Annotated in this window: 53 protein-coding genes (2 of these 53 only partly in view); 31 read left to right on the top strand and 22 right to left on the bottom strand. The window is 62.7% G+C overall.

The genetic code is table 11. From position 1 onward, the window contains the following. The 3 genes in view from BTN82_RS25640 to BTN82_RS25630 are tightly spaced (each overlapping or abutting the next) and all read left to right on the top strand, a layout consistent with a single transcriptional unit that may run on beyond the window. On the top strand, positions 1-443 hold the final stretch of the coding sequence (locus BTN82_RS25640) for a type I secretion system permease/ATPase (protein ID WP_075121850.1). It extends 1,345 nt beyond the left edge of the window; only the last 443 of its 1,788 coding nucleotides appear in the window; its start codon lies off the left edge, out of view; its stop codon occupies positions 441-443. Next, positions 440-1,789 (top strand): HlyD family type I secretion periplasmic adaptor subunit, encoded by a 1,350-nt coding sequence (locus BTN82_RS25635; protein ID WP_075121849.1) that lies wholly within the window; start codon positions 440-442, stop codon positions 1,787-1,789. The genes BTN82_RS25640 and BTN82_RS25635 overlap by 4 nt, the downstream gene beginning before the upstream one ends. Beyond that, on the top strand, positions 1,786-3,129 hold the full coding sequence (locus tag BTN82_RS25630; protein WP_075121848.1) for a TolC family outer membrane protein: 1,344 nt from the start codon (positions 1,786-1,788) through the stop codon (positions 3,127-3,129). The genes BTN82_RS25635 and BTN82_RS25630 overlap by 4 nt, the downstream gene beginning before the upstream one ends. A 152-nt stretch (positions 3,130-3,281) precedes the next feature. On the opposite strand, the gene trmA is transcribed toward BTN82_RS25630, so the two are convergent. Together trmA and BTN82_RS25620 are read right to left on the bottom strand one after the other, a co-directional pair. Then, positions 3,282-4,361 carry a tRNA (uridine(54)-C5)-methyltransferase TrmA gene (gene trmA / locus BTN82_RS25625; protein ID WP_075121847.1) on the bottom strand — a complete coding sequence of 360 codons (1,080 nt, stop codon included), beginning with the start codon at positions 4,359-4,361 and terminating at the stop codon, positions 3,282-3,284. Beyond that, on the bottom strand, positions 4,358-5,650 hold the full coding sequence (locus tag BTN82_RS25620) for an NCS2 family permease (protein ID WP_075121846.1): 1,293 nt from the start codon (positions 5,648-5,650) through the stop codon (positions 4,358-4,360). Before BTN82_RS25620 ends, trmA begins: the two co-directional genes overlap by 4 nt. 205 nt (positions 5,651-5,855) lie before the next feature. Here BTN82_RS25620 and BTN82_RS25615 point away from each other — a divergent pair, with 205 nt between their 5' ends. Together BTN82_RS25615 and BTN82_RS25610 are read left to right on the top strand one after the other, a co-directional pair. Next, positions 5,856-6,305, top strand: coding sequence for a DUF4879 domain-containing protein (locus tag BTN82_RS25615; RefSeq protein ID WP_075121845.1), 450 nt, complete (start codon positions 5,856-5,858; stop codon positions 6,303-6,305). 70 nt (positions 6,306-6,375) lie between these two features. Next, positions 6,376-6,927 (top strand): DJ-1 family glyoxalase III, encoded by a 552-nt coding sequence (locus BTN82_RS25610; RefSeq protein WP_075121844.1) that lies wholly within the window; start codon positions 6,376-6,378, stop codon positions 6,925-6,927. A 3-nt stretch (positions 6,928-6,930) separates the two neighbouring features. Here BTN82_RS25610 and BTN82_RS25605 read toward each other — a convergent pair whose 3' ends face one another. The 3 genes from BTN82_RS25605 to BTN82_RS25595 form a co-directional block, all read right to left on the bottom strand. Beyond that, entirely contained in the window at positions 6,931-7,221 is a 291-nt protein-coding gene (locus BTN82_RS25605) for a HigA family addiction module antitoxin (RefSeq protein WP_075121843.1), read from the bottom strand. 15 nt (positions 7,222-7,236) lie between these two features. Further along, positions 7,237-7,515: a type II toxin-antitoxin system RelE/ParE family toxin gene (locus BTN82_RS25600; protein ID WP_075121842.1), complete on the bottom strand. Its 279-nt coding sequence runs from the start codon at positions 7,513-7,515 to the stop codon at positions 7,237-7,239. Positions 7,516-7,623: 108 nt separating this feature from the next. After that, entirely contained in the window at positions 7,624-8,865 is a 1,242-nt protein-coding gene (locus BTN82_RS25595; RefSeq protein ID WP_075121841.1) for an MFS transporter, read from the bottom strand. 502 nt (positions 8,866-9,367) lie between these two features. Here BTN82_RS25595 and BTN82_RS25590 point away from each other — a divergent pair. The 3 genes from BTN82_RS25590 (at position 9,368) to BTN82_RS25580 (ending at position 12,066) form a co-directional block, all read left to right on the top strand. After that, complete coding sequence (locus BTN82_RS25590) at positions 9,368-10,804, top strand: cytochrome ubiquinol oxidase subunit I (protein WP_075121840.1); 1,437 nt, start codon at positions 9,368-9,370, stop codon at positions 10,802-10,804. Between the two features lie 3 nt (positions 10,805-10,807). Beyond that, a complete protein-coding gene (cydB, locus tag BTN82_RS25585; RefSeq protein ID WP_075121839.1) occupies positions 10,808-11,815 on the top strand; it encodes a cytochrome d ubiquinol oxidase subunit II in 1,008 nt (335 codons plus the stop codon). An 83-nt stretch (positions 11,816-11,898) separates the two neighbouring features. Then, a complete protein-coding gene (locus tag BTN82_RS25580; RefSeq protein ID WP_075122018.1) occupies positions 11,899-12,066 on the top strand; it encodes a DUF2474 domain-containing protein in 168 nt (55 codons plus the stop codon). Between the two features lie 197 nt (positions 12,067-12,263). Here the strand turns inward: BTN82_RS25580 and BTN82_RS25575 are convergent, their stop codons facing one another. Beyond that, on the bottom strand, positions 12,264-13,388 hold the full coding sequence (locus tag BTN82_RS25575; protein ID WP_075121838.1) for a methyltransferase: 1,125 nt from the start codon (positions 13,386-13,388) through the stop codon (positions 12,264-12,266). 227 nt (positions 13,389-13,615) lie between these two features. Between BTN82_RS25575 and BTN82_RS25570 the strand changes: the two genes are divergently transcribed. Then, positions 13,616-14,392, top strand: coding sequence for a ferredoxin--NADP reductase (locus tag BTN82_RS25570; RefSeq protein ID WP_075121837.1), 777 nt, complete (start codon positions 13,616-13,618; stop codon positions 14,390-14,392). Between the two features lie 56 nt (positions 14,393-14,448). Here BTN82_RS25570 and mscL read toward each other — a convergent pair whose 3' ends face one another. Continuing rightward, complete coding sequence (mscL, locus tag BTN82_RS25565; protein WP_075121836.1) at positions 14,449-14,853, bottom strand: large-conductance mechanosensitive channel protein MscL; 405 nt, start codon at positions 14,851-14,853, stop codon at positions 14,449-14,451. A 290-nt stretch (positions 14,854-15,143) separates the two neighbouring features. Between mscL and katB the strand changes: the two genes are divergently transcribed. From katB to BTN82_RS25545, 4 genes are all read left to right on the top strand, one after another. After that, on the top strand, positions 15,144-16,685 hold the full coding sequence (gene katB, locus BTN82_RS25560; protein ID WP_075121835.1) for a catalase KatB: 1,542 nt from the start codon (positions 15,144-15,146) through the stop codon (positions 16,683-16,685). A gap of 68 nt (positions 16,686-16,753) precedes the next feature. Further along, a complete protein-coding gene (locus BTN82_RS25555; protein WP_075121834.1) occupies positions 16,754-17,305 on the top strand; it encodes an ankyrin repeat domain-containing protein in 552 nt (183 codons plus the stop codon). 45 nt (positions 17,306-17,350) lie between these two features. Next, positions 17,351-18,718, top strand: a complete 1,368-nt coding sequence (gene radA, locus BTN82_RS25550) for a DNA repair protein RadA (protein ID WP_075121833.1) — start codon at positions 17,351-17,353, stop codon at positions 18,716-18,718. 28 nt (positions 18,719-18,746) lie between these two features. After that, positions 18,747-19,478, top strand: a complete 732-nt coding sequence (locus BTN82_RS25545) for a hypothetical protein (RefSeq protein WP_075121832.1) — start codon at positions 18,747-18,749, stop codon at positions 19,476-19,478. Between the two features lie 24 nt (positions 19,479-19,502). On the opposite strand, the gene BTN82_RS25540 is transcribed toward BTN82_RS25545, so the two are convergent. After that, a complete protein-coding gene (locus BTN82_RS25540) occupies positions 19,503-19,871 on the bottom strand; it encodes a PilZ domain-containing protein (RefSeq protein ID WP_075121831.1) in 369 nt (122 codons plus the stop codon). Positions 19,872-20,154: 283 nt separating this feature from the next. On the opposite strand from BTN82_RS25540, the gene BTN82_RS25535 reads away from it, so the two are divergent. The 3 genes from BTN82_RS25535 to yjiA all read left to right on the top strand — a co-directional run bounded on the left by BTN82_RS25535 (position 20,155) and on the right by yjiA (position 23,524). Continuing rightward, complete coding sequence (locus tag BTN82_RS25535; RefSeq protein ID WP_075121830.1) at positions 20,155-22,221, top strand: carbon starvation CstA family protein; 2,067 nt, start codon at positions 20,155-20,157, stop codon at positions 22,219-22,221. Between the two features lie 15 nt (positions 22,222-22,236). After that, positions 22,237-22,434, top strand: coding sequence for a YbdD/YjiX family protein (locus BTN82_RS25530; protein ID WP_075121829.1), 198 nt, complete (start codon positions 22,237-22,239; stop codon positions 22,432-22,434). Between the two features lie 103 nt (positions 22,435-22,537). Further along, a complete protein-coding gene (yjiA, locus tag BTN82_RS25525; protein WP_410002839.1) occupies positions 22,538-23,524 on the top strand; it encodes a GTPase in 987 nt (328 codons plus the stop codon). 110 nt (positions 23,525-23,634) lie between these two features. On the opposite strand, the gene BTN82_RS25520 is transcribed toward yjiA, so the two are convergent. The 5 genes from BTN82_RS25520 to BTN82_RS25495 all read right to left on the bottom strand — a co-directional run bounded on the left by BTN82_RS25520 (position 23,635) and on the right by BTN82_RS25495 (position 32,187). After that, entirely contained in the window at positions 23,635-24,345 is a 711-nt protein-coding gene (locus tag BTN82_RS25520) for a GntR family transcriptional regulator (RefSeq protein ID WP_075121827.1), read from the bottom strand. A 45-nt stretch (positions 24,346-24,390) separates the two neighbouring features. Then, complete coding sequence (locus BTN82_RS25515; protein ID WP_053281003.1) at positions 24,391-25,095, bottom strand: FadR/GntR family transcriptional regulator; 705 nt, start codon at positions 25,093-25,095, stop codon at positions 24,391-24,393. A gap of 83 nt (positions 25,096-25,178) precedes the next feature. Next, on the bottom strand, positions 25,179-26,492 hold the full coding sequence (locus BTN82_RS25510; protein WP_075121826.1) for a C4-dicarboxylate transporter DctA: 1,314 nt from the start codon (positions 26,490-26,492) through the stop codon (positions 25,179-25,181). A gap of 354 nt (positions 26,493-26,846) precedes the next feature. Continuing rightward, positions 26,847-28,100, bottom strand: coding sequence for a serine hydroxymethyltransferase (gene glyA / locus BTN82_RS25500; RefSeq protein ID WP_075121825.1), 1,254 nt, complete (start codon positions 28,098-28,100; stop codon positions 26,847-26,849). Positions 28,101-28,350: 250 nt separating this feature from the next. Then, complete coding sequence (locus tag BTN82_RS25495) at positions 28,351-32,187, bottom strand: bifunctional diguanylate cyclase/phosphodiesterase (RefSeq protein ID WP_075121824.1); 3,837 nt, start codon at positions 32,185-32,187, stop codon at positions 28,351-28,353. Between the two features lie 283 nt (positions 32,188-32,470). Between BTN82_RS25495 and ettA the strand changes: the two genes are divergently transcribed. Together ettA and gdhA are read left to right on the top strand one after the other, a co-directional pair. Then, a complete protein-coding gene (ettA, locus tag BTN82_RS25490) occupies positions 32,471-34,135 on the top strand; it encodes an energy-dependent translational throttle protein EttA (protein WP_075121823.1) in 1,665 nt (554 codons plus the stop codon). A gap of 373 nt (positions 34,136-34,508) precedes the next feature. Further along, positions 34,509-35,846: an NADP-specific glutamate dehydrogenase gene (gene gdhA, locus BTN82_RS25485; protein ID WP_075121822.1), complete on the top strand. Its 1,338-nt coding sequence runs from the start codon at positions 34,509-34,511 to the stop codon at positions 35,844-35,846. On the opposite strand, the gene BTN82_RS25480 is transcribed toward gdhA, so the two are convergent. From BTN82_RS25480 to BTN82_RS25465, 4 genes are all read right to left on the bottom strand, one after another. Further along, positions 35,843-36,337 carry a GreA/GreB family elongation factor gene (locus BTN82_RS25480; RefSeq protein WP_075121821.1) on the bottom strand — a complete coding sequence of 165 codons (495 nt, stop codon included), beginning with the start codon at positions 36,335-36,337 and terminating at the stop codon, positions 35,843-35,845. The genes gdhA and BTN82_RS25480 overlap by 4 nt on opposite strands. Positions 36,338-36,408: 71 nt before the next feature. Beyond that, on the bottom strand, positions 36,409-36,765 hold the full coding sequence (locus BTN82_RS25475; protein WP_075121820.1) for a hypothetical protein: 357 nt from the start codon (positions 36,763-36,765) through the stop codon (positions 36,409-36,411). A 199-nt stretch (positions 36,766-36,964) separates the two neighbouring features. Further along, a complete protein-coding gene (locus BTN82_RS25470) occupies positions 36,965-38,818 on the bottom strand; it encodes a DUF4105 domain-containing protein (protein WP_075121819.1) in 1,854 nt (617 codons plus the stop codon). A gap of 94 nt (positions 38,819-38,912) precedes the next feature. Next, positions 38,913-39,401, bottom strand: a complete 489-nt coding sequence (locus BTN82_RS25465) for a DUF3015 domain-containing protein (RefSeq protein ID WP_075121818.1) — start codon at positions 39,399-39,401, stop codon at positions 38,913-38,915. Between the two features lie 273 nt (positions 39,402-39,674). Here BTN82_RS25465 and BTN82_RS25460 point away from each other — a divergent pair, with 273 nt between their 5' ends. Next, positions 39,675-42,113 (top strand): Lon protease family protein, encoded by a 2,439-nt coding sequence (locus BTN82_RS25460; RefSeq protein ID WP_075121817.1) that lies wholly within the window; start codon positions 39,675-39,677, stop codon positions 42,111-42,113. A gap of 212 nt (positions 42,114-42,325) precedes the next feature. Next, entirely contained in the window at positions 42,326-42,637 is a 312-nt protein-coding gene (locus BTN82_RS25455; RefSeq protein ID WP_075121816.1) for a hypothetical protein, read from the top strand. A 31-nt stretch (positions 42,638-42,668) separates the two neighbouring features. On the opposite strand, the gene BTN82_RS25450 is transcribed toward BTN82_RS25455, so the two are convergent. Then, on the bottom strand, positions 42,669-44,501 hold the full coding sequence (locus BTN82_RS25450; RefSeq protein WP_075121815.1) for a hypothetical protein: 1,833 nt from the start codon (positions 44,499-44,501) through the stop codon (positions 42,669-42,671). A 161-nt stretch (positions 44,502-44,662) separates the two neighbouring features. Here BTN82_RS25450 and BTN82_RS25445 point away from each other — a divergent pair, with 161 nt between their 5' ends. The 3 genes from BTN82_RS25445 to BTN82_RS25435 all read left to right on the top strand — a co-directional run bounded on the left by BTN82_RS25445 (position 44,663) and on the right by BTN82_RS25435 (position 46,337). Beyond that, complete coding sequence (locus tag BTN82_RS25445) at positions 44,663-45,151, top strand: TIGR00645 family protein (RefSeq protein ID WP_075121814.1); 489 nt, start codon at positions 44,663-44,665, stop codon at positions 45,149-45,151. Positions 45,152-45,285: 134 nt separating this feature from the next. Beyond that, positions 45,286-45,591: a DUF6482 family protein gene (locus BTN82_RS25440; protein WP_075121813.1), complete on the top strand. Its 306-nt coding sequence runs from the start codon at positions 45,286-45,288 to the stop codon at positions 45,589-45,591. Positions 45,592-45,719: 128 nt separating this feature from the next. Beyond that, complete coding sequence (locus tag BTN82_RS25435; RefSeq protein WP_007924751.1) at positions 45,720-46,337, top strand: FKBP-type peptidyl-prolyl cis-trans isomerase; 618 nt, start codon at positions 45,720-45,722, stop codon at positions 46,335-46,337. A gap of 97 nt (positions 46,338-46,434) precedes the next feature. Here the strand turns inward: BTN82_RS25435 and BTN82_RS25430 are convergent, their stop codons facing one another. The 3 genes from BTN82_RS25430 to BTN82_RS25420 form a co-directional block, all read right to left on the bottom strand. After that, on the bottom strand, positions 46,435-46,707 hold the full coding sequence (locus BTN82_RS25430; protein ID WP_075121812.1) for a hypothetical protein: 273 nt from the start codon (positions 46,705-46,707) through the stop codon (positions 46,435-46,437). Positions 46,708-46,914: 207 nt separating this feature from the next. Beyond that, the gene (locus BTN82_RS25425) at positions 46,915-47,256 is read right to left on the bottom strand and encodes a zinc ribbon domain-containing protein YjdM (protein WP_075121811.1); all 342 of its coding nucleotides are present in this window, start codon (positions 47,254-47,256) and stop codon (positions 46,915-46,917) included. Between the two features lie 144 nt (positions 47,257-47,400). Further along, a complete protein-coding gene (locus BTN82_RS25420; protein WP_075121810.1) occupies positions 47,401-48,369 on the bottom strand; it encodes a polyprenyl synthetase family protein in 969 nt (322 codons plus the stop codon). Between the two features lie 241 nt (positions 48,370-48,610). On the opposite strand from BTN82_RS25420, the gene rplU reads away from it, so the two are divergent. From rplU to BTN82_RS25395, 5 genes are all read left to right on the top strand, one after another. Beyond that, complete coding sequence (rplU, locus tag BTN82_RS25415) at positions 48,611-48,922, top strand: 50S ribosomal protein L21 (protein WP_007924746.1); 312 nt, start codon at positions 48,611-48,613, stop codon at positions 48,920-48,922. Between the two features lie 35 nt (positions 48,923-48,957). After that, a complete protein-coding gene (rpmA, locus tag BTN82_RS25410; protein ID WP_016773121.1) occupies positions 48,958-49,215 on the top strand; it encodes a 50S ribosomal protein L27 in 258 nt (85 codons plus the stop codon). A gap of 195 nt (positions 49,216-49,410) precedes the next feature. Then, positions 49,411-50,634 carry an Obg family GTPase CgtA gene (gene cgtA, locus BTN82_RS25405; protein WP_075121809.1) on the top strand — a complete coding sequence of 408 codons (1,224 nt, stop codon included), beginning with the start codon at positions 49,411-49,413 and terminating at the stop codon, positions 50,632-50,634. Between the two features lie 150 nt (positions 50,635-50,784). Beyond that, complete coding sequence (gene proB / locus BTN82_RS25400; protein ID WP_075121808.1) at positions 50,785-51,903, top strand: glutamate 5-kinase; 1,119 nt, start codon at positions 50,785-50,787, stop codon at positions 51,901-51,903. A 10-nt stretch (positions 51,904-51,913) separates the two neighbouring features. After that, positions 51,914-52,378, top strand: coding sequence for a CreA family protein (locus BTN82_RS25395; protein WP_075121807.1), 465 nt, complete (start codon positions 51,914-51,916; stop codon positions 52,376-52,378). A gap of 147 nt (positions 52,379-52,525) precedes the next feature. On the opposite strand, the gene rpsT is transcribed toward BTN82_RS25395, so the two are convergent. Then, positions 52,526-52,804, bottom strand: a complete 279-nt coding sequence (gene rpsT / locus BTN82_RS25390; RefSeq protein ID WP_016967023.1) for a 30S ribosomal protein S20 — start codon at positions 52,802-52,804, stop codon at positions 52,526-52,528. Positions 52,805-53,057: 253 nt separating this feature from the next. Between rpsT and murJ the strand changes: the two genes are divergently transcribed. The 3 genes from murJ to ileS form a co-directional block, all read left to right on the top strand. Then, positions 53,058-54,596 carry a murein biosynthesis integral membrane protein MurJ gene (murJ, locus tag BTN82_RS25380; RefSeq protein ID WP_075121806.1) on the top strand — a complete coding sequence of 513 codons (1,539 nt, stop codon included), beginning with the start codon at positions 53,058-53,060 and terminating at the stop codon, positions 54,594-54,596. 129 nt (positions 54,597-54,725) lie between these two features. Next, positions 54,726-55,670: a bifunctional riboflavin kinase/FAD synthetase gene (gene ribF / locus BTN82_RS25375; RefSeq protein ID WP_075121805.1), complete on the top strand. Its 945-nt coding sequence runs from the start codon at positions 54,726-54,728 to the stop codon at positions 55,668-55,670. Positions 55,671-55,683: 13 nt separating this feature from the next. Next, positions 55,684-55,759: the 5' end (the start) of an isoleucine--tRNA ligase gene (gene ileS / locus BTN82_RS25370; RefSeq protein ID WP_075121804.1), read on the top strand. 2,756 nt of this gene lie beyond the right edge of the window; the window shows 76 of its 2,832 coding nt (coding positions 1-76); the start codon lies at positions 55,684-55,686; the stop codon falls past the right edge of the window.

Raw genomic sequence — 55,759 nt, 5'->3', positions numbered from 1 at the left:
AGCTGATCCTGCAATTGCCGCAAGGCTACGACACCCGCCTGGGCGAGGGCGGCGCCGGGTTGTCCGGCGGGCAGAAACAGCGCATCGCCCTGGCCCGGGCGTTGTATGGCCTGCCGGCGCTGATCGTGCTCGACGAGCCCAACGCCAACCTCGACGAAGCCGGCGAGCAGGCGCTGTTGCAGGCGATTACCGAGCTCAAGCAGCAGCGCCGCAGCCTGGTGCTGATTACCCATAAACCCAATGTGCTGAGCCTGACCGACCAGTTGATGATCCTGCGCGAAGGCCAGTTGCAGGCCTTCGGCCCGACCGCGCGGGTCCTGGAAAGCCTGAATAAGCCCAAGGCCGCGGCCTCTGCCGTGGCCCCGGCGAGCCCGCCGGCAGCCAGCATGAATGTGAGTTACCGCCTGGGCGTGGCCGCCACCGGCGAAGGAAAGAAAGCATGAGCCAAGCGCAACCCATCGGTCGCCTGCCGACCCCCGACGAACGAGCACCGGACAACCTGCTGACCCTGGACGAGAAGAAATACTCGCGCCTGGGCCGGCTGCTGGTGCTCGGCGGTTTTGCCGGCTTTCTCGGCTGGGCCGCGCTGGCGCCCCTGGACAAGGGGGTGGCGGTGACAGGCAAGGTCATGGTCTCGGGGCACCGCAAGGCGGTGCAGCACCCCAGCGGCGGCATCATCGAGCGTATCGAGGTGCGCGATGGCGAGGTGGTCAGCGCCGGCCAGGTGTTGATTCGCCTCAAGGAGCTGCCGCTGCGTACCCAGGTGCAGTCGCTGCGGGCGCAGTTTCTCGGCTCCCTGGCCAGCGAGGCGCGCTTGAACGCGGAGCGCGACGGCCTGCCGGCCCCGGTGTTCGCCCCGCAACTGCTGGCCGAGGCCGGCGACCCGGAAGTGGCCGCGACCATGGCCCTGCAACGCCAGTTGTTCAGCAGCCGCGCCCAGGCCCTGGCCATGGAACAGCAGGGCATCGCCCAGAGCATTGCCGGCTCCGAGGCGCAATTGCGTGGAACCCGCGACTCCCAGGCGAGCAAGGTGCTCCAGCGCAATGCCTTGAACGAGCAGTTGCAGGGGCTGCGCGAACTGGCCCGCGACGGCTATATCCCGCGTAACCGGCTGCTGGACAGCGAGCGCCTGTATGCGCAGATCGACGGCTCGATCTCCGAGGACTTCGGCCGCATCGGCCAGTTGCAGCGCCAAGTGCTCGAGCTGCGCCTGCGGATCCGCCAACTGGCCGAGGAGTTCCAGAAGGAGGTACGCAGCCAGTTGGCCGACACCCGCACCCGCACCGAAGACTTGCGCAACCGCCTGGCCTCGGCCGAGTTCGAGCTGGCCAACAGCCTGGTGCGCGCGCCGGCGGCCGGGGTGGTGGTCGGGCTCGAGGTGTACACCGAAGGCGGGGTGATCAAGCCGGGGCAGGCCCTGATGGAAATCGTGCCCCAGGGCGAGCCGCTGCTGGTGGAGGCGCGGGTGCCGGTGCAGATGATCGACAAGGTGCATCCCGGGTTGCCGGTGGAATTGATGTTCTCGGCCTTCAGCCAGAGCACCACGCCACGGGTGGCCGGGCAGGTGACCCTGGTGTCGGCCGACCGGCAGGTAGACGAGCGCACCGACGAGCCGTACTACACCCTGCGGGCCCAGGTCAGCGCCGATGGCATGGAGCAATTGCGCGGCTTGCAGATTCGGCCGGGCATGCCGGTGGAGACCTTCGTGCGCACCGGCGAGCGCTCGATGCTCAACTACCTGTTCAAGCCGCTGCTGGACCGCACCCACATGGCGCTGGTGGAAGAATGAGCCGGCGCCTGATCCCCTGGCTGCTGGCGGGCCTGTCTGGCCTGTGTTCCCCGGCGGCCCACGCCCTGGGGCTGCTGGACGCCTACGCGCTGGCGCTGCGCAACGACCCGACCTTCCAGGCGGCGATCCAGGAGCGCGACGCCGGGCAAGAGAACCGCGCGCTGGGCCGCTCCGCCCTGTTGCCGACCCTGTCGTGGAACTACAACAACTCGCGCAACGAGTCCGAGGTGACCCAGACCACGCCCCTGGGCGACGTCCGCACCGATCGCGATTACCGCAGCTACGCCTCGACCCTGACCCTGCAGCAACCGCTGCTGGATTACGAAGCCTATGCGCGCTATCGCCAGGGCACCGCCCAGGCGCTGTTCGCCGACGAGCGTTTTCGCAGCAAGAGCCAGGAGCTGGCGGTGCGCCTGTTGGGCGCCTACAGCCAGGCGCTGCTGGCCCAGGAGCGTATCGAGCTGAGCCAGGCGCAACGGCGCGCCTATGCCGAGCGCCTGCAACTCAACCAGCGCCTGCTCAAGGGCGGCGAGGGCACCCACACCGACGTGCTGGAAACCCAGGCGCGGCTGAGCCTGGCGCTGGCCGAGGAGATCGAAGCCCGGGACCTGCAGGACGCCGCGTTGCATGATCTTGAGGCGATTGTCGGCCAGCCGTTGCAGGTCGACGACCTCGACCCGTTGGCCGGCCGGTTCGCGATCCAGCCCTTGCAGCCCAACCGGTTCGAGAGCTGGCGTGACCTGGCCGTCGCCAACAACCCGGAACTGGCCTCCCAGCAGCATGCTTTGCAGGCGGCGGAGTATGAGGTGGAGCGCAAGCGCGCCGGGCATCTGCCCAAGGTCAGCCTTTACGCCAGCAGCCGCCAGACCAGCTCGGATTCGGAAAGCACCTACAACCAGAAGTACGACACCAACAGCGTCGGTATCCAGGTCAGCCTGCCGCTGTTCGCCGGCGGCTCGGTGTCGGCCTCGACCCGGCAGGCGGCCAGCCAGTTGTCCCAGGCGCAGTTCGAGCTGGACGCGCAAACCGCCAGCACCCTCAACGAACTGCGCAAGCAGTTCAACCTCAACACCAGCGGCGCGGCCCGGGTGCGTGCCTATGAAATGGCGGTCGAGTCGGCCGAGGCGCTGGTCCGGGCGACCCTGAAAAGCGTGCGCGGCGGCGAGCGGGTCAACCTCGACGTGCTGGACGCCGAGCAGCAACTGTTCGGCGCCCGCCGCGACCTGGCCGATGCCCGGCACGCCTACCTGCTGGCGCGGATTCAGTTGAAGTATTACGCCGGCTTGCTCGATGAGCAGGACCTGCAGCAGCTCGCCGGCTATTTCCGCCCTGTCGGTTGAGCGTGGCGTTCCTATCGCGGGCAAGCCTCGCTCCTACAGATCGGCGTCCTAGCCCTTGTAGGGGCGAAGCTTGCTCGCGATAGGCCGTTACGCTATCCCGGAATGCAAACAGCCGTCGCGAGGACGGCTGTTGGCGGGGTAGCGATGTTGTTTCAACGGCGGGTCAGCAAGACCCCGGATTCCATGTGGTGGGTCCACGGGAACTGGTCGAACAGCGCGCAGCGGGTGATGCGGTGCGTGTCATGCAACTGGGCGATGTTGGCCGCCAGGGTCTGTGGGTTGCAGGAGATGTACAGGATGTTGTCGAAGCGCCGGGTCAGCTCGCAGGTGTCCGGGTCCATGCCGGCGCGCGGCGGGTCGACGAACACGCTGCCGAACTCGTAGCTCTTCAGGTCCACGCCGTGCAGGCGGCGGAACGGACGCACTTCGTTCAGTGCCTCGGTCAGCTCTTCGGCGGACAGGCGCACCAGGGTAACGTTATCCACCGCGTTTTCGCTGAGGTTGCTCAGGGCCGCGTTGACCGAGGTCTTGCTGATCTCGGTGGCCAGCACCTTGCGCACCCGGGTGGCCAGGGGCAGGGTGAAGTTGCCGTTGCCGCAGTACAGCTCCAGCAGGTCGTCCGAGCGCTCGCCCAGGGCGTCGTAGGCCCAGTTGAGCATCTTCTGGTTGACCGTGCCGTTGGGCTGGGTGAAGGCGCCTTCCGGCTGGCGATAGCTGAAGGTACGACCGCCGACCTCGAGTTTCTCCACCACATAGTCGTGGCCGATGACTTCGCGCTTGCCCTTGGAGCGGCCGATGACGCTGACGTTCAAGTCGGCCGCCAGTTTGCTCGCCGCGGCGTGCCAGTGCTCGTCCAGCGGACGGTGGTAGCACAGGGTGATCATCGCGTCGCCGGCCAGGGTAGTGAGGAACTCGACCTGGAACAGCTTGTGGCTCAACGGCGCGCTGGCCTGCCAGGCGGCCTTGAGCTGCGGCATCAACTGGTTGATGCGCAGGCTGGCGATGGGGAAGGCCTCGATCAGGATCGGCGTGTGTTTGTCTTCCTGGGAAAACATCGCGTAGTGCCGCTCGCCGGCTTCGCGCCACAGGCGGAACTCGGCGCGCAGGCGGAAGTTCTGCAACGGCGAGTCGAAGACCTGGGGCTCGGGCGCCTTGAAGGGGGCCAGCAGGTCGCGCAGGCGCGCGACCTTGTCTTGCAGCTGGGCGGCGTAGGAGGGGGCGTCAAAAGTCATGCGGGGTAACCAAGCTTGATCACGAACAGGATCGACAGGATCACCAGCGGTGCATTCAGCTCACGGGCGCGGCCCGACAGCAGCTTGATCACGGTCCAGGCGATAAAGCCGAAGGCGATGCCGTTGGCGATGGAATAGGTGAACGGCATGGCCAGGGCGGTGACCACCACGGGAGCGGCGACGGTGATGTCCTCCCAGTCGATTTCCGCCAGGCCCGAGGTCATCAGCACGGCGACGAACAGCAGGGCCGGCGCTGTGGCGAAGGCCGGAACGCTGGCCGCCAGCGGCGAGAAGAACAACGCCAGCAGGAACAGGATGGCCACGACGATGGCGGTCAGGCCGGTGCGGCCGCCGGCGCTCACGCCCGCCGCGGATTCGATGTAGCTGGTGGTGGTCGAGGTGCCCAGCAGGGAACCGGCCATGGCGGCGGTGCTGTCGGCGATCAGCGCCCGGCCCATTTTCGGCATGTGGCCGTCCTTGCCCATCAGCCCGGCGCGCTTGGCGACGCCGATCAGGGTGCCGGAGTTGTCGAACAGGTCGACGAACAGGAAGGCGAAGATCACGCTGACCAGGCCGATGTCCAGGGCGCCCTTGATGTCCAGTTGCAGGAACGTCGGGGCCAGCGAAGGCGGCATCGAGGTCACGCCGCCGAACGGAGTGACGCCCATGAGAATGGAGACGATGGTCACCGCGAGGATGCCGATCAGCACCGCACCGCGCACTTTCAGCGCTTCCAGGGCGACGATCAGGGCAAAGCCCAGGGCGGCGAGGATAGGCGCCGGTTTGCTCAGGTCGCCGAGGCCCACCAGGGTCGACGGGTTGCCGACCACGATCTGTGCGTTATGCAGGGCGATCAGCGCCAGGAACAGGCCGATACCGGCGGCGATCGCCGAACGCAGTGGTAGCGGGATGCTGTTGATGATCCATTCGCGGATGCGGAAGATCGACAGCAGGAAGAACAGCACCGCCGAGATGAACACCGCCCCCAGCGCCACTTGCCAGGTATGGCCCATGTGCAGGACCACGGTGTAGGTGAAGAAGGCATTCAGGCCCATGCCCGGGGCCAGGGCGATCGGGTAGTTGGCGATCAGGCCCATCACCGTCGAGCCGATGGCGGCCGCCAGGCACGTGGCGACGAACACCGCGCCCTTGTCCATGCCGGTCTCGCCGAGGATGCTCGGGTTGACGAAGAGAATGTAGGCCATGGCCAGGAAGGTCGTGAGGCCCGCGAGAATCTCGGTCCGCACGTTGGTGTTGTGTGCCTTGAGTTGAAACAGCCTTTCCAGCATGTCTGCTCCCCGTGGCGCGCAGGGCGCCGTGAATGTATCGACCCAGACAGCAAAGCACAGACCATGGAAAAGCGTCCGGGGATTTTGTGTGGGTCGGAAAAAGCCGCGCATCATACCAGCAGCGTAAGGCTATGGCTGCGATCGTCGGCGATGTTTTGCCCGCGTGGCGACTGGGGCATACTGCGCCGACGTTTTTGGGGGACTTATGCACAGCACGATTAAAGCAACGACCCTGGCGCTGCTGGCCAGCAGCCTGTGGCTGGGCGCCGCGCCGGCCCAGGCCCGTTCCGCGCCGCCCTTGAGCCAGGTGGAAATCCTCAAGGTCGAGTCGGCTTCCTGCGGCCTGGAAGATGTGTCGGACGGCCGCGACAAGACCGCCTGCGATCACCAGGGCCCGAACATCAAGGTCTATGTGCTGGAAATCGGCTACGGCCGCCAGCCGCGGGTGACGCTGGACGGCTTCGAAGTCAACGGCACGCGCGCGGCGGTCTGCGAGGAGGGCTCGAGCCTGGTGCCGTGCGGCAATGCCGGGATCACCGTCGGCTACATCTATACCTTCGACCTGGCCGGCAAGCAGGAAGGGACGTTCACCTTCAGCAACACCTCGCTGAACGCGCCGGGCAACAGCATGAGCGCGCAGATCTACATCAAGTGACGGCGGCGCCCGAACGCGGGAGCCGGGAAAGCTGACTAAGCTTTAAACACCCCTCCCGCGGACACCGCCCATGACCTTTAGAGCCCTGATCGCCCTCGCCGAGGGCATCGACGACCTGCAAAGCGTGACCCTGATCGATGTGCTGCGCCGCGCCGAAATCGAAGTGCTGGTGGCCAGCGTCGAAGGGCGGCGCATGCTCACCTGCGCCCGCGGCACCCGCCTGACCGCCGACGGCATGCTGGTGGATGTGCTGGCCCAGGCGTTCGACCTGATCGTGCTGCCCGGCGGCGCCGTCGGCGCGCAACACCTGGCGGCGCACCAACCCTTGATGCAACTGCTCAAGGACCAGGCCGCCGCCGGGCGCCTGTTCGCCGGCATCGCCGAAGCCCCGGCGCTGGCCTTGCAGAGTTACGGGGTGCTGCGCCAGCGGCGCATGACCTGCCTGCCCGGCGTCAGCCAGCACTTGGCGGGCTGCACCTTCGTCGACCAGCCGGTGGTGGTGGACGGCAATTGCATCACCGCGCAAGGTTCGGGCGCGGCCCTGGCGTTCGCCCTGACGCTGGTGGAACAACTGTGCGGCAAGGGCAAGCGGGCGGCGGTGGCGGGGGAGTTGCGGGTTTAGCGATCAGCCGACATGAACGGCGATCGGTTCGATGACCGGTAGCAGCTGCTGCTCGGTATGCCAGATATCGTAGTCGGCCTGTACCGCCAGCCAGACCTTGGCCTTGCCTATTCCGGCGCGTTCCAGCCTGACCGCCAGCTCCGGCCGGATCGGCGCGTGGCCATGCAGCACCTTGGACAGATGAGGGCGGGCATAGCCAAGATGCCTGGCCAGTTCCGTCACGCTGATGCCCAGCTCGGGCAATACATCCACCCGCAGTGTTTCACCGGGGTGGGGCGGGTTGTGCATGGGCATGATCCTGCCTCCTGTTCAGTGGTAGTCCAGATAATCGACCAACTCGATATCCGAACCCGCGAAACGAAAAATCACTCGCCAATTGCCCGATACGGTCAGTGACCAGTATTCGCGGCGCTCGCCCTTGAGTGGGTGTAACCGCCATCCCGGGAGGTCGAGATCATCAGGCTCTGTCGCGTGATCCATGAACGGCAGCATGCGCGCCAGGCGCCTCGCATGATCGGCTCGGATCCCTCGAGTCGATCCCGTTTCATAGAAAGCCCTGAGGCCTTTGTGCTGAAAGGATATGATCATGGGGCGAGTGTAAGGCGATACATTACACCTTTCACATCGCCGATGTATTGCAGCGCATGAATTGGACGATCAATGGCGCCCCTGTACACGGCTTGTGTCGACGCTGATTCAGGCTTTGACGTCTTCTTCCACCGGCGCATGCATCCGGTCGCGATTGGCCAGGGTCGGGAACAGTTTTATCCACACCCCGGTCACCAGCAGGGTGCCGACGCCGCCCATGACCACCGCCGGCACGGTGCCGAACCAGTGGGCGGTGAGCCCGGACTCGAACTCGCCGAGCTGGTTCGAGGCGCCGATGAACAGGCCGTTCACCGCGCTGACCCGGCCGCGCATTTCGTCCGGGGTTTCCAGCTGCACGAAAGAGGCGCGGATCACCATGCTGATCATGTCCGCCGCGCCCAGCACCACCAGCACCGCGAGGGAAAACCAGAACGAGGTCGACAGGCCGAAGGCGATGGTGGCGACGCCGAACACGCCGACGGCGGTGAACATCACTCGCCCGACATGCCGGTCGACGGCAAAGCGCGCCAGCCACAGTGACATCAGCAGCGCGCCCACCGCCGGTGCCGAGCGCAGCAGGCCCAGGCCCCAGGCGCCGGTGAGCAGGATGTCCTTGGCGAACACCGGCAACAACGCAGTGGCGCCGCCCAGCAGCACGGCGAACAGGTCCAGGGAGATCGCCCCGAGGATGTCCGGGCGGCTGCGGATGAAACGGATTCCCGCGAGCAGCGAGTCCAGGGTGGCCTTGCCCTTGTTCAGCGGCGTCTGCCGCGCGGGCAGGTTGAGCATCAGACAGCAGGCAATCACATACAGCAGCACCGTCGGGCCGTAGACCCACACGCTGCCAAAGGCATAGAGCAGGCCGCCGAGGGCCGGGGCGACGATGGTCGCCGATTGCTGGGCCGACTGGGCGGCGGCCACCGCGCGGGGGAACAGGGCGCTGGGCACGATGCTTGGCAGCAGCGCCTGGGTGGTAGGCATCTCGAAGGAGCGGGCGGCGCCCAGCAGGAAGGCGAGGATGAAGATCATCTCGCGGGTGACGTTGTGGGTGGCGCTGCCGATGGCCAGCGACAGGGCGATCAGCGCCTGCAGCGACTGGCAGATGGCCGCTACCTTGCGCCGGTCGTAGCGGTCCGCCACATGCCCGGTGTGCAGCATGAACAGCACCCGCGGGGCGAATTCCACCAGCCCGACCAGGCCCAGGTCGAGCACGTTGCCGGTCAATTGGTAGAGGTTCCAGCCAATGGCCACGGTGAGCATCTGGAAGCCGCTGGCGGTGAAGATACGCGCCAGCCAGAAAGCCATGAAAGGACGATGGTGACGAAGCAGGAGAGGCGCTGGGCTGGGCATCTGAGGGCGGATCTGAGGCGAGGACAGGGCGAGATTATCACCAACTTGTAACCAATAGTTGCCGCGCCCGGAAAAATCGTTAGCTATGTATCTATCCCCGCAAACCTCGGCAGCCCACTGTAGGAGCGAGCTTGCTCGCGATGGCTACGCCGCGGTTTGTCTGAACGCCGCGGGTTCCGGATCGCGAGCAAGCTCGCTCCTACGGGGGCCGGATTGGGCCGGGAATGAAGGGGCAAACCCGCGTTCTTGACACGGTGAGGCAAGCTGTCACGCGACAAAAGACCACACAAACCATTGGTCAAAATGCGACTACTCTTTCAACGTTGATTGATCCAGATCAAAACCTTTTCCAAGGCTCGGTCTGGCGGCCTATGGCCAGAATCCCTGCGTCGCGTGGTTTAAAAAAGAACGAATTCAAATTCGCCAGACTCCATATCCGTGGGGGCAGAGTGGGTGCAGGCCTCCTAGCCAGCAGCCGGTATTACCTGACAGAGGAAAGCTTATGTTCGGTTTGGAGGCACTAGATCTCGCCCGAATTCAGTTCGCGTTCACCATCTCGTTCCACATCCTGTTCCCTGCCATCACCATTGGTCTGGCGAGCTACCTCGCGGTGCTCGAAGGTTTGTGGCTCAAGACTCGCGACGACACGTACCGTGACCTGTACCACTTCTGGTCGAAGATCTTCGCCGTCAACTTCGGCATGGGGGTGGTCTCGGGCCTGGTCATGGCCTATCAGTTCGGTACCAACTGGAGCCGGTTCTCCGACTTCGCCGGTTCCGTGACCGGGCCGCTGCTGACGTACGAAGTGCTCACGGCATTCTTCCTCGAAGCCGGCTTCCTCGGCGTGATGCTGTTCGGCTGGAACAGGGTCGGGCGCAAGCTGCACTTCTTCGCCACCGTGATGGTGGCCATCGGTACCTTGATTTCGACCTTCTGGATCCTTTCGTCCAACAGCTGGATGCAGACGCCCCAGGGCTTTGAAATCGTCAACGGGCAAGTGATCCCGGTCGACTGGGTCGCCATTGTTTTCAACCCGTCGTTCCCGTACCGCCTGGCGCACATGGCCACGGCGGCCTTTGTCGCGACGGCGTTCTTCGTCGGTTCTTCTGCCGCCTGGCACTTGTTGCGTGGCCGCGATAACCCGGCCATTCGCCGCATGCTGTCGATGGCCATGTGGATGGCCCTGATCGTCGCGCCGATCCAGGCCGTGATCGGCGACTTCCACGGCCTCAACACCCTCAAGCACCAGCCGGCGAAAATCGCCGCGATCGAAGGCCACTGGGAAAACGTCGGCAACGAGCCGACCCCGCTGATCCTGTTCGGCTGGCCGGACATGAAGGAAGAAAAGACCAAGTACGCGGTCGAGATTCCGTACCTGGGCAGCCTCATCCTCACGCACTCGCTGGACAAGCAAGTGCCGGCGCTCAAGGAGTTCCCGCCGGAAGACCGGCCGAACTCGACCATCGTGTTCTGGTCGTTCCGGATCATGGTCGGCCTGGGCATGCTGATGATCTTCACCGGCCTGTGGAGCCTGTGGCTGCGCAAGCGTGACCGCATCTACCAGAACCGTGCGTTCCTGTACCTGGCGTTGTGGATGGGCCCGTCCGGGTTGATCGCGATCCTCGCCGGCTGGTTCACCACCGAGATCGGCCGCCAGCCGTGGGTGGTGTACGGGCTGATGCGTACCGCGGACGCTTCGTCCGGGCACAGTTTCCTGCAGATGAGCATTACCCTGGCGCTGTTTGTCGTGGTGTATTTCTCGCTGTTCGGCGTGGGTATCGGCTACATGATGCGCCTGGTGCGCAAAGGGCCGAAGACCAACGAGGGCGCGGAAGTCAGCCATGGCGGTCCCGGCCAGAAACGTACGCCGGCCCGTCCGCTGTCGGCCGCCGACGACGATGCCGAAGACACCGGCACCAGCCTGAACAAGGGGAATTGAGCCATGGGTATTGATCTTCCGCTGATCTGGGCCGTGATCATCATCTTCGGCATCATGATGTACGTGGTCATGGACGGCTTCGACCTGGGGATCGGGATTATCTTCCCGTTCGTCAAGGACGAGCGCGACCGCGACGTGATGATGAACACCGTCGCCCCGGTCTGGGACGGCAACGAAACCTGGCTGGTGCTGGGCGGTGCCGCGTTGTTCGGCGCCTTCCCGCTGGCCTATTCGGTGGTGCTCTCGGCGCTGTACATGCCGCTGATCCTGATGCTGATCGGCCTGATCTTCCGTGGCGTGGCCTTCGAGTTTCGCTTCAAGGCCAAGGCCGACAAGCGTCACATCTGGGACAAGGCGTTCATCGGCGGTTCGCTGGCGGCGACCTTCTTCCAGGGCCTGGCGCTGGGGGCGTTCATCGACGGCCTGCCGGTGGTCGACCGCCAGTACGCTGGCGGTTCGATGGACTGGTTCACGCCGTTCACCCTGTTCTGCGGCCTGGCGCTAGTGGTGGCCTACGCCTTGCTCGGCTGCACCTGGCTGATCATGAAGACCGAAGGCAAGCTGCAGGAGCAGATGCATGACCTGGCGCGACCGCTGGCCTACGTGCTGCTGGGCGTGATCGGCATCGTCAGTATCTGGACGCCGCTGGCCCATGAGGAAATCGCCGCGCGCTGGTTCACCCTGCCGAACCTGTTCTGGTTCCTGCCGGTGCCGATCCTGGTGCTGGTGACCCTGTACGGGCTGATCCGCGCGGTGGCCCGCAACGCCCACTACACGCCGTTCCTGCTGACCCTGGTGCTGATCTTCCTCGGCTACAGCGGCCTGGGCATCAGCCTGTGGCCGAACATCGTGCCGCCGTCGATCTCGATCTGGGACGCCGCCGCGCCGCCGCAAAGCCAGGGCTTCATGCTGGTGGGCACGCTGTTCATCATCCCGTTCATCCTGGGTTACACCTTCTGGAGCTACTACGTGTTCCGCGGCAAGGTCACCCACGAAGACGGCTACCACTAGTTCCCGTTCCCTGTAGGAGCGAGCTTGCTCGCGATGGCGTCCTGACAGGCGCCATCGCCCCATTCCGAGAGGAGTACCCGATGATGGCCGACAAACCCTCTTTGCAGGAAATCGAAGCTGCCGAGAAAAAGCCGCTCTGGCAGCGCCTGGGCTGGCTCGCCGGAATCTGGGCCGGCAGCGTGCTGGCGCTGTTCATCGTCGCCAGCCTGATGCGCATGTTCATGAATGCCGCGGGCTTGTCCACTCACTGATTTCACCACCGCTCATCCCATCCCGTTGCCTTGCGGCACGGTTTTACAGCCCTCCTCTGGAGGGTTTTTTTTGCCTGCGGATTCGCGGGTGTCCTGTAGGAGCGAAGCTTGCTCGCGATGAACGATAATGCGGTATTTCAGGTATTTCGCGTCGTCCTCATCGCGAGCAAGCTTCGCTCCTACAAGGCGGGGAGTCGTTACTTGCGGGCCTTGAGGATCACGAACTTGGGCGTGGCGGCCACTTGCTCGACGCCGCGGAACAACCGCGCCAGCTTGCTGTGATAACCCAGGTGGCGGTTGCCGACGATGTACAGCGCGCCGCCGGTCACCAGGGCCTCGCGGGCCTGCTGGAACATGCGCCAGGCGAGGAAGTCGCCGACCACCTGTTGCTGGTGGAAAGGCGGATTGCACAGCACCACGTCCAGCGATTGCGGCTCCTGACCGGCCAGGCCGTCGCCGGCACGCACGATCACCTCACGCTCGCCCAGGGTCACGCGCCAGTTTTCCAGGGCCGATTGCACCGCCATGAACGATTCGTCCACCAGGGTGTACTGGGCGTCGGGGTTGTCCAGGGCGCTGGCGATGGCCAGCACGCCGTTGCCGCAGCCCAGGTCCGCGACCCGGGCCTTGCCGAGGTTTTTCGGCAGGTGCGGGAGGAAAGCGCGGGTGCCGATGTCCAGGCCTTCGCGGCAGAACACGTTGGCGTGGTTGAGCAGCTCGATGGCCGGCTCGTCGAGTGTGTAGCGGCTCGGGTAGGGCGACACCGCTGGAGCTTTCGCCTCCGGGGTGGCGATCAGCAAACGGGCTTTTTTCACCGCCAGCGAAGCCTGGACCGGGCCGATGTAGCGCTCCAGCAGGTCGCCGGCCGCCCGCGGCAAGTGCTTGACCATGGCCGCCGCCACCACCTGGGCCCCCGGGGCCAGCTGGCCTTGCAGGCGGATCAGCTGTTCTTCCAGCAGGGCCAGGGTCTTGGGCACCCGGATCAGCACCCGGTCAAACGGCCCGCTCAGCGGCTCGCTGGCCGGCAGGACCTTGACCGCGTCGAACGGCAGGCCATTGCGCGCCAGGTTTTTCTCCAGCGCCAGGGCGCCGAGAAACGAGTCGCCGCTGCTGCTCACCTCCACGCGTCCGACCAGGCTGGCCGCCAGGGCGCCGAAGCTGTCGTTGAGGACCAGCACCCGGGTCTCTGCCGTCGGTTGCTGTTCGGCCAGGTGATTGAGCAGGTACTCGTCCGCTGCGTCGAAAGCTTGCAGGGGCTCGTTCTGTTGTTCGGGCTGGCGGATCAGGTCGAGCTGGGCGAAGGGGCTTTCGAGCAGGGGCATGGGGCGGACTCTTGGTAATCGGTGAATGCCCTGCCGGCGGGAGGGGCGCAATGCGGGCAGGACCGTTCGGGCAACTGGCGCGCAGGCCGCGCGGCGTGTGCCCGAAGAGGCGGCAATGGTACGTTTTTTTGCGCCCGATTGCCCGCGCTCTATGCCATTACAAACCGCCGGTGTTTCTGCCGCGCGCTTTGCGGGACACTAACGCTATTCGCTTATCGGAGCCTGCCATGACTGCCAGTGCAGAAAAATACACGCGCCAGACCTTGCTCGACGTCCAGCCCCTGACCCCCAGCCTGTTCAGCTTGCGGGCCACGCGGGACGCGGGCTTTCGTTTCCGCGCCGGGCAGTTTGCCCGCCTCGGGGTGAGCAAGGCCGATGGCAGCACGGTGTGGCGCGCGTACTCCATGGTGTCCTCGCCCTTCGACGAGTTTCTCGAGTTCTTCTCCATCGTGGTTCCGGGCGGCGAGTTCACCAGCGAGCTGAGCCGGCTGGGGGAGGGCGATACCCTGCTGGTGGACCGGCAGGCGTTCGGCTACCTGACCCTGGACCGGTTCGTCGACGGTCGCGATCTCTGGCTGCTTTCCACCGGGACCGGGATCGCGCCCTTCGTTTCGATCCTGCAGGACTTCGAGGTCTGGGAAAAATTCGAGCGGATCATCCTGGTTTATAGCGTGCGCGAGGCCAAGGAGCTGGCTTACCAGCAATTGCTGGCCGAGCTCAAACAGCGCGATTATCTGGCGGAGGTCGCCCACAAGCTGCAAGTCATCACCACGGTGACCCGGGAACAGCATCCGGGCAGCCTCAGTGGACGCATCACTCAATTGATCGAGAACGGCGAACTGGAGCGCGTCGCCGGCGTGCCGTTGAACGCCGAACATTCGCGCGTGATGCTCTGCGGTAACCCGCAGATGATCGACGATACCCGCGCCCTGCTCAAACAGCGGGACATGCACCTGAGCCTGACCCGGCGGCCGGGGCAGGTCGCGGTGGAAAACTACTGGTAAGAAAAACGGCGCCGCCTTGTCACAAGGGGCGCCGTCTTTTTACTGCGGCAACTGCCTCAGGGCTTGTTGTTCTGCGCCTTGAGCAGGTCGCGGATCTCGCCCAGCAACGTTTCTTCCTTGGTAGGAGCAGCCGGTGCCACGGCTTCTTCACGCTTCAGGCGGTTGATCGCCTTCACACCCATGAAGATGGCGAAGGCAACGATGATGAAGTCGATCAGGCTCTGGATGAACTTGCCGTAGGCCAGAACCACGGCCGGTGTGTCGCCGACAGCGTCCTTGAGCGTGATCGCCAGGTCGCTGAAATCCACCCCACCGATCAGCAAGCCGATTGGCGGCATCACCACATCGCCGACGAACGACGAAACGATCTTGCCGAATGCCGCGCCGATGATAATACCGACGGCCATATCGACCACGTTACCTTTGACCGCGAAGGCCTTGAACTCACTTAGCACGCCCATAGGTTATTCCCTGTTACAGATGAGGTTGGTGAACGCAGTGTAATTCAGCAAAACGTATCTTGCTCGCAACAACTGCTTACAGCGTTCGGAGTTATCGACCGAGTTAACGGTAAATAGTTTACAAAGTGCCATCAATCAATCGCGCGCGTAATACCCGTACTTTTTATCCGGGGCCAACCTATTTTCTCAATCGGACTGTTGCGACCTTTCTATTTAGAGTTCGACTCTTTGGTCACTAGCCTCTGGCAGACGCACCTGGATGCGTTTGATTAAAACCAGAGGAATAAAACATGACCCTGATCATTGGCCTTGGGACTCTTTCCCAGCGACGCGTACTGGGCGTACTCGCCGCCAGTATGCTTTCCCTTTCCGTGCAGGCCGCCACACTGACCCGCGATAACGGCGCCGCGGTGGGCGACAACCAGAACTCGCAGACGGCAGGCGCTACCGGGCCGGTCCTGTTGCAGGACGTGCAACTGATCCAGAAGCTCCAGCGCTTCGACCGCGAGCGCATTCCAGAGCGGGTGGTGCATGCTCGCGGTACCGGCGCCCATGGCTCCTTCACCGTGACCGACGGCCTTGGCGACCTGACCAAGGCCAAGGTGTTCGCCGCCGGCGAAGTCACGCCGGTCTTCGTGCGTTTCTCCGCGGTCGTGCATGGCAACCATTCGCCGGAAACCCTGCGTGACCCACGTGGTTTCGCCACCAAGTTCTATACCGCCGAAGGCAACTGGGACCTGGTCGGCAATAACTTTCCGACGTTCTTTATTCGCGATGCGATCAAGTTTCCGGACATGGTCCATGCGTTCAAACCCGACCCGCGCACCAACCTGGACGACGATTCCCGTCGCTTCGATTTCTTCTCCCATGTTCCGGAAGCCACCCGCACCCTGACCGAGCTGTATTCCAACTCCGGCACGCCGGCCAGTTACCGGGAAATGGACGGTAATGGCGTGCACGCCTACAAGTTGGTCAATGCCAAGGGCGAAGTGCATTACGTGAAGTTTCACTGGAAGAGTTTGCAGGGCATCAACAACCTCGATCCGAAACAAGTGGTCGAGGTGCAGGGGCGCGATTACAGCCATATGACCAACGACCTGGTCACCCATATCAACAAAGGCGACTTCCCGAAATGGGACCTGTATGTGCAGGTATTGAAGCCGCAGGACCTGGCCAAGTTCGACTTCGACCCGCTCGATGCCACCAAGATCTGGCCGGGTGTGCCTGAGCGCAAGGTCGGGCAGATGGTGCTCGACCGCAACCCGGGCAACGTGTTCCAGGAAACCGAGCAGGTGGCCATGGCCCCGGCCAACCTGGTGCCGGGGATCGAGCCGTCGGAAGACCGCCTGCTGCAAGGCCGGGTGTTCTCCTATGCCGATACCCAGCTGTACCGCCTGGGCGCCAACGTCCTGCAACTGCCGATCAACGCGCCGAAAGTCGCGGTGAACAACGGCAACCAGGACGGCGCGATGAACATCGGCAGCACCAGCACCGGGGTGAACTATCAACCGAGCCGCCTGTTGCCGCGCGAAGAACCGCAAAGCGCGCGCTACAGCCAACTGGCCCTGAGCGGCAGCACCCAGCAGGCGAAGATCCAGCGCGAGCAGAACTTCAAGCAGGCCGGCGACTTGTATCGCTCGTTCAGCCAGAAGGAACGCCAGGACCTGATCGAGAGCTTTGGCGGTTCGCTGGCGACCACCGATGACGAGAGCAAGCACATCATGCTGTCGTTCCTCTACAAGGCCGACCCGGAGTACGGCGCCGGCGTGACCAAGGTGGCCAAGGGCGACCTGGCCCGGGTCAAGGCCCTGGCTGCGAAACTGTCCGACTGAGTCCCAGTCATGTCACGCCGCTTTGCGGCGTGACACTCTCTTGGTAGGAGCGTGCAAGGAGCTACATCATGCGTCTGTATATTTCTGCGTTTCTAGCCTGTTGCTCGCTGAGTGCTTTCGCGGGGCCGGAGCCTGTACCTGGCGACCCGGCCGCCATGAAAACCCAGCTGCAAAATTACTACTTCGATGCCGCCCGCCGGGGCGACGTCGAGATGCTCGACACCTTTATCGAGGCCGGTTACGCCCTCGATACCCAGGACGAGAAGGGCTACACCGCCTTGATCCTGGCGGCGTATCACGGCCAGGGGCCGGCGGTCGAACGGCTGCTGGCCGCCGGCGCCGATGCCTGCGCCCAGGACAAAAGAGGCAATACCGCGCTGATGGGCGCCATCTTCAAGGGCGAGGTGACGATCGCCCGACGCCTGCTGGCCACCGACTGCAACCCCGACCAGCGCAACGGCGCCGGGCAGACCGCCGCGATGTATGCCGGGCTGTTCAAGCGGGTGGAGTTGCTCGACGTCCTGGCGCGCAAGGGCGCCGACCTGAACGCCGAAGATCCCTTGGGCAACAGCGCCACGCGTCTGGCCAGCGGCGAAATCCACACGGCCGCGCCGCGCTGATCCGCTCCAGCTGAGCTATCATCGCGGTTTTTGCCGGGGGTTCAGATGGCCAAGGCCAAGCGCATGTACGGCTGCACCGAGTGCGGCGCCACCTTTCCCAAATGGGCCGGCCAGTGCGGTGAGTGCGGGGCCTGGAATACCCTGACTGAAACCCTGGTGGAAAGCGGCGGCGCCGCGGCGCCCAGCGGTCGCACCGGTTGGGCCGGGCAGCAGGCGCAGATCAAGACCCTGGCCGAGGTCAGCGTCGAAGAGATCCCGCGGTTTTCCACGGCGTCCGGCGAACTGGACCGGGTACTCGGTGGCGGCCTGGTGGACGGTTCGGTGGTGCTGATCGGCGGCGATCCGGGGATCGGCAAGTCGACCATTCTGTTGCAGACCCTGTGCAACATCGCCACGCGCATGCCGGCGCTCTACGTCACCGGCGAGGAATCCCAACAACAGGTGGCGATGCGCGCCCGGCGCCTGGGCCTGCCTCAGGACCAACTGCGGGTGATGACCGAAACCTGCATCGAAACCATCATCGCCACGGCCCGGCAGGAGAAGCCCAAGGTCATGGTGATCGACTCGATCCAGACCATCTTCACCGAACAACTGCAATCGGCCCCGGGTGGCGTGTCCCAGGTGCGCGAAAGCGCGGCGCTGCTGGTGCGTTACGCCAAGCAGAGCGGCACGGCGATCTTCCTGGTCGGCCACGTGACCAAGGAAGGTGCGCTGGCCGGGCCGCGGGTCCTGGAGCACATGGTCGACACCGTGCTGTATTTCGAAGGCGAGTCCGACGGCCGCCTGCGCCTGCTGCGGGCGGTAAAGAACCGTTTCGGCGCGGTCAACGAACTGGGCGTGTTCGGCATGACCGACCGCGGCCTGAAGGAAGTGTCCAACCCTTCGGCGATTTTCCTTACCCGGGCCCAGGAAGAGGTCCCGGGCAGCGTGGTCATGGCCACCTGGGAAGGCACCCGGCCGATGCTGGTGGAAGTCCAGGCGCTGGTGGATGACAGCCACCTGGCCAACCCGCGGCGGGTCACCCTGGGCCTGGACCAGAACCGCCTGGCGATGCTGCTGGCGGTGCTGCATCGCCACGGCGGCATCCCGACCCACGACCAGGACGTGTTCCTCAACGTGGTCGGCGGGGTCAAGGTGCTGGAAACCGCGTCCGACCTGGCGCTGATGGCGGCGGTGATGTCGAGCCTGCGCAACCGACCCTTGCCCCACGACCTGTTGGTGTTCGGCGAAGTCGGCCTGTCCGGCGAAGTGCGTCCGGTGCCGAGCGGCCAGGAGCGCCTCAAGGAGGCGGCCAAGCACGGCTTCAAGCGGGCCATCGTGCCCAAGGGCAATGCGCCGAAAGAAGCGCCGCAAGGTTTGCGGATCATTGCGGTAACCCGTTTGGAACAGGCGCTGGATGCGCTGTTCGAATAAACCATGTGCCACTGAAAGGATGCAGTTCATGCGGATGACAGGAGCGGGCCTTGGCGCCCTCGGTTTCGTGCTGTGCTGGGGCGGCGGCCTGGCGCTGGCCAGCCAGGAAGACGCGCCGCGTGGCTATCGGATCGCCCAGGAGTTGCTGGTCGGCGACGGTACGGTGCTCGAGGTGCTGGAAGACCGGCGCATCACCGCGCAATTGCATGCCCAGAGCTGGGGCAGCGGCCTGGACGAAGAGACCTTCGACGAGTCGACCGACAGCGAGCACCAGCCGCAGTTGCAAGCGCGGGTGCGCCTGGTTTCGGACGTCGGAGAAGTGCTTGCCGAGCAGGCCTTGGGCTACCCGTTGGCCAAGGTGGAAAAGGCACCGCTCAGCGGCCTGCCGTACCCGGCGTTTTTCCTCACTGTGGATCAGACGGCGCCCATGGGCACTTACAGCGGTCCGGCGACGCAGATCCTGGCGCCGACCCGCAGCCGGCTGGAGCCGCTGGTCTATCGTGACGAAGACGGCAAGCAGCGTCCGCTGACAATGGCCCAGACCGGCAAGGCGGCCTGGCAGGTCCTGTCGTCGACCCAGGCGGGCAGCACCGACTCGATCGCCCAGGTGTCTTCGGCGCCTGCCAGTGAAGGGGATGATTTCGTGACCACCTACCGCATCTATCGCTGGGTGGATGGGCAATGGACCACTGCCAGTCGACAGCAGCCCGGTTACTGGGATGCGGAAAGCGAATTTCCCGAGCCCGCGGCATTTCCTTGAACGCTCAATGAGAACGGTGGGCGCTCAGACCTCGATCAGCGCCCCCAGCTCGCGCTCCAGTTCCTGCGGGTCGGCAAGGTTGAACTCGATCAACCGGCGCAGATGCTCGATCGATTCCAGGTCTATATGCAGGCAGACGAAGCCCAACTGGCCGTGATCGTCGTGCGCCAGTTGCACGTCCATGCGTACGTCGGCGTCAGTGCTCAAATGGATATCGGCTTTGAACGGCAGGCTTGCGTCCCCCTGCCAGGGCTCGGGACGCTGGATCAACATGCCCTTGAGCGAGAGGTCGAGCAATTGCACGGACCAGCGTTGAGAGCCCTGGCTCAGTTCGGTGCGGGCATCGAAGGCGATGCGTTTGAAACGGCGACGATCGGAATGGTGTTCGCTCATGAGCAGCCCCTCTGCATGGTGCAGTGACTATAGACCCCGGTTCGGCGCCTGCGCTATAGCCGGCGGCCCCCTTGCGACAAGAGTCACGGTCGCCGACGGCATGCACCTTTGATCATCCCGTTCCAGAGAGAGCCGCGCTTCGCAAAGGGTTGCATCAGGTACTGCAAAGAGGCGGGAAAATGCTTAAAAGAATGCTCTAGACCAATGTGGGGGTGGCCTTTGGGGCCAGTAGCGCTAAACTCCGAGGGCTGTCTTTCTTGTCCACTCTGGCTGGAATAATAAAATGAAAAATAATAATAGCCCGCTCCGCCACTTACCCTGGCTGGTGTTGGCAATCGTGGGAGCGTGCGCCTTAGGCGTAGTGGCATTGCGCCGCGGCGAGGCGATCAACGCCTTGTGGATCGTGGTTGCTGCCGTGGCCATCTACCTGGTCGCCTACCGCTACTACAGCCTGTTCATCGCCAATAACGTGATGCAACTCGACCCGCGTCGGGCCACTCCCGCCGTGCTCAACAACGACGGTCTGGACTACGTGCCGACCAACAAACACATCCTCTTCGGCCACCACTTCGCGGCCATCGCTGGCGCAGGTCCTCTCGTGGGCCCGGTATTGGCGGCGCAGATGGGCTACCTGCCCGGCACCCTGTGGCTGATTGCCGGGGTGGTGCTGGCCGGCGCGGTGCAGGACTTCATGGTCCTGTTCCTCTCCACCCGGCGCAACGGCCGCTCCCTGGGCGACATGGTCCGCGAGGAAATGGGCCGCATCCCCGGCACCATCGCCCTGTTCGGCTGCTTCCTGATCATGATCATCATCCTCGCGGTGCTGGCGCTGATCGTGGTCAAGGCCCTGGCCGAGAGCCCGTGGGGCATCTTCACGGTGATGGCGACCATCCCGATCGCGATGTTCATGGGCGTGTACATGCGCTACATCCGCCCGGGCCGCATCGGCGAGATCTCGATCATCGGCGTGCTCCTGCTGCTGGGCTCGATCTGGCTGGGCGGGCAGATCGCCGCCGACCCGGTGTGGGCCAAGGCCTTCACCTTCACCGGCGTGCAGATCACCTGGATGCTGATCGGCTACGGCTTCGTCGCCGCGGTACTGCCGGTGTGGCTGATCCTGGCGCCGCGCGACTACCTGTCGACCTTCCTCAAGATCGGCACCATCATCGCCCTGGCGATCGGCATCCTGATCACCATGCCCGAGCTGAAAATGCCGGCCCTGACCCAGTTCACCGACGGCACCGGCCCGGTGTGGAAGGGCGGCCTGTTCCCGTTCCTGTTCATCACCATCGCCTGCGGCGCGGTGTCCGGCTTCCACGCGCTGATCTCCTCGGGGACCACGCCCAAGTTGCTGGATAACGAAACCAACGCCCGCTACATCGGTTACGGCGGCATGCTGATGGAGTCCTTCGTGGCCATCATGGCGATGGTCGCCGCCTCGGTGATCGAGCCGGGCGTGTACTTCGCCATGAACAGCCCGGCGGCCATCGTCGGCGGCGACGTGGTGACCGTGGCGCAGACCGTCAGCAGCTGGGGCTTTGCCATCACCCCTGATCAGTTACAGGCGGTGGCCAAGGACATCGGTGAAACCACCATCCTCGCCCGTGCCGGCGGCGCGCCGACCCTGGCGGTGGGCATCGCGCAGATCCTGCACACGGTGTTGCCGGGTGAAAACACCATGGCCTTCTGGTACCACTTCGCGATCCTGTTCGAGGCGCTGTTCATCCTCACCGCGGTGGACGCCGGCACCCGCGCCGGGCGCTTTATGCTGCAGGACCTGCTGGGTTCCTTCGTGCCGGCGCTGAAACGCACCGAATCCTGGACCGCCAACCTGATCGCCACCGCCGGCTGCGTGGCCCTCTGGGGTTACCTGCTGTACCAGGGCGTGATCGACCCGCTGGGTGGCATCAACACCTTGTGGCCGCTGTTCGGCATCTCCAACCAGATGCTGGCCGGTATCGCCCTGATGCTGGGCACCGTGGTGCTGATCAAGATGAAGCGCCAGCGCTACATCTGGGTCACCCTGCTGCCGGCGGCCTGGCTGCTGATCTGCACCACCACCGCGGGCCTGATCAAGCTGTTCGACCCAAGCCCGGCGGTGGGTTTCCTGGCCCTGGCGAAGAAGTACAGCGACGCCCTGGCCGCCGGCCAGGTGGTGGCCCCGGCCAAGAGCATCGAACAGATGCAGCACGTGATCTTCAACGCCTACACCAACGCCACGCTGACGGTGCTGTTCCTGCTGGTGGTGTTCAGCATCCTGTTCTATGCGCTCAAGGTCGGCATCGCCGCCTGGGGCAACAAGGAGCGCACGGATAAAGAAGCGCCGTTCCAGGCCCTGCCGGACGCGTAAACGAGGACTGCAACCATGTTCAATGACCTGAGTCGCCTCGGTAAATACCTCGGTCAGGCCGCGCGCCTGATGGTCGGCATGCCCGACTACGACAATTACGTCGAGCATATGCAGGCCAAGCACCCGGACCAGCCGGTGATGAGCTACGAGGCGTTCTTTCGGGAACGCCAGGAGGCGCGCTACGGCGGCAAGTCCGGACCGAAATGCTGTTGAAACGTAGCATCGGGTAATACCCTCTGTAGGAGCCAGTTTGCTGGCGATAGCGATCTCGCAGACGCCATCGCCAGCAAGCTGGCTCCTACAGTCTTTTCTGCCCATGGGAGATTTTATGTCGCTGTCCCCAATCCCCGTCACCGTGCTCAGCGGTTTCCTTGGCGCCGGCAAGACCACCTTGCTGCGTCACCTGCTCAAGGCCGAGCACGGCCTGAAAATCGCCGTGATCGAAAACGAATTCAGCGAGGCCGGTATCGACACCCAGTTGCTGGGCGACGAGCCGGTACAAGTGATGACGCTGTCCAATGGCTGCGTCTGCTGCACCATCCACACCGATCTGACCAAGGCCCTGTACCTGCTGCTGGAACGGCGGGACAGCGGCGAGATCACCTTCGACCGGCTGGTGATCGAATGCACCGGGCTGGCCGATCCCGCGCCCGTGGCCCAGACCTTCTTCATCGACGAAGAGCTGCGCGAGCGTTACATCCTCGACGGCATCATTACCCTGGTGGACGCCAAACACGCCGAACACCACCTGACCCAAACCATCGCCCAGGCCCAGATCGGCTTCGCCGACCGCCTGCTGGTGAGCAAGCGCGACCTGGTGGACGAGCCGGCCTTCAATGCCCTGAGCGAACGCCTGACCCGGATCAACCGTCGCGCGCCGATCCGTGTGGTCGAGCATGGGCGGATCGACCTGGCCGAACTGCTGGATGTGCGCGGCTTCAACCTGAATGCCGACCTCGGCGGCGGCATCAGCTTGCGTCCGGTCAGCAAGGCGCCTTCCATCGACCGTATTTCCAGCCTGGTGCTGCGCACCGATGCGCCGCTGGATATCGACCGCCTCAGCGCGTTCATGAACGAGCTGCTGGAAGAACACGGCAAGCAACTGCTGCGCTACAAGGGCGTACTGAGCATTGCCGGCGAGCCGCGGCGCCTGGTGTTCCAGGGCGTCCTCAAACTGTACGGTTTCGACTGGGATAGCGAATGGGCCGACGGCGAGCCGCGCGAGAGCGTGATCGTGTTCATTGCCGACGATCTGCCGGAAGAGAAGATCCGGGCCGGGTTCGCGCGGATGGTGGGGGAGTAGTTTCCTTAGCGCTTTCACCGATGCCATCGCGAGCAAGCTCGCTCCTACAGGGGGGTATGGAAAACCTGTAGGAGCGAGCTTGCTCGCGAAACGATCTTGGGCTCGGCGCGTTATTTCGACCCTGCGCTGGCCTTCAGCAACCTCTCCTCCAGGTGATCCAGGTGCCCGGTCATCAGGCCGACCGCCGTCTTTATGTCAGCGTCTTCGATGGCATCGACAATCGCCGCGTGTTCCTGCCAGGCGCAATGGCTGCAGGCGCGTGTCTGGTGATGGGCAATCGCCAGTGACGTCAGCGGTACCAGGCTGCCGAGAAAATGCGCCAGGGGCGCGTTGCCGGCCACCTCCGCCAATTGCAGGTGAAACTCGCCGGACAGGCGGATCGCCGGACCGCGCAGGCCGCGTTTGATACAGTCGCGCTCGCCGGCGATCAACTCCCGCAGGCGTTTCAGGTCGCGGGGAGCCGGTTGTTGGCAGGCGAGCCGGACCAGGGTGATCTCCGTCAGGCGCCGGGCGTGCAGGATCTGCCGCGTTTGTTCATGGTCCGGGGCCGCCACCTGGGGCCGGTGGTTGGGTCGCAGGATAACCACCTGCTGATGGGACAAACGCGCCAGCACCTGGCGAATGATGCTGCGGCTGACCCCGAATACTTCGCCGAGGCTGTCCTCGGTGAAACGGCTGGCAGGGGCGATGCGTTGTTCGAGAATGGCGTCGAAAATCTGCGGGTAGACGTCGTCGACCAACAGTTTCTTCTCGCCCGTGCGCCGCCGTGGCAGTGCTTCGGCGAGGGGGAAGGCAAGTTTGTTCAAGGCGTAGCTGGCCATGGCCTGTCTCCAGTCCGGTTACCGATACGAAAGTGTGGGTGAGGCTCAGTTGCCCAGATGGTCGTCCGGGATGTTCAACTCGATGCCCATGCGCTGGCCTTCCTTGAGGATGTGCCGGCGCATCTCGGCACTGGCCAGCGCGCTGTTCTTGTTGCGGATCGCCCGGACCACCGCTTCGTTTTCCTCCAGGCGTTCGGCCAGGTGCTCGGGAGAGTTGCGCAGGATCTCCGCGCTCTGCTTCAGGGCGTTGCTGGTCTGTTGCACCACGTTCTGGAAAATCGGGTTGGAGGTCAGGGTGAACAGCTCTTCGTGGAAGGCGATGTAGGCGTTCATCCCGGCTTCGCTGTCGTTGGCGTCCAGGGCCTCGCGCATGTCCATCAGGGTCAGCCGCAACTGGCCCACTTCCTTGCTGCTGATGGATTGCGCCACCAGGCCGACAATGAAGGGCTCGAGGGTGTAGCGCAGTTGCAGCACGTCTTCGAGGCTGGCGCCGGCCACGCCGCTGTCGCTGGCCGGTTGTTCGTTGAGGCTGGCTTCGAGCACCACCACGCCTTTGCCGGGCATGGAGCGCACCAGGCCCAGGGTTTCCAGGACAGTCACCGCTTCGCGCAGGCTCGGGCGGCTGATGCCCAGTTGCTCGGCCAATTCACGTTGCCCCGGCAGCATGTCGCCGGAGCGCCACTGGCCACGAGCCAAGGCCGCTCGCAGCTTTTCTACCACTGAATTTACAACCGTTGACGAGGTGATCACTGTTCACTCCCTGGAAAATGGCGGATGAGGCCGTTGGCAGGCGCTGATTGTTGTGCCTGCCGGCGACAGGCACAAGGCATGCCTCAGAACTCCTGCTGCTGCGTGCCAGGCAGCGGTTTGCGCGGCTGGAAGCCATAGCCCTGCTGGCCGCTCAGGACTTTGTTGGCGCGTTGGATATCGATGTCTCTTTCCCAGCGGGCAATGGCCACGGTGGCGACGCAGTTGCCGATCAGGTTGGTCAGCGCCCGGCCGATGCCCATGAACCAGTCCACCGCCAGCACCAGCACCAGGCCCACCACCGGGATGGCCGGGATCGCGGTCAGGGTCGCGGCCAGGATCACCAGTGCCGAGCCTGGAATTCCGTGGGCGCCCTTGGAGGTGATCAGTGACACCAGCAGGATGGTCAAAAGGTCGGACATCGACAACGGCGTGCCGGTGGCATTGGCGATAAAGACGATGGCCAGGGTCAGGTAGATCGAGAAACCGTCGAGGTTGAACGAGTAACCCGTTGGAATGACCAGGCCGACCGTGGAGCTGCCGATGCCCAGGTGCTCCAGTTTGCGCATGATCTGTGGCAGTACCGCATCGGAGGAGGCAGTGCCCAGCACGATCAGCAGTTCTTCGCGCAGGTACTTGAGAAACGGCAGCATGCGCAGGCCGGAACAACGCATGACCACACCCAGGATCACCGCCACGAAGGCGAAGCAGGTCAGGTAGAACAGGCCGACCAGGCTGCCCAGGTGTTGCAGCGAGTCCAGGCCGTACTTGCTGGTGGTGAAGGCGATGGCGCCGAACACGCCGATCGGCGCCAGGCGCACGATCATGCCCATGATGCGGAAGATGATATGACTGAGTTCGTTGATCAGCCGCGAGATGCCGGAGGCGGCTTCGCCCACCAGGTTCAGGGCGCTGCCGAACAGCACGGAGAACAGCAACACCTGGAGGATGTTGTTTTCGGCGAAGGCGCCGAGTACCGAGTTGGGGATCAACCCCATCAGGAACTCGGAGGTGCCGTGCAGGTGTTGGCCGCGCTGGGCGATGTCACCCATGTCGGCGGTGGACAGCTGTTCCAGGTGAATATTGGCGCCGCTGCCGATGCCGGTGGTGAAGGCGAAGACCAGGCCGATCACCAGGGCGATGGTGGTCAGGACTTCGAAGTAGATGACCGATTTGAGCCCGATGCGTCCGACCTTTTTCAGGTCGCCGGCACCGGAGATGCCGCTGACTACCACGCAGAAGACGATCAGGCCGATCAGCATCTTGATCAGCTTGATAAAGGCATCGCCCAGTGGTTTGAGTTGCGAGGAGTATTCGGGGAGTGTCAGTCCACATACGATGCCGAGCATCAGTCCGAGGACTACCTGGAGGAAAATCGAACGCGAGCACCATCTGAGCATGAGGGGAATCCTGGTCGGCGTCCCGGCTGTTGTGCGCTGAGCGCATCAGATTCGGGACTTAATTATTGTGGTCTTACCGGTATGTCCAGTGCAGGCGCAGTCTATGCCCGATTTTCCCGCTAGCACAAGAGTGTTTCAGAAAATTGGCATGACCGGTCTGACCAGTGGTGCGGGTCCCGTAGCCGCTGCCGCAGGCTGCGATAAGGCCGAAGGCCTTCCTGCGATCTTCAGAGTGCCACGGCCGTACCGGTCGACCGCAGCCTGTGGCAGCGTCGACAAGTCCCGGGCCAGACAATTCGCGGACGAAAAAAAGCCCGGCACTGAGGCCGGGCTTTTCATGCAGCGTTCTGCGGATTAAGCGCCGTAGACCGGCAGCTTCTTGCAGATGGCTTTGACTTTCTCACGAACGGCGTCGATCACCGCTTCGTTGTTCAGGTCAGCCAGGATGTCGCAGATCCAGCCAGCCAGTTCCTTGCACTCGGTTTCCTTGAAACCGCGAGTGGTCACGGCCGGAGTACCGAAGCGCAGGCCGGAGGTGACGAACGGCGAGCGAGGGTCGTTTGGCACGGAGTTCTTGTTCACGGTGATGAAGGCTTTGCCCAAGGCGGCATCGGCGTCTTTACCGGAGATTTCCTGCTTGATCAACGACAGCAGGAACAAGTGGTTCTCGGTACCGCCGGAAACCACGTCGAAACCGCGCTCGATGAACACGCCGGCCATGGCCTGGGCGTTCTTCACCACTTGTTGCTGGTAGGCCTTGAACTCAGGCTGCAGCGCTTCCTTGAAGCAGATCGCCTTGGCCGCGATCACGTGCTCCAGCGGGCCGCCCTGGGCACCCGGGAAGACTGCGGAGTTCAGCTTCTTCTCGATGTCGGCGTTGGCGCGAGCCAGGATCAGGCCACCACGCGGACCGCGCAGGGTCTTGTGGGTGGTGGTGGTCACGACGTCGGCGAACGGCACCGGGTTCGGGTAGACGCCAGCGGCGACGAGGCCCGCAACGTGAGCCATATCAACAAAGAGATAGGCACCGACCTTGTCGGCGATTTCGCGGAAACGTGGGAAGTCGAGGATCTGCGAGTAGGCAGAGAAACCGGCGACAATCATCTTCGGCTTGTGCTCGAGGGCCAGGCGCTCGACTTCGGCGTAGTCGATCAGGCCGTTGGCGTCGATGCCGTACTGGACGGCGTTGTACAGCTTGCCGGAGGAGGAAACGCCGGCACCGTGGGTCAGGTGACCGCCGTGGGCCAGGCTCATGCCCAGGATGGTGTCGCCTGCCGACAGCAGCGCCAGGTACACGGCGGCGTTGGCTTGCGAGCCGGCGTGCGGCTGGACGTTGGCGTAGTCGGCGCCGAACAGTTCCTTGGCGCGGTCGATGGCCAACTGCTCAACCACGTCGACGTATTCGCAGCCGCCGTAGTAACGCTTGCCTGGGTAACCTTCGGCGTACTTGTTGGTCAGTACCGAGCCTTGAGCTTCCATCACCGCTGGGCTGGTGTAGTTTTCCGAAGCGATCAGCTCAATGTGTTCTTCCTGGCGCTGGGCTTCTTGCTCCATGGCGGCAAAGAGATCGGCGTCGTACTTGGCAATAGTCAAATCACGGCTGAACATGGCGGTCCTCAAGGATCGGGGCAGAAAAGGGGGGCATTCTAACTCAACGGGTTTTAGATGGCATATGAAAGGACATCATGTCGCAGACAAGTGGCGTTCATGAGTCGTCAGCCCCCTACGCCTTGCACCTTGTAGCCGCTGCCGCAGGCTGCGATCGGCCACGCAGTGGCCGTGTTCTTGAGATCACAGAAGGCCTTCGGCCTTATCGCAGCCTGCGGCAGCAGCTACAGGGGCGGTGATGCCGCTGCTGTCAATCGAACATGAACAGCGCGTCGTTGCTGAATTGCCCTTCGAAGCTGTTGGCCGGCATCGGCCGGCCGAACAGGTAGCCCTGGACTTCGTCGCAGCCGTGCTCGCGCAGGAAGTCCAGCTGTTCGTGGGTTTCCACGCCTTCGGCGATCACTGCCAGGTTCAGGCTGTGGGCCATGGCGATGATGGCGCGGGCGATCTGCGCGTCCTGCTCGCCGGACGGCAGGCCGTCGACGAAGGTGCGGTCGATCTTCAAGACGTCGATGGGGAACTGCTTGAGGTAGTTCAGCGACGAATAGCCAGTACCGAAGTCGTCGACCGCGATGCTCAGGCCGAGGTTCTTCAGGCCGTCGAGGATCTGCATCGCCTCGCTGACTTCGCGCATCAGGATACTTTCGGTCAGCTCCAGCTCCAGGCAGGCCGGCGGCAGGCCAGTGTCCTTGAGGATGGTGGCGATCCGCGTGCCGAGCTGGCCGTCGGAGAACTGCCGGGCCGAGATGTTCACCGAAACCTTAGGTACCCGGACCTTGGCCTGGTGCCAGGCCTTGAGTTGGCGGCAGGCTTCGCTGATCACCCAGTCGCCGACATCCACCACCAGCCCCAGTTCTTCGAGCACCGGGATGAAGTCCCCCGGCGGCACCAGCCCGCGCCGCGGATGGCGCCAGCGCAGCAGGGCCTCGGCACCGGTCAGGCGTTTGCCGTCGCCGCTGAATTGCGGCTGGTAGTAGAGGATGAATTCCTGCTGTTCCAGGGCGTGGCGCAGGTCGCTTTCCAGCTCCAGGCGTTCCAGGGCGCTGGCGTTCATGTCGGCCTGGTAGAACTGGAAGTTGTTCTTGCCGCGCTCCTTGGCGTGGTACATCGCGGTGTCGGCGTTCTTCATCAACTGGCTCAGTTCGCTGCCGTCCTGCGGGCTCAGGGCGATGCCGATACTGGCGGTGACGAAGAACTCGCGTCCCTCGAGCACGAAGGGTTTCACCAGGCTGGCGAGAATCTGCTCGGCGACGTGGATCGCCCGGTTCAGGGCAATCTCGCGGCTGGTGCGCGGTTGCAGGAGCAGGGTGAACTCGTCGCCGCCCATGCGGGCCACGGTGTCGTCGTCATCGACGCAATCGAGCAGGCGAGTGGCCATTTCCTTGAGCATGCGGTCGCCCGCGGCATGGCCCAGGGAGTCGTTGATCGGCTTGAAGCGGTCCAGGTCGAGGAACATCAGCACCACCCAGGACTTCTGCCGCTCCGCCGATTGCAGGGCGGTGTGCAGGCGGTCCTGGAACAGCGTGCGGTTGGGCAGGTGGGTCAGGGCGTCGTAGTAGGCCAGGCGGTGAATGCGTTGCTCGCTGGCCTTGCGCTCGCTGATGTCGGTGAAGAAGCACACGTAGCTGGCCAAGTCGCCTTCGTCGTCGAGCACCGCGGTGATGCCGACCCAGGCCGGATAGTGCTCGCCGTTGCGTCGCTTGAGCCAGACCTCGCCTTCCCAGGTGCTGTGCTGGTGCAACTGCTTGAGTACGTAGCGCAGGTGGGCTTCCTGCTGTTCGTCGACAGTGAGGATGTTCGGCAACTGATCGAGTACCTGGGACACCGCGTAGCCGCTGACCCGGCTGAACGCCTCGTTGGCCTGGACGATGTAACCCGCGGGGTCGGTGATCAGGATCGCCGAGGTCGAATGCTCGAAAACCGTGGCCGCCATGCGCAAGTCTTTTTCTGCGCGGCGCTGCTGGCTGATGTCGCGGCCGACCCCGAGCACGCCTTCGAAGGCCCCGTGTTCGTCCCACACCAGCACCAGGCGCAACTCGATCGGAATCTTGCGGCCGTCGGCCCGCAGGCAGTCGAACAGGAACAATTGGGTCTGCACCTGGCGCAATTGCGCCAGTTGCTCGGGTTTGTCCAGGGACTTGCCGATCCGCTCCATCAGGGCATAGATGCCGGTCAGCTGTTGCGGGTTGGCAATGGTCGACTGCCAGCCGTTCTGGAAGATCCACTCGACGTCGTAACCCAGAACCGATTGCACCGAAGGGCTGACGTAGTTGAGGGCCATCTTGCTGTTGGTGGAGAAAATCACGTCGCTGATGCTTTCGGCGAGCATGCGGTAGCGCCGCTCGCTGTCGCGCAGGGACTCGCTGGCCTCGATCTGGTCGGTGATGTCCTTGGCCACGCCGATGATGCGGGTGACCTGGTCGTATTTGTCCCGCGCCAGGGCCTGTTCGCGGATATCGAAACAGCGCCACTGGCCGCTGCGGTGACGGAAGCGCAAATGGCACTGCAGCAGTTGCAGATAGCCGGCATGCCGTTGTTCCTGGCGCAACCGGTGGTAGAGGTCGGCGTCTTCCGGGTGCAGGAGGATTTCCCAGAAGTACTCGCCCATCTGGTGCAGCTCGGTCTTGTTGTAGCCGAGGGTCTGGCCCAGGTGGTGGTTGCTGAAGATCATCCGCTGGCTGATGACGTCCTGCACATACAGGTGGTCGGGCACGGTGCGGACCACGTCCGACCAGAAACCCTCGCGCTCCAGCAGCGACAGCTCGATGAGCTTGCGGCTGGTGATATCGCTGATGCTGAGGATCACCGCCCGATAGTCGGCGGGGTCTTCCGGCAGGCGCAGCACCAGCCACAGGTGCTGGTCGTGGCCCTGGGCGTCGCAGAGGCGGATCTCCAGTTCCAGCTGCCTGTGCTGGTTGATCACTGTCTCCAGCAACTGGTTGCCGATCGCGCTGTTGTTGAGCGCGTTGCCCTCGATCAGCAGCTTCCAGGCCTGTTCGCAGGAATCGACGTTGAGCAGGCGCAAGGCCACCTGGTTGACCTCGGTGACGCGCAGCTCCTCGAGCAGCGACTGGCGCTGCCGTGGGTTGTTCTCCAGCCAGCGCTTGAGCTGTTCGCTGTCGTGCAGTTGCGCCTTGTCGAGAAACGCCGGCAGTCCGGAAATATCCAGCACGCAGAGGGCGACCCCGGTGCCTTCGAAAATATCCTGGTAGCGCCGACGTCCTTCGTGCAGCTGGCGCTGGCGCCGACGCATGTTCAGCAGGGCAATCACCGGTAGCAGGGAGAAGGCCAGGCCCAGCAGGCATTTGGCGATGAAGGCCGGCAACAGTTGCTCGATCACCGCCCGCTCGTCGAACAGGCCGCGCAATTGCCAGTCGCTGTTGCCTAGCGGCGCGACCAGCACGCTGTTGGCGATTTCGTCGGCGGTCACCGGGGCGCTGCTGCCGTCGTCGCGGCCGAGGGCTTTCTGGTTCAGGCGGTTTTCGATGACCCAGGTCGGGTGAAAACCCTGCTCGGGGCTGGGGCTCAGGGACTGGACGAAGGTCGGCGCCAGGCGCAGGACCCAGTAGTTCTTCAGCGCACCGCTGGGCTGGTGCAGCAGCAGTTGCACCAAGGTGCCGTCGGCGGAGTTGCTGTAATAGTAGCGCTGGCCCCGGCTGCGTCCGGTCAGTTCGGCGAGCCATGCGGCGTCCTGCCCGTCGGCAGCGTTGTCGCTGATGACCTGGCCCTTGGCATCCAGCAACGCGAGGCTTTGCAGGTCCGGCAGGGACAGCTGCAGCTTTTTCAGCAGCAGTCGCTGTTGTTCGGCGTCCTGGGGCGGTTCGACGATCGGTAGCAGGTTCAGGGCAATCTGTGCATTGAGCGCCAGATTGAGGCTGATGTGTTCGGCCAGGTCGGCGTTGTAATCGATCGCGCGTTGGCGCTGGTCTTTGCGGGTTTGCTGCAGCTGGTCGAGCAGTTGCCAGAACAGCAGGGCAAGCAGCAGCAGGACCAGCGTCGCCAGCACGCCTTTCAGGGTACCGCGCAGGGGCGAGCCGGACGCAGGCGCGGGTGCGCGCAGGGAAGAGGGCGGAGTGGCATTGGACAAACTGTGATCCTGCGGTTTGGCTGGACTGGCGCGACGTGCACTATAAGCCGGACGCCCGAAGGGCGGCTAGCATGCCTTGACTTGTGGCAAAGTGCCAGTCCCGGCTGGCTGGACCTTGTCCGGCCATTGAGGTAGCTTTGCCGGTTACGCGGGAGCGCTCCAGCTCCAGACCATCAGGCTTTTTCCGTACGCTGGCATTGATCTCCATCAAATGCCGGCGCCGCGCATGGCCTGGCCCGGGCTTGGCCCGTTCTATTCATCCGTCACTGACGCTAGGTTCATCATGGCTCAATACGTCTTCACCATGCATCGGCTGGGAAAAGTTGTTCCGCCGAAGCGGGAAATCCTGAAAAACATTTCTCTGTCGTTCTTCCCCGGCGCCAAGATCGGCGTGCTGGGCCTCAACGGTTCGGGTAAGTCCACCCTGCTGAAAATCATGGCGGGCGTCGACACCGAGTTCGAAGGCGAAGCCCGTCCGATGCCCGAGCTGAACATCGGTTACCTGCCGCAGGAACCGCAGCTGGATCCGGCCAAGACCGTGCGTGAAGTGGTCGAGGAAGCGGTCAGCGTGATCAAGGACGCCCAGGCGCGCCTGGACGAGGTCTACGCGGCTTATGCCGACCCGGACGCCGACTTCGACAAGCTGGCCGCCGAACAGGCCAAGCTTGAAGCGATCCTGCAGGCCAGCGATGGCCACAACCTGGAGCGCCAGTTGGAAGTCGCCGCCGATGCGCTGCGCCTGCCGGCCTGGGACGCCAAGGTCGAACACCTGTCCGGCGGTGAAAAACGCCGGGTGGCCCTGTGCCGCCTGCTGCTGTCCGCCCCGGACATGCTGCTGCTCGACGAACCGACCAACCACCTGGACGCCGATTCCGTGGCCTGGCTGGAGCACTTCCTCCACGACTTCCCGGGCACCGTGGTTGCGATCACGCACGACCGTTACTTCCTGGACAACGTCGCCGGCTGGATTCTCGAACTCGACCGCGGCGCCGGTATTCCTTACGAGGGCAACTATTCGGGCTGGCTGGAAGCCAAGTCCGATCGTCTGGCCCAGGAATCCAAGCAGCAGTCGGCCCATGAAAAGGCCATGAAGGAAGAACTGGAGTGGGTGCGCAAAGGCGCCAAGGCCCGCCAGTCGAAATCCAAGGCTCGCCTGCAACGCTTCGAGGAAATGCAATCGCAGGAATTCCAGAAGCGCAGCGAAACCAACGAGATCTACATCCCGGCCGGTCCGCGCCTGGGCGACAAGGTCATCGAGTTCAAGAACGTCACCAAGGGCTACGGCGATCGCGTGCTGATCGACAACCTGTCGTTCTCCATGCCCAAAGGCGCCATCGTCGGTGTGATCGGCGGTAACGGTGCCGGTAAGTCGACCCTGTTCCGCATGCTGATGGGCAAGGAAACACCGGATTCGGGCAGCATCGAAGTCGGCGAAACCGTGCAACTGGCGTGCGTCGACCAGAGCCGCGAGGACCTGGACGGCAGCAAGACGGTGTTCCAGCAGATTTCCGACGGTTCCGACCAGATCCGCATCGGCAACTACGAGATTCCGTCGCGTACCTACGTCGGTCGCTTCAACTTCAAGGGCGGCGACCAGCAGAAGTTCGTCAAGGACCTGTCCGGTGGTGAGCGTGGCCGCCTGCACCTGGCCCTGACCCTGAAAGAGGGCGGCAACGTCCTGCTGCTCGACGAACCGTCCAACGACCTCGACGTCGAAACCTTGCGCTCCCTGGAAGAAGCCCTGCTGGACTTCCCGGGCGCCGCCATTGTGATCTCCCACGACCGGTGGTTCCTTGACCGCGTCGCGACTCACATCCTGGCGTACGAAGACGACTCGCAAGCGGTGTTCTTCGAAGGCAACTACACCGAGTACGAAGCCGATCGCAAGAAGCGTCTCGGCGAAGCGGCGGCCCAGCCGCACCGCGTACGCCACAAGAAACTGGCCTGATCCGGGCCGGTTGCTTGAAATGAACGGAGCCTTCGGGCTCCGTTTTTTTTTTGCGTTTTTCAGGTGGCTCCGTGTCGCTTTCTATCGCGAGCAAGCTCGCTCCTACAAGAACGCCACAGTCCCTGTAGGAGCGAGCTTGCTCGCGATGCGCCGTCACTGACGCCAGGATTTCCAGGGGTTCCCAACATGGGGCAAAACACTCGGCTTCAATCCCTAAATGAGTGCGATAACCTCCAGAATCAGTCGAATATTTATATTTATTGCACCATTTAAATTCATAACTGCGACATTTTGCTCTGTCATGGTGCTGTTCGAGTTGCTAAAGTCCTGGGCAAATCTCCGTTAACGACAATAAATTTGCCGAGACTTTCCCATGATCGAATCCGTCGAAGACTTCCTCGCCCGCCTGAAAAAGCGCGACCCGGACCAGCCTGAATTCCACCAGGCGGTAGAAGAGGTGCTGCGCAGCCTGTGGCCGTTCCTGGAGGCCAATCCGCACTACCTGAGCTCGGGCATTCTGGAGCGTATCTGCGAGCCGGAGCGGGCCGTGGTGTTCCGTGTGTCGTGGGTCGACGATCAGGGCAAGGTCCGGGTCAACCGCGGGTTCCGTATCCAGATGAACAGCGCCATCGGCCCGTACAAGGGCGGTTTGCGTTTCCACCCGTCGGTCAACCTGGGGGTGCTGAAATTCCTCGCCTTCGAGCAGACCTTCAAGAATTCCCTGACCTCGCTGCCCATGGGCGGCGGCAAGGGCGGTTCGGACTTCGATCCCAAGGGCAAGAGCGACGCCGAAGTGATGCGCTTCTGCCAGGCATTCATGAGCGAGCTGTACCGCCATATTGGCGCGGATGTGGACGTGCCGGCCGGGGATATCGGGGTTGGTGCCCGGGAAATCGGCTTTCTGTTCGGCCAGTACAAACGCCTGAGCAATCAGTTCACTTCGGTGTTGACCGGCAAAGGCATGAGCTACGGCGGCAGCCTGATTCGCCCGGAGGCTACCGGTTTCGGTTGCGTGTATTTCGCCGAAGAAATGCTCAGGCGCCGTGATGAGCGGGTGGAAGGCAAGCGCGTGGCGATTTCCGGCTCCGGCAACGTGGCGCAATACGCGGCTCGCAAGGTCATGGACCTGGGCGGCAAGGTGATTTCCCTGTCGGATTCCGAAGGCACGCTCTACTGCGAGGCCGGGTTGAGCGAGGAGCAGTGGCAGGCGGTGCTGGAGTTGAAGAACGTCAAACGCGGTCGCATCAGCGAGTTGGCAACGCAGTTCAACCTCGAATTCCTCGCCGGCCAGCACCCTTGGGCGCTGCCTTGCGACATCGCGCTGCCCTGTGCGACCCAGAACGAACTGGATGCCGAGGCCGCCCGCACTCTGTTGCGCAATGGCTGCATCTGTGTGGCGGAAGGGGCGAACATGCCGACCACCCTGGAGGCTGTGGATATCTTTATCGAGGCCGGCATTCTGTTCGCCCCGGGCAAGGCATCGAATGCCGGCGGCGTGGCGGTCAGCGGGCTGGAGATGTCGCAGAACGCCATGCGCCTGCTGTGGAGCGCCGGCGAGGTGGACAGCAAGCTGCACAACATCATGCAGTCGATCCATCACGCCTGCGTGCATTACGGCGAAGAGAACGGCCGGATCAACTACGTCAAGGGGGCGAATATCGCCGGCTTTGTCAAGGTTGCCGACGCCATGCTGGCCCAGGGCGTGGTCTAGGCCGGGTCGATGCGGATCACCTCGATCAACTGATCGCCCGCCGGACGCTGCCATAGCACCTCATCGCCAAGCTGGGCGCCTAACAGCGCCCGGCCCAGCGGCGACCCCCAATTGATCAGGCCCTTGGCGACATCGGCCTGGTCTTCCCCCACCAACTGCACGCTCTGCTCGGTGCCGTGCTCGTCGGCGAAGACCACCCGGCTGCCGATCTGCACCTTCGAGCGCGACGTTGCCTGGGCCACCACCTGGGCGCTTTGCAGGCGCTGGTTGAAGTAACGCAGGTCGCGCTCGATATCGGCCAGCAACTGTTTGTCCGCTTGTTCGCCCTGCGCCGACTGTTGGTTATGCCGGGCTTGCAGGTGCGCGACCCTGGCCTGCAGCTCGCTCAGGCCTTGCGGGGTGACGTAGTTGGGCTGTGTGCTGACCTGGCGTTCCACTGGCAGGTCGGCCTGGGCGGCCGCCTGATCTTCATTGACGAAGGCTCGGCTCATGGGATTTCCCCGCTCGTGGAGTTTGGCCCATGGTCGCAGCCTTTTGGTTTCATGCCATGCCTGAAAACGACTTACTGCGAGCGATAGGCCCGCGCCGCATCGCGATCCTTCTCCTGTTGCCAGGCGCGTTCGCGTTCGTCCCAGTGACGATCCCGGTAGTCGTTGCGGTCCTGGTTTTCCAGCATCGCCTGGCATTGGCGAAAACCGTCGCTCCAGCCCTCGGCATATTGCGGGTCCTTGAGGTAGCGCGGCACGTTCTTGCGAAACTCGCCGGTAGTGGCCCCGGCGGCCTGGCGACCGCTGACGCAGCCGTCGTCGAAACCATCGGCGAAAGCCGGCGGATAACCCTGGTTCAGCAAGTGTTCATGGGTCGATTCGCAACCGCCGAGCACGATCAGCAACACCACGGCCCAACCATAACGCCACATCGCTGACTCCTCGAATTTTGCATGAGTGAAGTCTAGAAGGGCGTTTGTCGGTGAGCCGTGAAAGTCCGGTGATCGTTGTGTAGCCGCCGAAGGCTGCGACCGAGCACGAAGTGGTCGCAGGTTTTCAAGACCTGCGCAGCCCCTTCGTGTCGAATACATCTTGCGCTTCGGCGAGCGCGTCTGAGAGGAGGGCGGTGGGTCAGTAGTGATACCACTTGAGCTCGAGCATCACCTCGTTTTCCGCCGTGGCCAGGTGGCTGAACTCGCGCTGGGCGCTCAGGCGCAGGCCCAGGTTGCGTGACAACTCCCATTGCTGGTTGAGGCTCAGGCTGCGCCGTACCTCGCCGTTGGCGAAGTAGTCGCCCTTGGCTTCGAGGCTGAAATTGCCCAACGGGTTTTTCCACAGCAAGCCCGTGTTGAAGCCGGCGGCCGGGGCGATGAAGGCGGCGAAGTCGGCATTGTGCTCGACGCGCACAGTGCCGAGGGCGAAGCCGAGCAGGTTCTCGCTGAGCTGCCAGGTGCTGCCTCCGCCACCGTTGACATGGCTGACCAGGGTTTCATCGTCGTGCTTGCCCGGCACCCGCTCCAGGCCCCCGGCGACCTGCCAGGACCAGGGTTGCAGCAGTTCGTTGCGCGGCGTCAGCGAGCGAATGGTCGCCAGGTCCAGTTGCTGCAGTTGCCAGTTATTGCCTTCGTACTGGCGCAGTTTCATCTGCAGGATTTCGATCTGCGCGCCCAGCGGGAAACCTTCGGCGTTGTCGTTGAGGTCGTGATAGGCCATGCGCAGCCCGTACTCGCCAAAGGCCTGGTCGCCGCGGGTGCCCACGCCGACCTGCCAGGTGCGCGACTCGTGGCCGTCTTCAGGCAGCCCCGGGCGGGCGACGGACAACTCCGGCGGCGGGTTGCGGTTGATCGCCCGCAGCAGTTCGAAACTGCGCTGTGCTCGTTGCGGGTCGCGCTCTTGCCCATTGGCCCGGTAACGCTCGAGGCGGTAGGCCGCGTCGATGATCAGTGCCTGACGCTCGCGCGGCAGGGCCTTGAAGGCCGGAGCTTGCAGTTGCTTTTGATCGGCACTGATATCCAGCACCCATTGCTGTTCGTCGCTGCTCAGCGGTTTGGCGCGTTCGAGCAGCTCGCGCTCGCGGGACGGGCGATATTCGATCTTCTCCACCAGGCCCGCTTCTTTGACCGCTTTGACGGTGTCGGTGGGAATCGCCGTCAGCGGGAATTGTTCGGTCAGGCGCAGGCTGGGGCGCGCCACTTGCAGCAGCTCGAGCAAGCGGTAGGAGCAGTTTTCGTCGAAGAAGAAATAGTCGAACTTGATCTGCTTCAGCTCCCAGACGTGTTCGACCATGCGCTCGGTTTCGACCTGGGTCAGGTTCAGTCGGTATTCCCACAGGTCGCGGTTTTCCAGGCTGCGGTACTCCGAGAGTTTTTCCTGGTAGGGCACCAGGGCAAACAGCCCGGGGTAACCGCCCATCAAGCCTTTCCAGGCATAGAGAATGCTGTTGTCCGAACCTTCGATGTAGGCGCCGAAGTTGATCGCATAGCTGAGCAGGGCGGTGTGGTTGCTTTGCACGTCGGCCTGGTCGATGCGCAGCAGGGTATGGCCGAACATCGACGATGGGCTGTTCAGGTAGGCCGCCGGGAAAATCATCACGGTGCTGTGGGGCGAGACATCCTTGAACCACTGGCGGAATTCGCTGCAATCCACGCTCGGCAGATCGTTGAGGTTCAGTTGTGCCTTGAGCCAGCGGGTGCGGGCCGGGTAGACGCATTGCGCATGCTGGTTGCCGCTGGCGGCGGGGGCATGGATTGCCTCCAGGGTGGCCTTGAGCTCGGCATCGGGGTGTTCGGCGCCATCAGCGGCGAGGAAAAACTTCGGGTCGCTGACATAACTGCGCCAGCCACCGAGCTTGGCGGTTTCGTAGTGGCCCAGGGAGATCCAGAACGGGTCGTTGGCCAGTTGCTGCAAACGTGAAGGGTCGACTTGTGGCGCGGCGGACAGCGGGGCGCAGACACAGAGCGCCAGGGAGGCAAGGCGTTTGAGCATGGTGGGCAACTTGAGTCGGAAAAAACAAAGACTCGCGCAGAGTCATGTCCGAAAAACAAAAGCCCGCTCCTTTAAAAGAGCGGGCGGGTCGAGATTAAGCCGGGGTGGCGTATTTGGCCAGGCGTGCATCGCCTTTCAGCACGGCCAGGGTGTTGGTGTGCACATCGTCCGCGGTAACGTCGGCTTTGCTGAAGATTTGCTGGAAGTGCTCGTGGGTGACAGCGGCGAAGTGCGCGCGGTCTTCAGGAGCGACGCCCAGTACCACAGCGTAGGTGGTCAGCGCTTCGCCTTCACCTTTGGCCATGTCTTCGGACAGCTCGTTCATCATGCCGTTCATGGCGAACCAGGATTTACCGCCGTAGGTCAGCGCGCTGTTGGTCGAGCAGCCGTTGGTGCCGGACGTCATGCCGAAGGTCGCGTTGCCGGAGGTACCGTTGGTGGTGGAGGCCAGGAAGTGAGCCGGAGTGCCGCGCTGTCCTTCGAACAGCATGTTGCCCCAACCACAGTCCGGACCGCCTGGCGCTTGGGCCATTGCGTTGATGGATACAGCGGTGAAAAGAGTACCGAGAAGAATCCGTTTCATAGCTTTGTTCTCTTTGTGTGCAAACCAATGGACAAGGGTTCTGGCCCATGTCGGCGCCAGTGGGCCGGTTATTAGTCCAGCCGCGCAGGTTGGAGTTTAGGCATGTTCCAAGGGTTCCGGGTTTTTTTCAGAAATATTCCTTGAAATAGCTGATTTTTATGCTGGGTCCATGAAGCCCGTTAGTGGCCCGTGCTTTCGCGTCAGCGTGCCTTGCCAGCCGGTGTACCCGGCGCCAGAATGCCCCATCTGCCCCGCCTGATGTAAGGAAGCCCGATGCCTGATCCTGTTGCTGCCAGCTTGCGTCTAGCGCCCGAAGCGCTGACCCGTCCGTTTTCCGCTGAACAGTTCAGCTTCTCGACCACCAATGATCTGGAGCCTTTTCGCGGTGTGCTTGGCCAGGAACGCGCAGTCGAAGCCTTGCAGTTCGGCGTGGCCATGCCGCGCCCCGGTTACAACGTATTTGTCATGGGCGAGCCCGGCACCGGCCGCTTCTCTTTCGTCAAGCGCTACCTGAAGGCCGAAGGCAAGCGCTTGCAGACCCCGGCCGACTGGGTCTACGTCAACAACTTCGATGAGCCTCGCGAACCGCGCGCGCTGGAGCTGCCTTCGGGAGCGGCGGGAGCGTTCATCAACGATATCAACGGCCTGATCGACAACCTGCTGGCGACCTTCCCGGCGGTCTTCGAGCATCCGTCCTATCAACAGAAGAAGAGCGCCATCGACCGCGCTTTCAACCAGCGTTACGACCGGGCCCTGGACGTCATCGAGCGCCTGGCGCTGGAGAAGGATGTCGCGCTGTACCGCGACAGCAGCAATATCGCCTTCACCCCGATGTTCGACGGCAAGGCCCTGGACGAAGCTGAGTTCGCGCAACTGCCTGAAGCCGACCGCGAGCGTTTCCATGAGGACATTTCCGCCCTGGAAGAGCGCCTCAACGAAGAACTGGCGAGCCTGCCGCAGTGGAAGCGCGAATCGAGCAACCAGCTGCGCCAGCTCAACGAAGAAACCATCACCCTGGCCTTGCAGCCGCTGCTGGCGCCGTTGTCCGAGAAGTACGCGGAAAACGCCGGCGTCTGCGGTTATCTGCAAGCGATGCAGGTGTACCTGCTCAAGACCGTGGTCGAGCAATTGGTGGATGACAGCAAGACCGACGCCGTGGCCCGCAAACTGCTGGAAGAGCAGTACTGCCCTAGCCTGGTGGTCGGCCATCCGGCCAGCGGCGGCGCGCCGGTGGTGTTCGAGCCGCACCCGACCTACGACAACCTGTTCGGCCGTATCGAATACAGCACCGACCAGGGCGCGCTGTACACCACTTACCGGCAACTGCGCCCGGGCGCCCTGCATCGGGCCAACGGCGGCTTCCTGATTCTCGAAGCCGAGAAGATGCTCGGCGAGCCCTTTGTCTGGGATGCGCTCAAGCGTGCCCTGCAATCGCGCAAGCTGAAGATGGAGTCGCCTTTGGGCGAGCTGGGGCGCCTGGCCACCGTGACCCTGACCCCGCAGCACATTCCGTTGCAGGTCAAGGTCATCATCATCGGCGCCCGGCAGTTGTACTACACGTTGCAGGACCTGGATCCGGACTTCCAGGAAATGTTCCGCGTGCTGGTGGACTTCGACGAAGACATCCCAATGGTGGATGAGAGCCTCGAGCAGTTCGCCCAACTGTTGAAAACCCGCACTTCCGAAGAAGGCATGGCACCGCTCACCGCGGACGCAGTGGCGCGCCTGGCGACCTACAGCGCCCGGCTGGCGGAGCACCAGGGGCGTTTGTCGGCGCGTATCGGCGATCTGTTCCAGCTGGTCAGCGAGGCGGACTTCATCCGTCACCTGGCCTCGGACGAGATGACCGATGCCGGTCACATCGAACGCGCGCTCAAGGCCAAGGCCACGCGCACCGGGCGGGTTTCGGCGCGGATTCTCGATGACATGCTGGCCGGGATCATCCTGATCGACACCGATGGCGCTGCCGTGGGCAAGTGCAACGGCCTGACGGTGCTGGAAGTGGGCGACTCGGCCTTCGGGGTGCCGGCGCGGATTTCCGCCACGGTTTACCCGGGCGGCAGCGGCATCGTCGACATCGAGCGCGAGGTCAATCTCGGCCAGCCGATTCACTCCAAGGGCGTGATGATTCTCACCGGTTACCTGGGGAGTCGCTATGCCCAGGAATTCCCCCTGGCGATCTCGGCGAGCATCGCGCTGGAGCAGTCCTACGGTTACGTCGATGGCGATAGCGCGTCGCTGGGCGAGGCTTGCACACTGATCTCGGCCTTGTCGAAAACCCCGCTCAAGCAGTGCTTCGCCATTACCGGATCGATCAACCAGTTCGGCGAAGTGCAGGCGGTGGGCGGGGTCAACGAGAAGATCGAAGGCTTCTTCCGCCTCTGCGAAGCGCGCGGCCTGACGGGGGAGCAAGGGGCCATCATTCCCCACGCCAACGTCGCCACCCTGATGCTCGACGAGAAGGTCCTGGCGGCGGTGCGCGCCGGGCAATTCCATGTGTATGCCGTACGTCAGGCCGACGAGGCCTTGAGCCTGCTGGTCGGCGAGCCCGCGGGCGAGCCGGATGCCGATGGCCAGTTCCCTGAAGGCAGCGTCAACGCGCGGGTGGTGGAGCGCCTGCGGGTGATCGCGGAAATGATCAGCGAGGACGATCTCAAGGAAGCGGAAAAAGAGCTGGCGCAAGAGGCGTTGGCTGAAGCCAAACCGGCGTGAACCTGAGCCGCGGCGAGGGCTCTACCCTCGTCGCGGCGCCGGTCCGCTGACGTCAAATTTTCGCGATAGACCATTCGGCGCCTGTGCAGTCGGTCAACTTTGCTTATCAGGCTTTTCTTCCTATTCTCAGGGCAAGGAGAAGGACAGTCGTCACTGGATCGAAACAGTCTTCATGCGAAGGCTGAACAGCGGATCTACCGAGGGTCGCCGCCATGTCGCGCAACCTCTGCCTTACCCGTCATTGCCTTGGCCTGGTCACCCGGATCGAATGCAGTATCCGCCCGCTGGCGGGGGATAACGGAATGTGGACCTTGTTGTTCGCCGCCGGAATGGCCGGTGAGCAACCCTCGGCCATCAAGGCCCAGGGCCCTTTCTGCGGTCCCAGCGTAGCCGAGTCCATCCTTGATTCCATCGTCGAAAGCCTCACCACCCATGGCTATCAGCTGGCGGACGATCCGCAGATCTGGTGCCTGCATCTTCAGGCGCAGCTACGGCAGATCAATGGCGAACGCTATCGCCATTGAGCCGATCCTTCCTGCATCCCGCCGCTGAGGCCTACTCGGCGGGCGGCGGATTCTCCAGTTTGTCGAGCTTGACCTCAAAGCCATATTCGACCGTGTTGAGCTCGCTGCGCTGGTAGGTTTCCAGTTCGCTGGGCTGTCCGTAGAAGTAATGCACATCGAAGGCTGCCGGGCCGTTGGCCGGCGTATCGTGGCTGACCGCAAGAATCTCCTTCAGGTATTGGCCGCTGCCGTCCTTGGCGTAGAAGCGCCAGGACTCGGACGGGAATAGCTTCTGATCGACGATCAGCGCATTGCCCCTGAGTTCCAGTCCTTTGGGCAGTTGGCTGGCGGCCAGGTTCTTCTTTTCGATACTGGCCAGGAACAGCGGGATCGAGCCGACGACGTAGGCCGGGGTTTCCGGGAACAGGGTCAGGTCGTAGGTGATCGAGCTGCGCAGCGGGTCGACCTCGACTGCTTCCGGGGGCAGCTCGATGGGTTCGCCGAGTTTGCCGCTGGTGTTCTGGGTGAAGAAGGTTACCGGGCTGTCGCCGGTGGAAAAGGAAGTGCCGAGCAGTTCGTCATTGAAGGTTTTCGGGTGGTCGAACTCGATCCGCGCCGCGCTGGCGTCCTCGGTGGATTGATGGGTAACCACGCTCTTCTTCAAGGTTTCCTCGTCCAGGTTGGCGTCCTTGAGGTAGTTCGGCGCCTGATCGTCATACACCACGACCGGCATCGGCAAGGGCTGGATCTTGTTGTCGGTGGTGGTACGGTCGAAGCGCTGTACCGGCAGGTTCAGGTCCTTGCGGGTAACGGTGGCCCCTGAGAAATCCAGCACATTGACTTCGAGCTTGTCGATCACACCGTTGAAATACACCTTGGTGTAATGGCTGTGCTGTTCGCGCTCGAAAGCTTTGCGCTGCTCTTCAATCTGTTGCTCGAAGGCCTCGCTCCAGGCTTTCTGTTTCTGCATTTCGCCGAGCTGCTTGGTATAGAAAGCAATCTGCTGGCTGGTTTCGTTGATCGATCCTGAGCGCGAAAGGACCTGGCCGGTGCTGTCACGGGCCTGTACCAGCAAAGGGTTGAGCGGCGTATCGCTGAGTTCCGGCGACAACGGAGCGCTGTTGGTCAGCTCGATTTCGGCGCTGTTCTTGTCCAGGGACAACAGCTTCACGCTGACGTTTTTGTCGCTGCGTTGCTTGCCGACATCGGCCTTGCCCAGTTCGAAGGTGAGGATCTGGCGCGGGGCGATCACTTCAGCCTTGCCTTGCAGGGTCACGGGCTGGGGCTGGTTCTTGTTTTCGACTTCCAGGCCTTCGATGAAGGGGTAGGTTACGGTCAGGTCGTCCGGGTTGGTCAGGTTGGAGCTGGACGGGCTCAGCTGGATCCCGGGATCGGTTTCCGACCATTCGGGCTGGAAGGCGATGACCTTGCCGTTGCTCAGGGTCACGGACTGCCATTCCAGGCCGTGGGGGAAGGGGAATTGCGCCGGCATGTTGAAGTTGAAGGGGAATACCGGCTGCAGGTCGGTCAGGTAGTCGGAATTGGACGCCTTGCGCAGTACGAACAGGCCATTGATGTAGGTGTCGACCAGGGCCTGCGGGCTGGGGTAGTGCTTGAGCAGGGCCAGGGCGTCGTCGCCGTATTCGGTTTCGATGGGTTTGCTCTTGAGGCGCAGTTGCGCACGTTCGAGCAGTAGCAGCGAACCGCCAAGGTCGGCGATCGCATCCTTGAGCCTGGGGTCCTGGATGGCGTCCAGGGACTGCTCGAATTGTGCGGTTTTCTGTTCCAGGCTGACCTGCTGCTTCTCGTCGCTGGGCGAGCAGCCACTGTTGAGCAGTACCGCGATACACAGGCCGGCACCCGCCAAAGGCAATCGCAAATCCATTCTCCAGGCTTCCTGTCTGATCTCATTGAGCGCTTCAAGTGATTCCGACACTAGCAGAAAAAACGCTCCGACAAACGCGCAGGTAATGGATTTCGTTGCGGTTTATGGGCTTTTGGCCGGCTGATATACTCGCCGCCATTTTTAGATCTGTGTGAGAGTCAATGGAACGTTTAATCGAGAATGCAATGTACGCCTCGCGCTGGCTGCTGGCGCCGATTTACTTCGGCCTGTCCCTGGGCCTGCTGGCCCTGGCGCTGAAGTTTTTCCAGGAAGTCTTCCACGTCATTCCCAACGTGTTCAGCATGGCCGAGTCCGACCTGATCCTGGTGCTGCTGTCGCTGATCGACATGGCGCTGGTGGGCGGTCTGCTGGTGATGGTGATGATTTCCGGCTACGAGAATTTCGTCTCCCAGCTGGATATCGACGAGAACAAGGAAAAGCTCAGCTGGCTGGGCAAGATGGATTCCTCATCGCTGAAAATGAAGGTGGCCGCGTCCATCGTGGCGATTTCCTCGATTCATCTGCTGCGGGTGTTCATGGACGCGAAGAACATCGAGCCGCAGTACCTGATGTGGTACGTGATCATCCACATGACCTTCGTGATCTCGGCATTCGCCATGGGCTATCTGGACAAGCTGACCAAGCACTGATCCCCTGATACCGCTGTCGCCACGCCGCCCGGCCGTTGTGAAACGGACGGGCGGTGTCGTTTGTGACTTGTGCTTTTACCTGCCCGGGCATATCCCTGTAAGGGTCACGGGCCTGTAGTGCGCGAGGTGCGTTCATGAACCTGTATGAGATGAATGCTTACGCTATCGCTGGAAAGATCGACGAACTGAACCTGATCTCCCTTGAGGGTGGTATCTACCTGCTCGAGGCGCGGATGCATGGGGCGGCCTACCCGTTGAGCGATGCCCAGGGCCAGATGTTGCCCCTGCGCTCGGTGGAGCATGCCCGGGAGGTGCTGCATGCCTTTCCCAAGCTGCCTTTCAACCTGATCCATACCTCGGTGCATGACGAGATGTGTGGCCTTGCGGCCAACGCCGAGGACAGCTTGCGTCTGCCTCTTGCCGTGCGTTCGGCCTGGTAGGCGGGACGCGCGTTCATCATCGCCGCGGCATCTGTGCTAGTCTGCTCGCCCTTTTGGTTCCGGGCGTTCCGGGCTGCGTTGTGTTCGCACGGCGGGCCTGCGAGCCGTCCGCACAGCGGAGCAGTGTCATGTCCGAAGTAAATCTGTCCACCGACGAAACCCGCGTCAGCTACGGTATCGGCCGTCAGCTGGGCGACCAGCTGCGTGACAACCCGCCACCAGGCGTGAGCCTGGACGCCATCCTGGCCGGCCTGACCGACGCATTCGCCGGCAAGCCTAGCCGTGTAGGTCAGGAAGAAATGTCCGCCAGCTTCAAGGTGATCCGCGAGATCATGCAGGCCGAAGCGGCCGCCAAGGCTGAAGCCGCTGCTGGCGCGGGCTTGGCATTCCTGGCTGAAAACGCCAAGCGTGAAGGCATCACCACTCTGGCGTCCGGCTTGCAGTTCGAAGTGCTGACCCAGGGCGAAGGTGCCAAGCCATCCCGTGAAGACAGCGTGCGTACTCACTACCACGGTACCCTGATCGACGGCACTGTGTTCGACAGCTCCTATGAGCGTGGCCAGCCTGCGGAATTCCCGGTCGGCGGCGTGATCGCTGGGTGGACCGAGGCGCTGCAACTGATGAATGCCGGCAGCAAATGGCGTCTGTACGTGCCGAGCGAACTGGCTTATGGCGCGCAAGGCGTGGGCAGCATCCCGCCGCACAGCGTTCTGGTGTTCGACGTCGAGCTGCTCGACGTTCTGTAAGCGCTAGAGCGTGTGCAGGAGCGGGCTTGCTCGCGATGGCTGCCGACTTGGCGGTGTTTCGCGGACAAGCCCGTTCCTGCGGGCTTTTCAGGTGTATTCATAACCGGATTCTTGCACCCAGGTTATGGCTCTCGGTTGCTCCGGCAGGGCGCAAGGCCCGTGCATAGCAGAACAGGAACAGGTTGCGGACCAACTCCTTGAGTACTACCGGTTCGCTGGAGCTCAAGCCGTTGAGGTCCAGGTCGCCCTGATCCTGTAACTCGCTCAAGGCTTCTTCTTCCAATACCGCGCAGACTTCCCCGGTTTCCCGATGCAGGATTCTCAGGTAAGGGTGTGGGCGGTCCAGCCATGCGTCGATCAAATAAGTCATGAGTCTCATCTCCTTGATGGGTTCAATGAGAATAATTCTTATTCAATGAATAGCAAGTACCTATTGGCAGTTTCTGCTTTTTTCTGTGTGGAAATTGTTATGGGTCAAAAGGGCTGGCCTTTTGATATGGGGCGAGACAGGCGGGGAGTCGGGGCGGGTGCGGGGAGGGTTTCACCCCGTGCCGGGCACGGGGTGAGAGCCGGAATATCAGACTTTGCGAACGAACTCGGACTTGAGTTTCATCGGGCCGATACCGTCGATCTTGCAGTCGATGTCGTGGTCGCCGTCACAAAGGCGGATGTTCTTGACCTTGGTACCGACTTTGACCACCAGCGAGGTGCCCTTGACCTTGAGGTCCTTGATCACGGTGATGGTGTCGCCGTCTTGCAGGACATTGCCGACCGAGTCCTTTTTCACGGTTTCGTCGGACGCGGCCTCGGCTTCAGCGTTGGCGGACCATTCGTGGGCGCATTCCGGGCAGATCAGCTGGACGCCGTCTTCATAGGTGTATTCGGAATTGCATTTCGGGCAGGGTGGCAGCGTGCTCACTAAGGCTCCTTGATTTCAGGAAGGCTAAAAAGCGCACATTATATAAGGTTTTGCGAGGGGGAGGGGGCATCAGGCGGAAAGCAGCGCGAACAAGCTTGCTCCTACAGAGTGGTAGGAGCGAACTTGTTCGCGATTGGAGTTTTCTTAGTGCGTGCGGGCTACCGCGAATTCGCTCAATTCAACCAGCGCGTCGCGGTACTCGCTCGGCGGCAGGGCTTCCAGGCAGGCAATGGCGCGAGCGGCATAGTCGCGGGCCAGTTGCGCTGTGTAGTCCAGGGAGCCTGAGGCCTCCACAGCTGCACGGATGCTCTCGAGGTCTTCGATCCCGCCTTTCTGGATCGCCTGGCGGACCAGCGCCGCCTGTTCCGGCGTGCCTTCGCGCATGGTGTAGATCAGCGGCAGGGTCGGCTTGCCTTCGGCCAGGTCGTCGCCGACGTTCTTGCCCAGGGTCTCTGCATCGCCGCGGTAGTCCAGCAGGTCGTCCACCAGCTGGAAGGCCACGCCCAAATGATCGCCGAAGGTGCGCAGGGCTTCGCTCTGCTCCTCGGTGGCGTCGGCCAGGGCGGCGGCGCTGTGGGTCGAGGCCTCGAAGAGCATCGCGGTCTTGCCGCGGATGACCTCCATGTAGGTTTCCTCGGTGGTGCTGGCATCGCGGACTTTCGACAGTTGCAGCACTTCGCCTTCGGCGATGATGCGGGTGGCTTGCGACAGGATCTTCATCACGGGCATCGAGCCCAGTTCGACCATCATCTCGAAGGACCGCGAGTACAGGAAATCGCCGACCAGCACGCTTGGGGCGTTGCCCCACATGGCGTTGGCGGTCGAGCGGCCACGGCGCATGCCGGACATGTCGACCACGTCGTCATGCAGCAGGGTCGCGGTGTGCAGGAACTCGATGGTGGCGGCCAGCAGTCGCAGGTCGTCGCCTTCGCGTCCCAGGGCCTTGCCACACAGCAGCACCAATAAAGGACGCAGGCGTTTACCCCCGGCCGAGGTAATGTAGTCGCCGATTTTCGATACCAGCGGCACTCGGGAAGTCAGCTGCTTCTTGATGATGCCGTCGACGGCGCTAAAATCGTCCGCCACCGCGTGGTAGAAAGCTTGGGGTTGCATCAGCGACAGGTGCTCCAGAAGGGTTGCGCGGCATGCTAGGACCCACGTCCGGGGCTGTCAAGGCGCGATGGACGGCCACTTGCATCGCCAAAGCAGCTTGCGTACAATCGCGCACCCTGAACTTCCTGGGCAGCACCTGCCTTACGCAATTGCACTTGGGCCGTTCCAGCCCCATGCAGCCATGCCAGCCAATACCTCTTCTTATAAAGAGCTGGGTGAGCAGGATTATCGGAGAAATACCATGTACGCAGTAATCGTTACCGGCGGTAAGCAATACAAGGTCGCTGAAGGTGAATACCTGAAGATCGAAAAACTGGAAATCGCTACTGGCGAATCCGTGACTTTTGACCGCGTTCTGTTGGTTGCCAATGGCGACGACGTGAACATCGGCGCACCTGTTGTTGCTGGCGCAACCGTCAAGGCTGAAGTGATCTCCCAAGGTCGTCACGATAAAGTCCGCATCATCAAGTTCCGTCGCCGTAAGCACCACATGAAGCGTATGGGCCACCGCCAGTGGTTCACCGAGATCAAAATCACCGGTATTCAGGCTTAATTTCAGCCTAATTCCTCACTAGGAGAATTGAACTCATGGCACACAAAAAAGCTGGTGGTAGTACCCGTAACGGTCGCGACTCAGAAGCCAAACGCCTTGGCGTGAAGATGTATGGCGGCCAGGTCATCAAGGCCGGCAACATCATCGTGCGTCAGCGCGGCACCCAATTCCACGCTGGCTACGGCGTTGGCATGGGTAAGGATCACACCCTCTTCGCGAAAATCGAAGGCGTGATCAAGTTTGAAGTAAAAGGCGCCTTCGGTCGTCGTTACGTGAGCGTCATCGCGGCTTAATTGCGCGATCGCTGGAAAAGCCCTGTCTTGCGACGGGGCTTTTTCGTTTGTGGGGTGAGTCTCTTGCAAAACTGTTTGTATGGGCTGCCAGCGCTGGATGTTACGGCCGTTGATCGGGGTCGCTGCGCTCATTTTTGCAAGAGTCTTATGTCTTAGTGTTTTTCAGCTCGTCCGTGCGGCGAGAGGCGTTTTGTTATGAAGTTCGTTGATGAAGTTTCGATCCGAGTAAAAGCTGGCGATGGCGGCAATGGCTGCATGAGTTTCCGTCGGGAAAAGTTCATCGAAAACGGTGGCCCGAACGGTGGTGATGGGGGTGACGGCGGTTCGATCTACATGATCGCCGACGAAAACCTGAATACCCTGGTGGACTACCGCTACACCCGTCACTTCGATGCCGAGCGTGGTTCCAATGGTGGCAGCACCGATTGCACTGGCAAGAAGGGCGAGGATCTCGAGCTGCGCGTGCCGGTCGGTACTACGGTGATCGATGCCGGTACCCAGGAAGTGATCGGCGACCTGACCAAGGCCGGTCAGCGTTTGCTGGTGGTGCAGGGCGGCTGGCATGGTTTGGGTAACACCCGTTTCAAGTCCAGTACCAACCGTGCGCCGCGCCAGACCACTCCAGGCAAGCCGGGCGAGCAGCGCGACCTCAAGCTGGAATTGAAAGTGCTGGCGGACGTTGGTCTGCTGGGCCTGCCGAATGCTGGCAAGAGCACCTTTATCCGCTCGGTTTCCGCGGCCAAGCCGAAAGTCGCCGACTACCCGTTCACGACTCTGGTGCCGAACTTGGGCGTGGTCAGTGTCGACCGCTGGAAGAGCTTCGTGATCGCCGACATTCCGGGCCTGATCGAAGGCGCCTCCGATGGCGCGGGCCTGGGGATCCGTTTCCTTAAGCACTTGGCGCGTACCCGTCTGCTGCTGCATCTCGTGGACATGGCGCCGCTGGACGAAAGCAGTTCGGCCGATGCTGCGGAAGTGATTGTCAACGAGTTGGTCAAGTTCAGTCCGTCGCTGGCCGAGCGCGACCGTTGGCTGGTGCTGAACAAGTGCGACCAGATCCTCGAGGAAGAGCATGAGGAGCGGGTCAAGGAGATCGTCGATCGCCTGGAGTGGACCGGTCCGGTGTACGTGATCTCGGCTATTTCCAAAGACGGCACTGAGCGCCTGAGTCGCGACATCATGCGTTACCTGGAAGATCGTGCCGATCGCTTGGCGGCCGATCCGGTATATGCCGACGAATTGGCCGAGCTCGATCAGCGGATCGAAGACGAGGCGCGCGCCCAGTTGCAGGCTCTGGATGACCAGCGCGCCCTGCGTCGCAGTGGCGTGAAGAGCGTGCATGACATCGGCGACGATGATTGGGACGAGGAAGATGTGGATGACGAAGACGGTCCGGAAATCATTTACGTCCGCGACTGATTCGTTGCAGTAAACTACAAGCGCCGCTCACCGAGCGGCGTTTTAGTATCTGGAAAATGCAGTATCGAGAAGCTTGGTATCAACAAACGTAGCCACGAATAACTTATGGGCGCGCTCGGTCGCGTGGCTCTCAAGCTAAGGTTGAAGAAGATGCGGAGTAAGGTGACAGGTGCGCAGCGCTGGGTCGTGAAGATCGGTAGTGCACTGCTGACGGCGGACGGCAAGGGGCTGGATCGCGCGGCAATGGGCGTTTGGGTCGAGCAGATGGTGGCCTTGCATGAGGCTGGCGTCGAGCTGGTATTGGTTTCCTCCGGTGCGGTAGCGGCCGGCATGAGTCGCCTGGGCTGGACCGCACGACCGAGTGCGATGCATGAGTTGCAGGCGGCCGCGGCCATTGGCCAGATGGGACTGGTGCAGGCCTGGGAGTCGAGTTTTGCCGAGCATGGCTTGCACACGGCGCAGATTCTGCTGACCCATGATGACTTGTCCGACCGCAAACGTTACCTGAATGCCCGCAGCACCTTGCGTGCGCTGGTCGAGCTCAAGGTGATTCCGGTCATCAACGAAAACGACACCGTGGTCACCGACGAGATCCGCTTCGGCGACAACGACACCCTGGCCGCTTTGGTGGCTAACCTGGTCGAGGCTGACCTGTTGGTGATCCTCACCGACCGCGACGGCATGTTCGACGCCGATCCGCGCAGCAACCCCGATGCCCAGCTGATTTACGAGGCGCGTGCCGACGATCCGGCGCTGGATGCGGTGGCGGGCGGAACCGGTGGTGCGCTGGGGCGTGGGGGCATGCAAACCAAGCTGCGTGCGGCGCGTCTGGCTGCGCGTTCCGGGGCGCATACGATTATCGTCGGTGGGCGTTTGCCGCGGGTGCTGGATCGCCTGAAGGCTGGCGAGCGCCTGGGGACCCTGCTCTCGCCGGAGCGCGGCATGCTTGCGGCGCGCAAGCAGTGGCTGGCTGGGCATCTGCAGACTCGCGGCACGCTGGTGTTGGACGATGGCGCGGTATCGGCCTTGTCCCAGGGCAACAAGAGTCTGCTGCCGGTGGGGGTCAAGCTGGTTCAGGGTAGCTTCCGTCGGGGTGAAATGGTGGTGTGCGTGGCGCCGGACGGGCGCGAAATCGCGCGCGGCCTGGCCAATTACAGTGCCCTGGAGGCGCAAAAGATCATCGGTCAGTCTTCTGATGCGATTGTCGGCTTGCTGGGGTATATGGCTGAGCCTGAGTTGGTTCACCGTGACAACCTGATTCTGGTCTAAGGAAAAACCAATGCGCATAGCAAAAGGATGGTTGGGGTTGTTGTTGGCGATGCCGCTGATGGCATCTGCCGAGGAAATCGGCCAGGTTTCCACGGTGTTCAAGTTTGTCGGGCCCAATGATCGCATTGTGGTCGAGGCCTTCGATGATCCGAAGGTGGACGGGGTGACCTGCTACCTGTCGCGCGCCAAGACCGGCGGTGTAAAGGGTGGCTTGGGGTTGGCGGAGGATCGTGCCGAGGCTTCCATCGCCTGTCGCCAGGTTGGGCCGATCAGCTTCAAGGGCGAGCTCAAGGATGGTGATGAGGTGTTCAAGGAGCGTACTTCGCTGGTGTTCAAGACCATGCAGGTGGTGCGTTTTCTCGACAAGAAGCGCAACACCCTGGTGTATCTGGTCTACAGCGATCGTCTGATCGAGGGTAGCCCGCAGAATGCGGTGACGGCGATTCCGATTTTGCCGTGGGCGCAGAACCCGTAAACCCCATCGCGAGCAGGCTCGCTCCTACAGGCTTGGCGCCCCCTTGTAGGGGCGAGCTTGCTCGCGATAGCGTTTTACCTGGCGAATCAATAAATCGCAGGCAATAAAAAACCGACCCTGGGGTCGGTTTTTTAACAAGCGTGTCGCTTAGGCTGCAGCAGCAAGGTTCAGAGCCTTGATGTGGCCATTCAGGCGGCCTTTATGGCGAGCAGCTTTGTTCTTGTGGATGATGCCTTTATCGGCCATACGGTCGATAACTGGCACGGCCAGAACATAAGCAGCTTGCGCTTTAGCGGCGTCTTTTGCGTCGATGGCTTTCACTACGTTCTTGATGTAGGTACGAACCATGGAACGCAGGCTGGCGTTGTGGCTGCGACGCTTCTCAGCCTGTTTTGCACGTTTTTTGGCGGAAGGTGTGTTGGCCACCGTCGAGCTCCTCGAAAGACTTTTTGGGAAATAGCAAACAAAATAGGCCGCGAATCATGCCGATGAGTTGATGTGTTGTCAAGGGCGTGTGAGACGTTCCGCTGAGTGGTTGGATCTGAAGAGGCGGGATATTTATTTCCGGCGCTTGACCTGTAAACTCGCGAGCTTTGGCTCTGTGCTGTTGCGGCGCGGAGTATCGCACAAGTGGGCGCATTGTTCGCCTGCTGTTTATCTACAGGCAAAAAACCTTTTCATGAACCTGCTCAAGTCGTTGGCCGCTGTCAGCTCTATCACCATGCTCTCCCGGGTTCTGGGGTTCGTTCGCGATACCATCATTGCGCGAACGTTCGGCGCCGGCATGGCGACGGACGCCTTTTTCATCGCTTTCAAACTGCCCAATCTGTTGCGCCGGATCTTTGCCGAAGGCGCCTTTTCCCAAGCTTTTGTGCCGATCCTGGCGGAATACAAAAGCCAGCAGGGCGAAGAGGCGACCCGCACCTTTATTGCTTATGTCTCCGGTTTGCTGACGCTGGTACTGGCGCTGGTGACCGCGCTTGGGATCATTGCCGCGCCCTGGGTGATCTGGGCGACGGCCCCGGGTTTTGTCGATACGCCGGAAAAATTCGCGCTGACCACTGATCTGTTGCGCGTGACCTTTCCTTATATATTGCTGATTTCGCTGTCCTCGCTGGCAGGGGCGATTCTCAATACCTGGAACCGTTTCTCGGTCCCGGCGTTCGTGCCGACGCTGTTGAACGTCGCCATGATCGTGTTTTCGGTATTCCTGACGCCGTATTTCGATCCGCCGGTCATGGCCCTGGGTTGGGCGGTGCTGGCAGGCGGCCTGGCGCAGCTGCTGTACCAGCTGCCGCACCTGAAGAAGATCGGCATGCTTGTGCTGCCGCGCCTGAACCTGCGCGACACCGGGGTCTGGCGAGTGCTGAAACAGATGCTGCCGGCCATTCTCGGGGTTTCGGTGAGCCAGATCTCGCTGATCATCAACACCATTTTCGCTTCCTTCCTGGTGGCCGGTTCGGTGTCCTGGATGTACTACGCCGACCGGCTGATGGAGCTGCCTTCCGGGGTGCTGGGGGTGGCGCTGGGGACGATCCTGTTGCCGACGCTGGCCAAGACCTACGCCAACAAGGACCGGCACGAATATTCGCGGATTCTCGATTGGGGCCTGCGCCTGTGCTTCATGCTGGTGCTGCCTTGCGCGCTGGCGCTGGGGATCCTGGCCGAGCCGCTGACGGTATCGCTGTTCCAGTACGGCCAGTTCAGTGCCTTCGATGCCGCGATGACCCAGCGGGCGCTGGTCGCCTATTCGGTCGGGTTGCTCGCGATCATCGTGATCAAGGTCCTGGCGCCGGGCTTCTATGCCCAGCAGAACATCCGTACGCCCGTGAAAATCGCGATTTTCACCCTGGTCGTCACGCAGTTGCTGAACCTGGCGTTCGTTGGCTCGCTCAAGCATGCGGGCCTGGCGCTGGCGATCAGTGTCGGGGCCTGTATCAACGCTGGCCTGCTGTTCTATCAGTTGCGGAAAAAGCAGATGTTCCTGCCGCAGCCGGGATGGGGCAAATTCGCCTTCAAGCTGATTATTGCGGTGAGCGTGATGTCGGCGGTGCTGGTGGGCTTGCTGCAGTTCATGCCGGCCTGGGACCAGGGCCATATGCTCGAACGTTTCCTGCGCCTGGGGGCGTTGGTGGGCGCGGGTGTCGTGGCCTATTTCGGCATGCTGGTCTTGCTCGGTTTCCGCCTGCGCGACTTCAATCGCAAGGCGTTGAGCTGAGGTTTCGGGGGCCTTGAACGTCAGTCGGGCGGTGGTTTTGTCGGTTCGATCACTTTGGCGCGTGCTGTTGCCTGTCGCCGGCCGTCGGGTGTGGTTATAATCGGCCACTTTACGAGCAAGAAGCGCGTTATGCAGCTGGTCCGAGGCCTCCACAACCTGCGCCCCCAGCATCGGGGCTGTGTCGCCACTATTGGCAACTTCGACGGTGTTCACCGTGGTCACCAGGCTATCCTGGGCCGGCTGCGTGAGCGTGCGCTCGAGCTGGGCGTGCCCAGCTGCGTGGTGATTTTCGAGCCGCAGCCGCGCGAGTTTTTTGCTCCCGAGACCGCCCCGGCCCGCCTGGCGCGCTTGCGCGACAAGCTGCAACTGCTGGCCGAGGAAGGCGTCGACCGGGTCCTGTGCCTGGCTTTCAACCAGCGCTTGAGCAAGCTCAGCGCCAGCGAATTCGTCGAGACGATCCTGGTCGACGGCCTTGGCGTGCAGCATCTGGAAGTCGGCGACGACTTTCGTTTTGGTTGCGACCGGGTCGGCGACTTCGATTTCCTGCAAAAGGCCGGCCTCACCCACGGTTTTACCGTCGAGGCGGCGCAAACCGTCGAGCTGGACGGTCTGCGCGTCAGCAGTACCCAGGTCCGCAATGCGCTGGCCGCCGCCGATTTCGTGTTGGCCGAGCGTCTGCTCGGTCGCCCGTTCCGCATTGCCGGACGTGTCCTGCACGGGCAGAAGCTGGCGCGCCAGTTGGGCACGCCAACCGCCAACGTGCAGCTCAAGCGCCGTCGCGTGCCGCTGTCCGGGGTCTACCTGGTGAATGTCGACATCGACGGCAAGACCTGGCCGGGCGTCGCCAATATCGGTGTGCGGCCGACGGTGGCAGGGGATGGCAAGGCCCACCTGGAAGTCCATCTTTTAGATTTTGCCGGCGACCTGTACGACCGGCGTTTGACGGTGGTTTTCCACCACAAGCTGCGTGAAGAGCAGCGTTTCGCCTCTCTGGAGGCCCTGAAGACGGCGATCAATGCGGATGTCGCCGCCGCCCGTGCCGAAGTGGCACGTATCCATAGCGCCAATCGCTAATGAAGAGCCTTAAATGACCGACTATAAAGCCACGCTAAACCTTCCGGACACCGCCTTCCCAATGAAGGCCGGCCTGCCTCAGCGCGAAC

Origin of the sequence: Pseudomonas chlororaphis (assembly GCF_001921865.1) — a bacterium.
Classification (GTDB): domain Bacteria; phylum Pseudomonadota; class Gammaproteobacteria; order Pseudomonadales; family Pseudomonadaceae; genus Aquipseudomonas; species Aquipseudomonas chlororaphis_D.
This window is presented reverse-complemented; position numbering and strand designations above follow the sequence as displayed.

Coding starts and splice junctions, on each gene's coding strand:
- BTN82_RS25595 (WP_075121841.1), bottom strand. CDS start 8,865: ATGCCCAGCCCAGCGCCTCTCCTGCTTCGTCACCATCGTCCTTTCATG.
- BTN82_RS25600 (WP_075121842.1), bottom strand. CDS start 7,515: ATGATCATATCCTTTCAGCACAAAGGCCTCAGGGCTTTCTATGAAACG.
- BTN82_RS25540 (WP_075121831.1), bottom strand. CDS start 19,871: ATGAGCGAACACCATTCCGATCGTCGCCGTTTCAAACGCATCGCCTTC.
- BTN82_RS25575 (WP_075121838.1), bottom strand. CDS start 13,388: ATGCCCCTGCTCGAAAGCCCCTTCGCCCAGCTCGACCTGATCCGCCAG.
- BTN82_RS25545 (WP_075121832.1), top strand. CDS start 18,747: ATGCGGATGACAGGAGCGGGCCTTGGCGCCCTCGGTTTCGTGCTGTGC.
- cydB (WP_075121839.1), top strand. CDS start 10,808: ATGGGTATTGATCTTCCGCTGATCTGGGCCGTGATCATCATCTTCGGC.
- BTN82_RS25470 (WP_075121819.1), bottom strand. CDS start 38,818: ATGCTCAAACGCCTTGCCTCCCTGGCGCTCTGTGTCTGCGCCCCGCTG.
- BTN82_RS25395 (WP_075121807.1), top strand. CDS start 51,914: ATGCGCATAGCAAAAGGATGGTTGGGGTTGTTGTTGGCGATGCCGCTG.
- yjiA (WP_410002839.1), top strand. CDS start 22,538: ATGGGAGATTTTATGTCGCTGTCCCCAATCCCCGTCACCGTGCTCAGC.
- BTN82_RS25570 (WP_075121837.1), top strand. CDS start 13,616: ATGACTGCCAGTGCAGAAAAATACACGCGCCAGACCTTGCTCGACGTC.
- BTN82_RS25440 (WP_075121813.1), top strand. CDS start 45,286: ATGAACCTGTATGAGATGAATGCTTACGCTATCGCTGGAAAGATCGAC.
- BTN82_RS25580 (WP_075122018.1), top strand. CDS start 11,899: ATGGCCGACAAACCCTCTTTGCAGGAAATCGAAGCTGCCGAGAAAAAG.
- ribF (WP_075121805.1), top strand. CDS start 54,726: ATGCAGCTGGTCCGAGGCCTCCACAACCTGCGCCCCCAGCATCGGGGC.
- BTN82_RS25530 (WP_075121829.1), top strand. CDS start 22,237: ATGTTCAATGACCTGAGTCGCCTCGGTAAATACCTCGGTCAGGCCGCG.
- glyA (WP_075121825.1), bottom strand. CDS start 28,100: ATGTTCAGCCGTGATTTGACTATTGCCAAGTACGACGCCGATCTCTTT.
- BTN82_RS25475 (WP_075121820.1), bottom strand. CDS start 36,765: ATGTGGCGTTATGGTTGGGCCGTGGTGTTGCTGATCGTGCTCGGCGGT.
- BTN82_RS25450 (WP_075121815.1), bottom strand. CDS start 44,501: ATGGATTTGCGATTGCCTTTGGCGGGTGCCGGCCTGTGTATCGCGGTA.
- proB (WP_075121808.1), top strand. CDS start 50,785: ATGCGGAGTAAGGTGACAGGTGCGCAGCGCTGGGTCGTGAAGATCGGT.
- rpmA (WP_016773121.1), top strand. CDS start 48,958: ATGGCACACAAAAAAGCTGGTGGTAGTACCCGTAACGGTCGCGACTCA.
- radA (WP_075121833.1), top strand. CDS start 17,351: ATGGCCAAGGCCAAGCGCATGTACGGCTGCACCGAGTGCGGCGCCACC.
- BTN82_RS25445 (WP_075121814.1), top strand. CDS start 44,663: ATGGAACGTTTAATCGAGAATGCAATGTACGCCTCGCGCTGGCTGCTG.
- murJ (WP_075121806.1), top strand. CDS start 53,058: ATGAACCTGCTCAAGTCGTTGGCCGCTGTCAGCTCTATCACCATGCTC.
- mscL (WP_075121836.1), bottom strand. CDS start 14,853: ATGGGCGTGCTAAGTGAGTTCAAGGCCTTCGCGGTCAAAGGTAACGTG.
- BTN82_RS25590 (WP_075121840.1), top strand. CDS start 9,368: ATGTTCGGTTTGGAGGCACTAGATCTCGCCCGAATTCAGTTCGCGTTC.
- BTN82_RS25630 (WP_075121848.1), top strand. CDS start 1,786: ATGAGCCGGCGCCTGATCCCCTGGCTGCTGGCGGGCCTGTCTGGCCTG.
- BTN82_RS25605 (WP_075121843.1), bottom strand. CDS start 7,221: ATGCCCATGCACAACCCGCCCCACCCCGGTGAAACACTGCGGGTGGAT.
- BTN82_RS25455 (WP_075121816.1), top strand. CDS start 42,326: ATGTCGCGCAACCTCTGCCTTACCCGTCATTGCCTTGGCCTGGTCACC.
- BTN82_RS25480 (WP_075121821.1), bottom strand. CDS start 36,337: ATGAGCCGAGCCTTCGTCAATGAAGATCAGGCGGCCGCCCAGGCCGAC.
- BTN82_RS25635 (WP_075121849.1), top strand. CDS start 440: ATGAGCCAAGCGCAACCCATCGGTCGCCTGCCGACCCCCGACGAACGA.
- BTN82_RS25420 (WP_075121810.1), bottom strand. CDS start 48,369: ATGCAACCCCAAGCTTTCTACCACGCGGTGGCGGACGATTTTAGCGCC.
- BTN82_RS25465 (WP_075121818.1), bottom strand. CDS start 39,401: ATGAAACGGATTCTTCTCGGTACTCTTTTCACCGCTGTATCCATCAAC.
- BTN82_RS25615 (WP_075121845.1), top strand. CDS start 5,856: ATGCACAGCACGATTAAAGCAACGACCCTGGCGCTGCTGGCCAGCAGC.
- katB (WP_075121835.1), top strand. CDS start 15,144: ATGACCCTGATCATTGGCCTTGGGACTCTTTCCCAGCGACGCGTACTG.
- gdhA (WP_075121822.1), top strand. CDS start 34,509: ATGATCGAATCCGTCGAAGACTTCCTCGCCCGCCTGAAAAAGCGCGAC.
- BTN82_RS25435 (WP_007924751.1), top strand. CDS start 45,720: ATGTCCGAAGTAAATCTGTCCACCGACGAAACCCGCGTCAGCTACGGT.
- BTN82_RS25430 (WP_075121812.1), bottom strand. CDS start 46,707: ATGACTTATTTGATCGACGCATGGCTGGACCGCCCACACCCTTACCTG.
- BTN82_RS25535 (WP_075121830.1), top strand. CDS start 20,155: ATGAAAAATAATAATAGCCCGCTCCGCCACTTACCCTGGCTGGTGTTG.
- ettA (WP_075121823.1), top strand. CDS start 32,471: ATGGCTCAATACGTCTTCACCATGCATCGGCTGGGAAAAGTTGTTCCG.
- rplU (WP_007924746.1), top strand. CDS start 48,611: ATGTACGCAGTAATCGTTACCGGCGGTAAGCAATACAAGGTCGCTGAA.
- cgtA (WP_075121809.1), top strand. CDS start 49,411: ATGAAGTTCGTTGATGAAGTTTCGATCCGAGTAAAAGCTGGCGATGGC.
- BTN82_RS25555 (WP_075121834.1), top strand. CDS start 16,754: ATGCGTCTGTATATTTCTGCGTTTCTAGCCTGTTGCTCGCTGAGTGCT.
- BTN82_RS25510 (WP_075121826.1), bottom strand. CDS start 26,492: ATGCTCAGATGGTGCTCGCGTTCGATTTTCCTCCAGGTAGTCCTCGGA.
- BTN82_RS25610 (WP_075121844.1), top strand. CDS start 6,376: ATGACCTTTAGAGCCCTGATCGCCCTCGCCGAGGGCATCGACGACCTG.
- BTN82_RS25620 (WP_075121846.1), bottom strand. CDS start 5,650: ATGCTGGAAAGGCTGTTTCAACTCAAGGCACACAACACCAACGTGCGG.
- BTN82_RS25520 (WP_075121827.1), bottom strand. CDS start 24,345: ATGGCCAGCTACGCCTTGAACAAACTTGCCTTCCCCCTCGCCGAAGCA.
- BTN82_RS25460 (WP_075121817.1), top strand. CDS start 39,675: ATGCCTGATCCTGTTGCTGCCAGCTTGCGTCTAGCGCCCGAAGCGCTG.
- trmA (WP_075121847.1), bottom strand. CDS start 4,361: ATGACTTTTGACGCCCCCTCCTACGCCGCCCAGCTGCAAGACAAGGTC.